This window comes from Pseudomonas sp. AAC, from assembly GCF_000725445.1.
Lineage (GTDB): Bacteria > Pseudomonadota > Gammaproteobacteria > Pseudomonadales > Pseudomonadaceae > Pseudomonas > Pseudomonas citronellolis.
The window spans coordinates 989832-1044937 of the sequence record NZ_KL647094.1 but is presented as its reverse complement, the minus strand read 5'-3'; the positions used below and the strand labels follow the sequence as shown (position 1 = coordinate 1044937).

The 55106-nt window shown below is 66.1% G+C and carries 54 protein-coding genes, 8 tRNA genes and 1 pseudogene (2 of these 63 cut by a window edge); 49 read left to right on the top strand and 14 right to left on the bottom strand.

Annotated elements, in window-relative coordinates; genetic code table 11:
• Nucleotides 1-651, bottom strand: the start of a protein-coding gene (locus FG99_RS04410; protein ID WP_009616916.1) for an OprD family porin. It extends 672 nt beyond the left edge of the window; only the first 651 of its 1323 coding nucleotides appear in the window; it begins with the start codon at nt 649-651; its stop codon lies off the left edge, out of view.
• Between the two features lie 708 nt (nt 652-1359).
• On the opposite strand from FG99_RS04410, the gene FG99_RS04405 reads away from it, so the two are divergent.
• Nucleotides 1360-1782, top strand: a complete 423-nt coding sequence (locus FG99_RS04405) for an HIT family protein (RefSeq protein ID WP_043267543.1) — start codon at nt 1360-1362, stop codon at nt 1780-1782.
• 5 nt (nt 1783-1787) lie between these two features.
• Nucleotides 1788-1994 (top strand): SlyX family protein, encoded by a 207-nt coding sequence (locus FG99_RS04400; RefSeq protein WP_009616920.1) that lies wholly within the window; start codon nt 1788-1790, stop codon nt 1992-1994.
• 636 nt (nt 1995-2630) lie between these two features.
• Here the strand turns inward: FG99_RS04400 and FG99_RS31910 are convergent.
• From FG99_RS31910 to FG99_RS04390, 3 genes and pseudogenes are all read right to left on the bottom strand, one after another.
• Nucleotides 2631-2861 (bottom strand): cold-shock protein, encoded by a 231-nt coding sequence (locus tag FG99_RS31910; protein WP_134163507.1) that lies wholly within the window; start codon nt 2859-2861, stop codon nt 2631-2633.
• Between the two features lie 60 nt (nt 2862-2921).
• A pseudogene (locus FG99_RS33065) lies at nt 2922-3227 on the bottom strand (cold shock domain-containing protein membrane protein); the annotation flags it as partial.
• A 218-nt stretch (nt 3228-3445) separates the two neighbouring features.
• Nucleotides 3446-3916 (bottom strand): Dps family protein, encoded by a 471-nt coding sequence (locus tag FG99_RS04390; RefSeq protein WP_009616923.1) that lies wholly within the window; start codon nt 3914-3916, stop codon nt 3446-3448.
• 216 nt (nt 3917-4132) lie between these two features.
• Between FG99_RS04390 and FG99_RS04385 the strand changes: the two genes are divergently transcribed.
• The 16 genes from FG99_RS04385 (at nt 4133) to FG99_RS04310 (ending at nt 16920) form a co-directional block, all read left to right on the top strand.
• On the top strand, nt 4133-4396 hold the full coding sequence (locus FG99_RS04385; RefSeq protein ID WP_043267539.1) for an FmdB family zinc ribbon protein: 264 nt from the start codon (nt 4133-4135) through the stop codon (nt 4394-4396).
• Between the two features lie 43 nt (nt 4397-4439).
• Nucleotides 4440-6218, top strand: a complete 1779-nt coding sequence (gene aspS, locus FG99_RS04380; protein ID WP_043267537.1) for an aspartate--tRNA ligase — start codon at nt 4440-4442, stop codon at nt 6216-6218.
• Nucleotides 6219-6283: 65 nt separating this feature from the next.
• A complete protein-coding gene (locus tag FG99_RS04375) occupies nt 6284-7030 on the top strand; it encodes a YebC/PmpR family DNA-binding transcriptional regulator (RefSeq protein WP_009616929.1) in 747 nt (248 codons plus the stop codon).
• Between the two features lie 84 nt (nt 7031-7114).
• Nucleotides 7115-7639 (top strand): crossover junction endodeoxyribonuclease RuvC, encoded by a 525-nt coding sequence (gene ruvC, locus FG99_RS04370; RefSeq protein ID WP_009616931.1) that lies wholly within the window; start codon nt 7115-7117, stop codon nt 7637-7639.
• Nucleotides 7640-7665: 26 nt separating this feature from the next.
• Nucleotides 7666-8271, top strand: a complete 606-nt coding sequence (gene ruvA / locus FG99_RS04365) for a Holliday junction branch migration protein RuvA (RefSeq protein ID WP_043267535.1) — start codon at nt 7666-7668, stop codon at nt 8269-8271.
• 10 nt (nt 8272-8281) lie between these two features.
• Nucleotides 8282-9346, top strand: coding sequence for a Holliday junction branch migration DNA helicase RuvB (gene ruvB, locus FG99_RS04360; RefSeq protein ID WP_009616937.1), 1065 nt, complete (start codon nt 8282-8284; stop codon nt 9344-9346).
• Nucleotides 9347-9398: 52 nt separating this feature from the next.
• Entirely contained in the window at nt 9399-9845 is a 447-nt protein-coding gene (gene ybgC, locus FG99_RS04355) for a tol-pal system-associated acyl-CoA thioesterase (RefSeq protein WP_009616938.1), read from the top strand.
• Between the two features lies 1 nt (nt 9846).
• Nucleotides 9847-10542, top strand: coding sequence for a protein TolQ (gene tolQ / locus FG99_RS04350; protein ID WP_009616939.1), 696 nt, complete (start codon nt 9847-9849; stop codon nt 10540-10542).
• Between the two features lie 18 nt (nt 10543-10560).
• Complete coding sequence (gene tolR / locus FG99_RS04345; protein WP_009616940.1) at nt 10561-11025, top strand: protein TolR; 465 nt, start codon at nt 10561-10563, stop codon at nt 11023-11025.
• A 1-nt stretch (nt 11026) separates the two neighbouring features.
• Nucleotides 11027-12079, top strand: a complete 1053-nt coding sequence (tolA, locus tag FG99_RS04340) for a cell envelope integrity protein TolA (protein ID WP_009616941.1) — start codon at nt 11027-11029, stop codon at nt 12077-12079.
• Nucleotides 12080-12132: 53 nt separating this feature from the next.
• A complete protein-coding gene (tolB, locus tag FG99_RS04335) occupies nt 12133-13377 on the top strand; it encodes a Tol-Pal system beta propeller repeat protein TolB (RefSeq protein ID WP_218187143.1) in 1245 nt (414 codons plus the stop codon).
• 52 nt (nt 13378-13429) lie between these two features.
• Nucleotides 13430-13936, top strand: coding sequence for a peptidoglycan-associated lipoprotein Pal (gene pal, locus FG99_RS04330; RefSeq protein ID WP_009616943.1), 507 nt, complete (start codon nt 13430-13432; stop codon nt 13934-13936).
• Nucleotides 13937-13942: 6 nt separating this feature from the next.
• The gene (gene ybgF, locus FG99_RS04325) at nt 13943-14767 is read left to right on the top strand and encodes a tol-pal system protein YbgF (protein ID WP_009616944.1); all 825 of its coding nucleotides are present in this window, start codon (nt 13943-13945) and stop codon (nt 14765-14767) included.
• A gap of 671 nt (nt 14768-15438) precedes the next feature.
• Nucleotides 15439-16086, top strand: a complete 648-nt coding sequence (gene queE, locus FG99_RS04320; RefSeq protein ID WP_024128550.1) for a 7-carboxy-7-deazaguanine synthase QueE — start codon at nt 15439-15441, stop codon at nt 16084-16086.
• A 24-nt stretch (nt 16087-16110) separates the two neighbouring features.
• Nucleotides 16111-16785 (top strand): 7-cyano-7-deazaguanine synthase QueC, encoded by a 675-nt coding sequence (gene queC, locus FG99_RS04315; RefSeq protein WP_043267530.1) that lies wholly within the window; start codon nt 16111-16113, stop codon nt 16783-16785.
• 59 nt (nt 16786-16844) lie between these two features.
• Nucleotides 16845-16920, top strand: a tRNA-Lys gene (locus FG99_RS04310).
• A 54-nt stretch (nt 16921-16974) separates the two neighbouring features.
• Here the strand turns inward: FG99_RS04310 and FG99_RS04305 are convergent.
• The 3 genes from FG99_RS04305 to FG99_RS04295 all read right to left on the bottom strand — a co-directional run bounded on the left by FG99_RS04305 (nt 16975) and on the right by FG99_RS04295 (nt 21461).
• Complete coding sequence (locus FG99_RS04305) at nt 16975-17871, bottom strand: TauD/TfdA dioxygenase family protein (protein WP_043267527.1); 897 nt, start codon at nt 17869-17871, stop codon at nt 16975-16977.
• 230 nt (nt 17872-18101) lie between these two features.
• Nucleotides 18102-19004 carry a TauD/TfdA dioxygenase family protein gene (locus FG99_RS04300; RefSeq protein ID WP_043267525.1) on the bottom strand — a complete coding sequence of 301 codons (903 nt, stop codon included), beginning with the start codon at nt 19002-19004 and terminating at the stop codon, nt 18102-18104.
• A 60-nt stretch (nt 19005-19064) separates the two neighbouring features.
• Nucleotides 19065-21461 carry a TonB-dependent receptor gene (locus FG99_RS04295; RefSeq protein WP_141766109.1) on the bottom strand — a complete coding sequence of 799 codons (2397 nt, stop codon included), beginning with the start codon at nt 21459-21461 and terminating at the stop codon, nt 19065-19067.
• A gap of 345 nt (nt 21462-21806) precedes the next feature.
• Here FG99_RS04295 and FG99_RS04290 point away from each other — a divergent pair, with 345 nt between their 5' ends.
• Nucleotides 21807-22727 carry a LysR family transcriptional regulator gene (locus tag FG99_RS04290; RefSeq protein ID WP_043267523.1) on the top strand — a complete coding sequence of 307 codons (921 nt, stop codon included), beginning with the start codon at nt 21807-21809 and terminating at the stop codon, nt 22725-22727.
• A gap of 314 nt (nt 22728-23041) precedes the next feature.
• On the opposite strand, the gene FG99_RS04285 is transcribed toward FG99_RS04290, so the two are convergent.
• Nucleotides 23042-24103 (bottom strand): ABC transporter substrate-binding protein, encoded by a 1062-nt coding sequence (locus tag FG99_RS04285; protein WP_043267521.1) that lies wholly within the window; start codon nt 24101-24103, stop codon nt 23042-23044.
• A gap of 241 nt (nt 24104-24344) precedes the next feature.
• On the opposite strand from FG99_RS04285, the gene FG99_RS04280 reads away from it, so the two are divergent.
• From FG99_RS04280 to FG99_RS04225, 12 genes are all read left to right on the top strand, one after another.
• Nucleotides 24345-25949 (top strand): ABC transporter permease, encoded by a 1605-nt coding sequence (locus tag FG99_RS04280; RefSeq protein WP_043267520.1) that lies wholly within the window; start codon nt 24345-24347, stop codon nt 25947-25949.
• Nucleotides 25946-26773, top strand: coding sequence for an ABC transporter ATP-binding protein (locus FG99_RS04275; RefSeq protein ID WP_043267518.1), 828 nt, complete (start codon nt 25946-25948; stop codon nt 26771-26773). The genes FG99_RS04280 and FG99_RS04275 overlap by 4 nt, the downstream gene beginning before the upstream one ends.
• Before the next feature lie 131 nt (nt 26774-26904).
• The gene (locus tag FG99_RS04270; protein WP_043267516.1) at nt 26905-28515 is read left to right on the top strand and encodes an arylsulfatase; all 1611 of its coding nucleotides are present in this window, start codon (nt 26905-26907) and stop codon (nt 28513-28515) included.
• A gap of 140 nt (nt 28516-28655) precedes the next feature.
• A complete protein-coding gene (ihfB, locus tag FG99_RS04265) occupies nt 28656-28940 on the top strand; it encodes an integration host factor subunit beta (RefSeq protein WP_009621012.1) in 285 nt (94 codons plus the stop codon).
• A 28-nt stretch (nt 28941-28968) separates the two neighbouring features.
• Nucleotides 28969-29271, top strand: coding sequence for a LapA family protein (locus tag FG99_RS04260; protein WP_043267514.1), 303 nt, complete (start codon nt 28969-28971; stop codon nt 29269-29271).
• Between the two features lie 25 nt (nt 29272-29296).
• Nucleotides 29297-30433: a tetratricopeptide repeat protein gene (locus FG99_RS04255; RefSeq protein ID WP_232245002.1), complete on the top strand. Its 1137-nt coding sequence runs from the start codon at nt 29297-29299 to the stop codon at nt 30431-30433.
• A 57-nt stretch (nt 30434-30490) separates the two neighbouring features.
• Nucleotides 30491-31450 (top strand): UDP-glucose 4-epimerase family protein, encoded by a 960-nt coding sequence (locus FG99_RS04250; protein ID WP_043267510.1) that lies wholly within the window; start codon nt 30491-30493, stop codon nt 31448-31450.
• Nucleotides 31447-32469 (top strand): MraY family glycosyltransferase, encoded by a 1023-nt coding sequence (locus tag FG99_RS04245; protein WP_043267508.1) that lies wholly within the window; start codon nt 31447-31449, stop codon nt 32467-32469. Before FG99_RS04250 ends, FG99_RS04245 begins: the two co-directional genes overlap by 4 nt.
• Nucleotides 32470-32530: 61 nt before the next feature.
• Entirely contained in the window at nt 32531-34525 is a 1995-nt protein-coding gene (locus FG99_RS04240) for a polysaccharide biosynthesis protein (RefSeq protein ID WP_043267506.1), read from the top strand.
• Nucleotides 34526-34714: 189 nt separating this feature from the next.
• Nucleotides 34715-35038: a ComEA family DNA-binding protein gene (locus tag FG99_RS04235; RefSeq protein ID WP_009621023.1), complete on the top strand. Its 324-nt coding sequence runs from the start codon at nt 34715-34717 to the stop codon at nt 35036-35038.
• A gap of 299 nt (nt 35039-35337) precedes the next feature.
• On the top strand, nt 35338-35646 hold the full coding sequence (locus FG99_RS04230; RefSeq protein ID WP_043267952.1) for a type II toxin-antitoxin system HigB family toxin: 309 nt from the start codon (nt 35338-35340) through the stop codon (nt 35644-35646).
• A complete protein-coding gene (locus tag FG99_RS04225) occupies nt 35636-35995 on the top strand; it encodes a helix-turn-helix domain-containing protein (protein WP_043267504.1) in 360 nt (119 codons plus the stop codon). Before FG99_RS04230 ends, FG99_RS04225 begins: the two co-directional genes overlap by 11 nt.
• A 145-nt stretch (nt 35996-36140) precedes the next feature.
• Here the strand turns inward: FG99_RS04225 and FG99_RS04220 are convergent.
• Nucleotides 36141-36216: transfer RNA gene (locus tag FG99_RS04220), tRNA-Asn, on the bottom strand.
• Nucleotides 36217-36285: 69 nt separating this feature from the next.
• The gene (locus FG99_RS04215) at nt 36286-37482 is read right to left on the bottom strand and encodes an amino acid aminotransferase (RefSeq protein WP_009621029.1); all 1197 of its coding nucleotides are present in this window, start codon (nt 37480-37482) and stop codon (nt 36286-36288) included.
• A gap of 184 nt (nt 37483-37666) precedes the next feature.
• On the opposite strand from FG99_RS04215, the gene uvrB reads away from it, so the two are divergent.
• Entirely contained in the window at nt 37667-39682 is a 2016-nt protein-coding gene (gene uvrB / locus FG99_RS04210) for an excinuclease ABC subunit UvrB (protein ID WP_009621030.1), read from the top strand.
• Nucleotides 39683-39697: 15 nt separating this feature from the next.
• On the opposite strand, the gene FG99_RS04205 is transcribed toward uvrB, so the two are convergent.
• Together FG99_RS04205 and FG99_RS04200 are read right to left on the bottom strand one after the other, a co-directional pair.
• Nucleotides 39698-41197, bottom strand: coding sequence for an MDR family MFS transporter (locus FG99_RS04205; RefSeq protein WP_141766110.1), 1500 nt, complete (start codon nt 41195-41197; stop codon nt 39698-39700).
• Between the two features lie 49 nt (nt 41198-41246).
• Nucleotides 41247-42281 carry an HlyD family secretion protein gene (locus FG99_RS04200; RefSeq protein WP_043267500.1) on the bottom strand — a complete coding sequence of 345 codons (1035 nt, stop codon included), beginning with the start codon at nt 42279-42281 and terminating at the stop codon, nt 41247-41249.
• 108 nt (nt 42282-42389) lie between these two features.
• On the opposite strand from FG99_RS04200, the gene FG99_RS04195 reads away from it, so the two are divergent.
• The 12 genes from FG99_RS04195 (at nt 42390) to FG99_RS04140 (ending at nt 48986) form a co-directional block, all read left to right on the top strand.
• A complete protein-coding gene (locus tag FG99_RS04195; RefSeq protein WP_043267498.1) occupies nt 42390-43310 on the top strand; it encodes a LysR family transcriptional regulator in 921 nt (306 codons plus the stop codon).
• Between the two features lie 49 nt (nt 43311-43359).
• Complete coding sequence (gene gltX, locus FG99_RS04190; protein ID WP_043267496.1) at nt 43360-44844, top strand: glutamate--tRNA ligase; 1485 nt, start codon at nt 43360-43362, stop codon at nt 44842-44844.
• 277 nt (nt 44845-45121) lie between these two features.
• Nucleotides 45122-45197 (top strand) — tRNA-Ala (locus FG99_RS04185).
• 53 nt (nt 45198-45250) lie between these two features.
• Nucleotides 45251-45326: transfer RNA gene (locus FG99_RS04180), tRNA-Glu, on the top strand.
• A gap of 45 nt (nt 45327-45371) precedes the next feature.
• Nucleotides 45372-45447: transfer RNA gene (locus tag FG99_RS04175), tRNA-Ala, on the top strand.
• 53 nt (nt 45448-45500) lie between these two features.
• Nucleotides 45501-45576, top strand: a tRNA-Glu gene (locus tag FG99_RS04170).
• Nucleotides 45577-45621: 45 nt separating this feature from the next.
• Nucleotides 45622-45697 (top strand) — tRNA-Ala (locus FG99_RS04165).
• 42 nt (nt 45698-45739) lie between these two features.
• Nucleotides 45740-45815, top strand: a tRNA-Glu gene (locus FG99_RS04160).
• A 195-nt stretch (nt 45816-46010) separates the two neighbouring features.
• On the top strand, nt 46011-46550 hold the full coding sequence (locus FG99_RS04155) for a TetR/AcrR family transcriptional regulator (RefSeq protein ID WP_043267950.1): 540 nt from the start codon (nt 46011-46013) through the stop codon (nt 46548-46550).
• 22 nt (nt 46551-46572) lie between these two features.
• The gene (locus tag FG99_RS04150; protein ID WP_043267494.1) at nt 46573-47418 is read left to right on the top strand and encodes an alpha/beta fold hydrolase; all 846 of its coding nucleotides are present in this window, start codon (nt 46573-46575) and stop codon (nt 47416-47418) included.
• Nucleotides 47419-47516: 98 nt separating this feature from the next.
• The gene (locus tag FG99_RS04145; RefSeq protein WP_043267492.1) at nt 47517-47960 is read left to right on the top strand and encodes an acyl-CoA thioesterase; all 444 of its coding nucleotides are present in this window, start codon (nt 47517-47519) and stop codon (nt 47958-47960) included.
• A 66-nt stretch (nt 47961-48026) separates the two neighbouring features.
• Entirely contained in the window at nt 48027-48986 is a 960-nt protein-coding gene (locus FG99_RS04140) for a tRNA dihydrouridine synthase (protein WP_043267489.1), read from the top strand.
• A 633-nt stretch (nt 48987-49619) separates the two neighbouring features.
• Here FG99_RS04140 and FG99_RS04135 read toward each other — a convergent pair.
• Nucleotides 49620-50366 carry an SDR family oxidoreductase gene (locus FG99_RS04135; RefSeq protein ID WP_043267487.1) on the bottom strand — a complete coding sequence of 249 codons (747 nt, stop codon included), beginning with the start codon at nt 50364-50366 and terminating at the stop codon, nt 49620-49622.
• Between the two features lie 145 nt (nt 50367-50511).
• Between FG99_RS04135 and FG99_RS04130 the strand changes: the two genes are divergently transcribed.
• Nucleotides 50512-50958: an Hsp20 family protein gene (locus FG99_RS04130; protein ID WP_009621040.1), complete on the top strand. Its 447-nt coding sequence runs from the start codon at nt 50512-50514 to the stop codon at nt 50956-50958.
• 52 nt (nt 50959-51010) lie between these two features.
• Here the strand turns inward: FG99_RS04130 and FG99_RS04125 are convergent, their stop codons facing one another.
• Nucleotides 51011-51904 carry a LysR family transcriptional regulator gene (locus FG99_RS04125; protein ID WP_043267485.1) on the bottom strand — a complete coding sequence of 298 codons (894 nt, stop codon included), beginning with the start codon at nt 51902-51904 and terminating at the stop codon, nt 51011-51013.
• 207 nt (nt 51905-52111) lie between these two features.
• On the opposite strand from FG99_RS04125, the gene leuC reads away from it, so the two are divergent.
• From leuC to leuB, 4 genes are all read left to right on the top strand, one after another.
• Complete coding sequence (gene leuC, locus FG99_RS04120; RefSeq protein WP_009621042.1) at nt 52112-53539, top strand: 3-isopropylmalate dehydratase large subunit; 1428 nt, start codon at nt 52112-52114, stop codon at nt 53537-53539.
• Between the two features lie 11 nt (nt 53540-53550).
• Nucleotides 53551-54195 (top strand): 3-isopropylmalate dehydratase small subunit, encoded by a 645-nt coding sequence (gene leuD / locus FG99_RS04115; protein WP_043267483.1) that lies wholly within the window; start codon nt 53551-53553, stop codon nt 54193-54195.
• Nucleotides 54196-54227: 32 nt separating this feature from the next.
• Nucleotides 54228-54992, top strand: coding sequence for a class I SAM-dependent methyltransferase (locus tag FG99_RS04110; RefSeq protein WP_043267481.1), 765 nt, complete (start codon nt 54228-54230; stop codon nt 54990-54992).
• Between the two features lie 72 nt (nt 54993-55064).
• A protein-coding gene (gene leuB / locus FG99_RS04105) for a 3-isopropylmalate dehydrogenase (RefSeq protein ID WP_043267479.1) crosses the window boundary here: on the top strand, nt 55065-55106 show its 5' end (the start). Its footprint extends 1041 nt past the window's final position; only the first 42 of its 1083 coding nucleotides appear in the window; it begins with the start codon at nt 55065-55067; its stop codon lies off the right edge, out of view.

Genomic DNA, 55106 nt, shown 5'->3' with positions numbered 1-55106 from the left:
GTTGAAGGCGTACTTGCCGCCGACGAAATCGGCGGAGCTGGCGTCGATGCCGGCATAGGTGGCCCAGATGTCACCATCGCGGTTGGTGGTGGTCTGGCCAGTGCCGGAATAGTAGTGACCTGCCTCGACGTCCAGACCTGCGATCTCGCTGCTCATCAGGCTGAAGCCAGTAGCGGTCTGCGGCAGCAGGCGGGTACCGCCAACGGCGAATACCGGTGCGGTGGGCTGCATGTCGCCGAATTTCAGCTCGGTCTTGGATACGCGGACTTTGACGGCTGCACCGGCTTTGCCGTAGTCGTCGGCCTTGTCGCCGTCGTCGTGGACCGGCAGGTTGCCGGTGGCGCCATAACCGCTGCCGCCATCCAGTTTCAGGCCCAGGTAGCCGAAGGCGTCAACGCCGAAACCGACAGTACCCTGAGTGAAGCCGGAGTTGTAGTTGGCCCAGAAACCTTGGGTCCAGTCACGGGCGTCAGCGGCGCCATCTTTCTTGTTGCGGTTGAAGTAGTAGTTGCGAACCAGGAAGTTCAGGCTGCTGTCTTCGACAAAGCCTTTGGATTCCGCTTGGTCGCTGACGAAGGCTTCGGCCATGGCCAGTTGCGAGGTGGCTGCAGAAATCGCCAGGGCAATGGCGCTCCACTTCATCACTTTCATCGTGATTGCTCCTTTGGTTTTGAAATTATTTGCCATCACTATGTGCCGCGGTGACGGCTCGTTCTTCTTGTCGGCGCTAACTTATAGCACGCGTGTTGTCTTGGCGATAGTTGCCGGAAACTTCAAACGGTTTCTTTATGGCACTGTCGCAAACATGTATGACAAGTGTCGCTTCCAAGTAGGTCTCATCTTGAGAATCTGGTTACGCGACCACTTGACACTCGTTTCTTTTATTTCCCCTTGGTGATGTCGCGTATCTTCTGGTTGTTTTTTGCTCAGTTGCGATCCGCGCTTTTGTTTGTTCTTCCCGGTGGCGAGCATCTAGCAACATCCGTGCTCAAAACCCGATTCGTCCCCTCGAAGGTTTCGCCATCGTCCCGGATGCTGCACGGTGTATGCCGTTGGCGCGCAGATTTCAAGATGTTGCGAGAATATTTGCGGCTTGCCTTACTCCCTTGGCGCTCGCCCGGGGTTGCAGGTTCGTTCGAGAAGCCGGGGTTTTCCTGCCAGGTTCCTTTCCGTAGGCAGCAGATGCCCCTGCTTCCCTGTTGTCGGAAAGTGCCCCGATTTGGCGCAGTGCACGAATAGGGTGCCGCGCCGCCGCGGGACGGCTGCCGTTCCCCGCCTGCCTCTAGTATCCTCCGCGCCCAGCGCTCCCCCGAGGGGGCTAAGCTTCTATTTCAAGACTGGTCGAACAGGAGAAGTCAGATGTTCGTCTTGGATTCCCGCCTGCAGCAGGACACCATCGCGCTGGGCGACTTTCCCCTGAGCCGCCTGCTGCTGATGAACGATGCGCAATATCCCTGGCTCATCCTCGTGCCGCGCCGCGACGATGTCAGCGAGATCTTCCAACTGGCGCCGGACGAGCAGCAGCAGCTGTGGCGCGAGGCGACCCATCTGGCGGAAGTGCTCAAGGACACTTTCAAGGCCGACAAGATGAACGTCGCCAACCTGGGCAACGTGGTCAGCCAATTGCACATGCACGTCATCGTGCGGCGCCGCGACGACGCGGCCTGGCCGGGCCCCGTCTGGGGCCGGCATCCGGCGCGCCCCTACACGCCCGAGGAGTTGCTGGCGGTACGCGGCAAGCTGCGCATGGCCCTGGGCGACGCCTTTCGTTTCGAGGAGTGAATGCCATGAGCCTGGAGGAACGGGTAACCGATCTGGAGAGCCGCCTGGCGTTCCAGGATGACGCTCTGCAGACGCTGAGCGACGTGGTCTATGAGCAGGAGCGGCTGATCGAGCGCCTGCGCCTGCAGATGCAGGTGCTGCTCAAGCGCCTGGAAGATCTGCAGGGGCAGGTCGGTATTGCCGAGGATGATGTACCGCCGCCGCATTATTGAGTGGTGGTGGTAGAGGCAGCGTCGTTTACGGGGCTGGTGTCTGCCGGTGGCGTTTAAGAGCCCCCTCTCCCGAAGGGTGAGGGGGTTGTTCTGAGCGGCTTCTTGGTTTGGCGCCATCCTCCTGCCCTCGTCATTTCCGCGAGCGCGGGTTTCGCTCGGCCTTCTGAAGGGGCGTTTCGGAGTGCGCGGAGGTTTCTCTGGAAATCCGTAGGGCGCATAACGCCTACGGCGTTATCCGCCGAATCGCGGACAGAGTCCGCTCCTACACCCTCCGGCAAGCACAAGACCCGTAGGATGGTGTTGAGCGAAGCGATACCCATCGCCATGACCGCATGGGTTTCGCAAGCTCAACCCATCCTACGAAGAGCACCCCGGCGCGGCTTGCAAGACAGTTGCTCCTACGGTTACAGGGAAGCGCGGGCGTAGGAGCGGACTTGTCCGCGATTGGACTCCCCGGCCACGCCGGACACCCCGGTGGCACGAACAGCCCGCTCTCCCTTCCAGGCAGGGCGCGCAGCCGGGGGTTGGGAGAGGGCGCTCTTGAGCCAAAAATGAAAAATGCCGTTTCCCCATGGAGGGAAACGGCATCTGTCTCAAGCAACCGGCATTGCGCCGATCGGCGCTTCGGCTCGTTCCTCAGCGGCGGCCGGGCAGGGCGGCGATCACATCCTCCGCCTGCAGGCCCTTGTCGCGTTGCACCACGGAGAACTCCACGCGCTGGCCCTCGATGAGGATACGGTGCCCTTCGCCGCGGATGGCGCGGAAGTGCACGAAGATGTCCTCGCCGGTGTCGCGGGAGATGAAGCCGAAGCCCTTGGAAGTGTTGAACCACTTCACGGTGCCGGTCTCGCGGTTCTCGTCGCTGATCGGGGCTTCGGGCGCTGTGCTTGCGCTGGGGCGCTTCTGCAGTCGGCCGGCGAGTTGCAGGACCACGGCGACAGCCAGGATCAGCAGGGGCAGGACGATAGCCGGCTGGTCGCCGATGGACGGCAGCGGCGCCAGCAGGATGAGAATCTGCAGGACCACGGCCAGGGCGATCAGCGCCGATACCAGGCTCTGCAGCTGTTGCACCCGCTGGCTGGCGGGGGTGAGCAGCAGGGCGGTCAGACCGAGCAGGGCCAGGTAGACAGCGTCGGGGTTCTGCAGGTAGGGGATGGCATCGGTGCGCAGCGAGGGTGCGAAGGACAGCACGAGGGCGGCAACGCCCGTTAGCAGGTGGACGATTTTCAGCATGGTTATGGATTCACCTTGAGCGATAAGCGTAAAGAGAAGCAGCCGGTCGTGCGGTCTGGTTCGCAGCGATGAAAATGACCTGAAAGATGCCGGCGGCCTATGCGCGAGGCGCACGGGCGGTATTTAACAGCAAACCGATAGCCTTCTCAAATCAACCGCTTAGCGCCTGGGGCGAGCAGAGGGGGGCCCGGCATGATGCCGGGCCCGGCGGGGAGGTGTCAGTGGGCGAGCAGGCTGCGCAGCATCCACGCGGTCTTCTCGTGGACCTGCATGCGCTGCGTCAGCAGGTCGGCGGTGGGCTCGTCGGCTGCCTTGTCGGCCAGCGGGAAGATGCTGCGCGCAGTGCGCACCACGGCTTCCTGGCCCTGGACCAGCAGGCGGATCATTTCCTGGGCGTCCGGCACGTCCTGCTCTTCCTTTATAGAGGAGAGGCGGGCGTAGGCGGCGTAGGTGCCCGGCGCCGGGAAACCGAGGGCGCGGATGCGCTCGGCGATGCTGTCCACCGCCAGGGCCAGCTCGGTGTACTGCCCCTCGAACATCAGGTGCAGGGTATTGAACATCGGCCCGGTGACGTTCCAGTGGAAGTTGTGGGTCTTCAGGTAGAGGGTGTAGGTATCGGCCAGCAGGCGCGAGAGCCCCTCGGCGATGGCGGCGCGGTCCTGTTCGGCGATGCCGATGTCGATTTCCATGGCGTCTTCCTCTTGGTGAAAATTCCTGGTCAGGCTAGCACGGGGGCGGTTAGGAACCTTTTGGTTTGAATCAAAGCTTCCGATAGTGGATTTCTATCGGCCAGCCGCCGCGGGGGCTGCCGGAGGGCGGCTGCAAGTCATGGTTTTTTCAGGCTATAATCCGCGCCTTTGCCGCGGGATGCGGGCCCGCGGCCATGTAGCAGCCAAGGTGTCCCGATGCCGATTTACGAATACCAATGCCGTTCCTGCGGCCATCAGCTGGAAGCCATGCGGAAGCTCAGCGATGCGCCGCTGGTCGATTGCCCGGCTTGCCAGGCCCCGGAATTGAAGAAGATGGTCTCCGCCCCCGGCTTTCGCCTGAGCGGCGGCGGCTGGTACGAAACCGACTTCAAGACCGGCGCGAAGAAGAACCTGGCGTCCGCCGAGTCCGCCTGCCCCGCCACGGGCTGCGGCTCGGGCGCCTGTGCCGCCGGCGAATGAGCGGTTCCCTCGAATCCAAGACTTGCGAGAAGCGAAACACACCATGATGCGCAGCCACTATTGCGGCCAATTGAACGAGAGCCTGGACGGCCAGGAAGTCACGCTTTGCGGTTGGGTGCACCGCCGCCGCGACCACGGCGGGGTGATCTTCCTCGACATCCGTGACCGCGAAGGCCTGGCCCAGGTGGTGTTCGACCCGGATCGCGCCGAGACCTTCGCCAAGGCCGACCGCGTGCGCAGCGAGTACGTGGTCAAGGTCACCGGCAAGGTGCGCATGCGTCCGGAAGGCGCACGCAACGCCAACATGGCCTCCGGCGCCATCGAGGTGCTGGGCTACGAGTTGGACGTGCTGAACCAGGCTGAGACTCCGCCGTTCCCGCTGGACGAATATTCCGATGTGGGCGAGGAAACCCGCCTGCGCTACCGCTTCATCGACCTGCGCCGCCCGGAAATGGCCGCCAAGCTGAAGCTGCGCGCGCGCATCACCAGCAGCATCCGCCGTTACCTGGACGACAACGGCTTCCTCGACGTCGAGACGCCGATCCTCGGCCGCCCGACCCCCGAGGGCGCACGCGATTACCTGGTGCCCAGCCGCACCTACCCGGGCCACTTCTTCGCCCTGCCGCAGTCGCCGCAGCTGTTCAAGCAACTGCTGATGGTCGCCGGCTTCGACCGCTACTACCAGATCGCCAAGTGCTTCCGCGACGAGGACCTGCGCGCCGACCGCCAGCCGGAATTCACCCAGATCGACATCGAGACCAGCTTCCTCGACGAGAGCGACATCATCGCCATCACCGAGAAGATGGTGCGCCAGCTGTTCAAGGAAGTGCTGGACGTGGAGTTCGACGAATTCCCGCACATGCCCTTCGAGGAAGCCATGCGCCGCTATGGCTCGGACAAGCCGGACCTGCGCATCCCGCTGGAACTGGTCGACGTCGCCGACCAGCTGAAGGAAGTCGAGTTCAAGGTCTTCTCCGGCCCGGCCAACGATCCCAAGGGCCGCGTCGCTGCCCTGCGCGTGCCGGGCGGGGCGAGCATGCCGCGCAAGCAGATCGACGACTACACCAAGTTCGTCGGCATCTACGGCGCCAAGGGCCTGGCCTACATCAAGGTCAACGAACGCGCCAAGGGCGTGGAAGGCCTGCAGTCGCCGATCGTCAAGAACATCGCCGAGCCGAACCTGAACGTGATCCTCGATCGCGTCGGTGCGGTCGATGGCGACATCGTGTTCTTCGGCGCCGACAAGGCCAAGGTCGTCTGCGACGCCCTGGGCGCGCTGCGCATCAAGGTGGGCCATGACCTCAACCTGCTCACCAAGGAGTGGGCGCCGATGTGGGTCGTGGACTTCCCGATGTTCGAAGAGAACGACGACGGCAGCCTGACTTCGCTGCACCACCCGTTCACCTCGCCCAAGTGCAGCCCGCAAGAGCTGGAGGCCAACCCGGCCGCCGCGCTGTCCCGCGCCTACGACATGGTGCTCAACGGCACCGAGCTGGGCGGCGGTTCCATCCGTATCCACGACAAGGCCATGCAGCAGGCGGTGTTCCGCGTGCTGGGCATCGACGATGCGGAGCAGGAAGAGAAGTTCGGCTTCCTCCTCGACGCCCTCAAGTACGGTGCCCCGCCGCACGGTGGCCTGGCCTTCGGCCTGGACCGCCTGGTGATGCTGATGACCGGCGCCGCGTCGATCCGCGAAGTGATCGCCTTCCCGAAAACCCAGAGCGCCGGCGACGTCATGACCCAGGCTCCGGGCACCGTGGACGGCAAGGCCCTGCGCGAGCTGCACATCCGCCTGCGCGAGCAGCAGAAGGCCGCCGAGTAATTCCAGATGAACCGCGGCGGCGCACAGCCTGCGCCGCCGCCGCAACAAGCTAGACGGAGTGAGTTATGGCTGGTCATTCCAAATGGGCCAACATCAAGCACCGCAAGGAGCGTCAGGACGCCAAGCGCGGGAAGATCTTCACCAAGCTGATCCGCGAACTGACGGTCGCCGCCAAGCAGGGCGGCGGCAACCCGGCTGACAACCCGCGTCTGCGCCTGGCCGTGGACAAGGCGCTGACCGCCAACATGACCCGCGACACCATCGATCGCGCCATCGCCCGTGGCGCCGGCTCGAACGACGCGGACAACATGGAAGAACTGACCTACGAAGGTTACGCGCCCAGCGGCGTGGCGATCATCGTCGAGGCCATGACCGACAACCGCAACCGCACCGCGGCGGAAGTGCGCCATGCCTTCAGCAAGTGCGGCGGCAACCTCGGCACTGATGGCTCGGTGGCCTACATGTTCGACCGCAAGGGGCAGATCAGCTTCGCCCCCGGCGTCGACGAGGATGCCCTGATGGAAGCGGCCCTGGAGGCCGGCGCCGACGACGTGGTGACCAACGACGACGGCTCCATCGACGTCTTCACCAGCTTCGCCGACTTCATCGCGGTGAACGAGGCGCTGACCGCCGCCGGCTTCAAGGGCGAGGAAGCGGAGATCTCGATGATCCCCTCGACCACCGCGACCCTGGACCTGGAGACCGCGCAGAAGGTGCTCAAGCTGATCGACATGCTCGAGGACCTGGACGACGTGCAGAACGTCTACTCCAACGCGGACATCCCCGAAGAGGTGATGGCGCAGCTTGGCTGACGCCATCCCCGACATGGGCCTCGCGCCGGAAGCCGGAGCCGTCGGATTCGACCGCTCCGGCTTCCGGCTTTTGGTTTCCGGCATATGACCCTGATCCTAGGCATCGACCCCGGCTCGCGCATCACCGGCTTCGGCGTGGTGAGGGACACCGGCCGCGGCTGCGAATATGTCGCCTCCGGCTGCATCCGCACCGGCAGCGGCGCCCTGCACGAACGCCTGCAGATCGTCTTCCGCGGCGTGCGCGAGGTCATCCAGACCTACCACCCGAGCATGATGGGCATCGAGCAGGTGTTCATGGCGCGCAACGCCGACTCCGCGCTCAAGCTCGGCCAGGCCCGCGGCGCGGCCATAGTCGCGGCGGCGGAGGAGGGGCTGGAGATCGCCGAATACACCGCCAGCCAGGTCAAGCAGGCCATCGCCGGCACCGGCGGGGCCGACAAGCTGCAGGTCCAGATGATGGTCATGCACCTGCTGAAACTGACGCAGAAACCGCAGATCGACGCCTCCGACGCCCTGGCCATCGCCCTGTGCCACGCCCACACCCGGCAGAGCCTGGTGCCCCATGGCCTGTCCACCGCGCGCCGCCGCGGCGGGCGCCTGCGCCTTTGACCGACAACCTGCAAGGACCCTGAGCCGTGATTGGACGCCTGCGTGGCACCCTGGCGGAAAAGCAGCCGCCGCACCTGATCCTCGACGTCAACGGCATCGGCTACGAGCTGGAAGTGCCGATGACCACTCTTTATCGCCTGCCCGCCCTCGGCGAACCGGTGACCCTGCACACGCACCTGGTGGTGCGCGAAGATGCCCACCTGCTCTACGGCTTCGCCGAAAAGCGCGAGCGCGAGCTGTTCCGCGAACTGATCCGCCTCAACGGCGTCGGCCCCAAGCTGGCCCTGGCCCTGATGTCGGGCCTGGAAGTGGATGAGCTGGTGCGTTGCGTGCAGGCGCAGGATACTTCCACCCTGGTGAAGATCCCCGGGGTCGGCAAGAAGACCGCCGAGCGCCTGCTGGTGGAGCTCAAGGACCGCTTCAAGGCCTGGGAGAACATGCCGACCATCGCCCCCCTGGTGACGGAACCGAAACTGGCCGCAACAGTCTCAAGCGCCGAGGCCGATGCCGTCAGCGCGCTGATCGCGCTAGGCTTCAAACCTCAGGAGGCGAGCCGCGCCGTGGCCGCCGTGGAGGAAAAAGATTTGTCCAGCGAAGAACTCATCCGCCGCTCGCTCAAGGGCATGGTCTAGGTAGCCGCGCATGATCGAGACCGATCGCCTGATCTCGGCCGCCACCGCCGGCCCTCGCGAGCGCGAGGAGCAGCTGGACCGCGCCATCCGCCCGCTGAGCCTGTCCGACTACATCGGCCAGCCCAGCGTGCGCGAGCAGATGGAGTTGTTCATCAGCGCCGCCCGCGGCCGCAAGGAGGCCCTGGACCACACGCTGATCTTCGGCCCGCCGGGCCTGGGCAAGACCACCCTGGCGAACATCATCGCCCAGGAGATGGGCGTGGCCATCAAGAGCACCTCCGGCCCGGTGCTGGAGCGCCCGGGCGATCTCGCCGCGCTGCTGACGAATCTCGAGCCGGGCGACGTGCTCTTCGTCGACGAGATCCATCGCCTCTCGCCCATCGTCGAAGAAGTGCTGTACCCGGCGATGGAAGACTTCCAGCTCGACATCATGATCGGCGAAGGGCCGGCGGCGCGCTCCATCAAGCTCGACCTGCCGCCCTTCACCCTGGTCGGCGCGACCACTCGCGCCGGCATGCTGACCAACCCGCTGCGCGACCGCTTCGGCATTGTCCAGCGCCTGGAGTTCTACAGCGTCGACGACCTGGCGACCATCGTCGCCCGTTCGGCCGGCATCCTCGGCCTGGACATGGACCCGGCCGGCGCCTTCGAGATCGCCCGCCGCGCCCGTGGCACGCCGCGCATCGCCAACCGCCTGCTGCGCCGCGTGCGCGATTTCGCCGAGGTGCGTGCCAGCGGGGCGATCAGCAGCGAGGTGGCGGACAAGGCGCTGAACCTGCTGGACGTCGACGAACGTGGCTTCGACCACCAGGACCGGCGTCTACTGCTGACCATGATCGACAAGTTCGACGGCGGGCCGGTGGGGCTGGACAACATCGCCGCGGCCATCGGCGAAGAAAAACATACGATCGAGGACGTGCTGGAGCCCTATTTGATCCAGCAAGGCTATATCATGCGCACGCCGCGGGGACGGGTGGTCACCCGGCATGCATACCTGCATTTCGGCCTGAAGTTGCCGAAGCGGATGGGCGAGGGGGCGATGCCGGATCTTTTCTCCCCTGAAGATGGTAATTAATTGCATTTGTGGCTGATTGCCGATTGGCAAAGCCCCAACTTGGTTCTAGAGTATGCGCGCGCAACACGGGGGTCAGCCGTTCGAGCATCGATTCCGGGTCTATTACGAGGACACCGATGCAGGCGGCATCGTCTACTACGTCAACTACCTCAAGTTCATGGAGCGGGCTCGCACCGAGCGGCTGCGGGCTTTGGGCTTCGCCCAATCCCAGCTGGCAGGTGAGAACCTGCTTTTCGTCGTTCATTCGGCCGAAGCGCGCTACCACGCGCCGGCTCGCCTGGACGACGAACTGGTCGTCAGCGCCGAGGTCGAGGAGTTGAACCGTGCGAGCCTGCGGTTCCGTCAACAGGTTCGTCGAGCGTCGGATTCGGCCCTGTTATGCGAGGGCCGCTTCCTGGTGGCGTGCGTGCGGGCCGACAACCTGAAGCCCCGCGCCATCCCCGAAGCGTTGCGTGCGGCATTTGCCGGCACTCCGGACACCCTTTCAGCAGGAGAATAACGTGGAACCGAACGTCGTCGACCATACCTCCATGTGGAGCCTGATCAGCAACGCCAGTATCGTGGTGCAGCTGGTCATGCTCACCCTGGTGGCCGCCTCGGTCACTTCTTGGATCATGATCTTCCAGCGCAGCAACATGATGCGCTCGGCCAAGAAAGCCCTGGATGGCTTCGAAGAACGCTTCTGGTCGGGCATCGACCTGTCCAAGCTGTACCGCCAGGCCGGCAGCAACCCCGACCCGGATTCGGGCGTGGAGCAGATCTTCCGCGCCGGCTTCAAGGAATTCTCGCGCCTGCGCCAGCAGCCCGGCGTCGACCCGGACGCGGTGATGGAAGGCGTGGCCCGCTCCATGCGCGTGGCCATCTCCCGTGAGGAAGAGAAGCTGGAAACCAGCCTGCCGTTCCTCGCCACCGTCGGTTCCACCAGCCCGTACATCGGCCTGTTCGGCACCGTCTGGGGCATCATGAACTCCTTCCGCGGCCTGGCCGCCGTGCAGCAGGCCACCCTGGCCACCGTCGCCCCCGGCATCGCCGAGGCCCTGGTCGCCACCGCCATCGGCCTGTTCGCCGCGATCCCCGCGGTCATCGCCTACAACCGCTTCGCCGCGCGCTCGGAAATGCTGATCGGCCGCTACTACACCTTCGCCGACGAGTTCCAGGCCATCCTGCACCGCAAAGTCCACGCCAGCGACGATTGACCAGAGAGGTAAGCCGACATGGCAAGGGTCCGTCATAAACGCAAGCCGGTCGCGGAAATGAACGTGGTGCCATACATCGACGTGATGCTGGTACTGCTGGTCATTTTCATGGTGACCGCACCGATGCTGAACCAGGGGGTCAAGGTCGACCTGCCCAAGGTTTCCAGCGAAGTGCTCCCGCAGGACAACGATTCGCGGGTGCTGACCATATCGATCAAGGCCGACAAGACCTACTACTGGAACATGGGTTCGGAAGTCGATCCCGACCAGGGCAAGGGCAGTCAGACCGCGATCAATCTCGACCAGCTGGTGAGCGCAGCCACCGGCATCATGGCCGAGAACAGCCGTCAGGGTAAGAAAGTGCAGGTCTTCGTGCGTGGCGACAAGGCTGTCGACTACGGCTCCGTCATGGCTGTCATGGGCGGGTTGCAGAAGGCCGGTGTGGGTAACGTCGGGCTGATCACCGAGGCGCCCGGAAGCTGATATGCACCAACTCGAACGCTCTCCATCGGAAAGCTACTTCTGGCCGGTCGTACTGGCGGTAGCGCTGCACGTCCTGATTTTCGCGATGCTCTTCGTCAGCTGGGCCATGACGCCCGAGTTGCCGCCTGCGCGTCCGATCGTCCAGGCCACGCTCTACCAGCTCAAGTCCAAGAGCCAGGCCACGCAGCAGACCAACCAGAAGATCGCCGGGGAGGCGAAGAAGACCTCTGCCAAGCAGTATGAGCAGGAACAGCTGGAGCAAAAGAAGGTCGAGCAGCAAGCCATAGCCGAAGCGAAAGCTGCGGAACAAAAGAAAGCCGATGAGGCTCGAAAGGCTTCGGAGGCCGAGAAAGCTGCGGAAGCAGCCAAGGCCGCCGAGGCGAAGAAGGCCGCGGACGCCGCCAAGAAGGCGGCCGAGGCCAAGGCTGCGGCGCAGAAGCAGCAGGCCGACATCGCCAAGAAGAAGGCCGAGGAAGAGGCCAAGAAGCAAGCCGAGGAAGAAGCCAAGAAACAAGCCGCGGAGGAGGCCAAGAAGAAGGCCGCCGAAGAGGCCAAGAAGAAAGCTGCGGAGCAGGCCAAGAAACTCGCCGCCGCGGAGGACGCCAAGAAGAAGGCGGCCGCCGACGCCGCGAAGAAGAAGGCCGCGGCCCAGGCTGCGGCGAAGAAGGCTCAGGAAGACAAGAAGGCCCAGGCCCTGGCCGAACTGCTGTCCGACGACACGCAGCGGCAGCAGGCCCTGGCCGACGAACAGGGCAACGAGGTGGCAGGCAACTTCGACGACCTGATCCGCTCGCGGGTATCCGAGGGCTGGTCGCGTCCGCCATCGGCCCGTAACGGCATGAGTGTTACCGTGCAGATCAACATGCTGCCCGATGGCACCATCACCAATGCGACCGTCGTCCGCTCCAGCGGCGACAAGGCGTTCGACAGTTCCGCGGTGAACGCCGTGAGGAACGTCGGTCGCATTACTGAAATGCAGGGCCTGAGTCCCAAGGACTTCAATCCCTACCGTTCCTTCAAGATGACCTTCACGCCTGAGGACCTCACGCTGTGATCAAGATTTTCAGAGGATTGCTCGTCGCCCTGCTCTGCGTGGCAGGCGTGGCGATGGCAGATGAGAAGAACATTCTGGTGACCAGCGGCGCCGATCGCGCCGTGCCGATCGCCGTGGTGCCCTTCGGCTGGCAGGGCGGCAACGTCCTGCCCGACGACATGGCCAACATCATCGGCAACGACCTGCGCAACTCCGGCTACTTCGAGCCGATCCCGCGGCAGAACATGATCAGCCTGCCGGCCCAGGCCAGCGAGGTGATCTACCGCGACTGGCAGGCCCTCGGCGCGCAATACGTGCTGATCGGCAACATCACCCCGGCCGGCGGCCGCCTGCAGGTGCAGTACGGCCTGTTCAACGTCGCCACCCAGCAGCAGATCGTCACCGGCAGCGTCGGCGGCAGCGTCGAGCAACTGCGCGACATGTCGCACTTCATCGCCGACCAGTCGTTCGAGAAGCTCACCGGCATCAAGGGCGCCTTCTCCACCAAGCTGCTCTACGTGACCGCCGAGCGCTTCTCCGCCGACAACACCCGCTTCACCCTGCAGCGCGCCGACTACGACGGCGCCCGCCCGGTGACCCTGCTGCAGTCGCGCGAGCCGATCCTCTCGCCGCGCTTCTCGCCAGACGGCCGGCGCATCGCCTACGTGTCCTTCGAGCAGAAGCGCCCGCGCATCTTCATGCAGTACGTGGATACCGGCCGCCGCGAGCAGCTGACCAACTTCGAAGGCCTCAACGGCGCCCCGGCGTTCTCCCCGGACGGCAATCGCCTGGCCCTGGTGCTGTCGCGCGACGGCAACCCGGAGATCTACCTGATGGACCTGGGCTCGCGCCAGCTGCGCCGCCTGACCAACAACGCGGCCATCGACACCGAGCCCTTCTGGGGCAAGGACGGCTCGACCCTGTACTTCACCTCGGACCGTGGCGGCAAGCCGCAGATCTACAAGATGAACGTCAACAGCGGCGCCACCGACCGCGTGACCTTCACCGGCAACTACAACGCCAACCCGAAACTCTCGGCCGACGAGAAGACCCTGGTGATGGTCCACCGCCAGGAAGGTTTCACCAACTTCCAGATCGCCGCCCAGGACCTGCAACGCGGCAATCTGCGGGTGCTTTCGAACACCACGCTGAACGATTCGCCCACTGTTGCGCCAAATGGCACGATGCTAATATACGCCCCCCGCCAGCAGGACCGGGGCGTGTTGATGCTCGCCAGCATCAACGGACGTGTTCGGTTACCGCTACCCACCGCTCAGGGCGACGTGCGCGAGCCATCCTGGTCCCCTTACCTGAACTGACGGTTGCCAACTGTTCCAAACTTATACACTGGGGTTCATTAGGAGTTACATGATGGAAATGCTGAAATTCGGCAAATTTGCCGTTATCGCCCTCGCCATGGCCGTAGCCGTAGGTTGCTCGTCCAAGAAAGGCGATGCTACTGGTGAAGGCGCCAATGGCGGCGTTGACCCGAACGCTGGCTACGGCGCCAACAGCGGTGCCGTTGACGGCAGCCTGAGCGACGAAGCCGCTCTGCGTGCGATCACCACCTTCTACTTCGAGTACGACAGCTCCGACCTGAAGCCGGAAGCCATGCGCGCTCTGGACGTACACGCCAAAGACCTGAAAGGCAGCGGCCAGCACGTCGTCCTGGAAGGCCACACCGACGAACGCGGCACCCGCGAGTACAACATGGCTCTGGGTGAGCGTCGCGCCAAGGCCGTTCAGCGCTACCTGGTACTGCAGGGCGTGTCCCCGGCTCAGCTGGAACTGGTTTCCTACGGTAAAGAGCGTCCGGTTGCCACCGGCCACGACGAACAGTCCTGGGCTCAGAACCGTCGCGTTGAGCTGAAGAAGTAAGACCCTATGCGCCTGCGACTCCTGACCTTGATGGTCTGCGGCCTGCCGCTGATGGCGGCGGCCGCGGTTCCGGTGGTGGATGGTAACGATGGCGGCTACGCCAGCGCGCCGCCCGCGGGGTACGGCACCGCAGGTGCTGATGGTGCTTATGCCGGTGGCGGGGCGGCTTCGGCCGCTCCCGTCTCCGGGCAAGCCCAGCTGTTCCTGCAACTGCAGCAGATGCAGGACGAGATCGCCCGCCTGCGCGGCACCCTCGAAGAGCAGCAGAATCAGATCCAGCAGCTGAAGCAGGAAAGCCTCGAGCGTTACCAGGACCTCGATCGCCGCCTTTCCTCCGCTCCGGCAGCCCAGAACCCCTCCACCGACGGCAGCGCCGCCGGTGCGGGCGCAGCGGCCGGCGCCGCTGCCGCCCAGCAGCAACAGGCCCAGCCCGCGAGCAGCGAGCCGGGCGATCCGGCGAAAGAGAAGCTCTACTACGATGCGGCTTTCGACCTGATCAAGGCCAAGGACTTCGACAAGGCCAGCCAGGCCTTCGGCGCCTTCCTGCGCAAGTACCCCAGCAGCCAGTACGCCGGCAACGCCCAGTACTGGCTGGGCGAGGTGAACCTGGCCAAGGGCGACCTGCAGGGCGCCGGCCAGGCCTTCGCCAAGGTCAGCCAGGCCTATCCGAGCAGCCCCAAGGTGCCGGACTCGCTGTACAAGCTGGCCGACGTGGAGCGCCGCCTGGGCAACAACGACAAGGCCCGTGGCATCCTCCAGCAGGTGGTCGCCCAGTACCCGGGCAGCTCCGCCGCCCAACTGGCCCAGCGGGACCTGAAGAGCCTCAAGTAAGCCTCTTGTCGTTCATCTGAAAACGCCGTTTCTTCCAGCAGGGGGAAACGGCGTTTTTCATTCCAGCGGGACATGCTCCTCCTGTAGGAGCGAGCTTGCTCGCGAACCTTTATCCCGCGCTCTGATCCTCACCCGGAGGTTTCCGCCGGATCGCGGACGGAGTCCGCTCCTACGGTTCCAGGGAAGCACGGGCGTAGGAGCGGACTTTGTCCGCGATTGGATTCACCGGCCACGCCGGACGCCCCGGTGGCACGAGTCCCGTAGGATGGGTTGAGCGAAGCGATACCCATCACCATGGCCCGATGGGTATCGCAAGCTCAACCCATCCTACGAAAAGCTCCTCGACGCAGACAGTTGCTCCTACGGTTCCAGGGAAGCGCGGGCGTAGGAGCGGACTTTGTCCGCGATTGGATTCACCGGCCACGCCGGACGCCCCGGTGGCACGAGCAGCCTAGCCCCTACGAAAAGCGTGCCCGCCCGTTACACCCGAACGAACGACTCTGCGCGCCGAACGCCGGGTTTTCCGTTAGAATCGCCGCCACCCGGAGCCGCGGAGCGGTTTCAGCTCGGCTGATGTCTGCCCGCCCGGGAATTCCCGAACGCCCGGCGTTCGTTCGATTACACCGCAACGGAGGCGGATGGCCTGTGTAGCCGTCACGCCCGTGGCTGATATGCAACAGACCCTGCGAATCACCGAGATCTTCTACTCGTTGCAGGGGGAAGCGCGCACCGTCGGATTGCCGACCGTGTTCGTGCGCCTGACCGGCTGCCCCCTGCGTTGCCAGTACTGCGACTCCGCCTACGCCTTCAGTGGCGGCGAGATCCGCAGCCTGGACAGCATCCTCGAAACCGTCGCCGGCTACCGGCCGCGCTACGTCTGCGTCACCGGTGGCGAGCCGCTGGCGCAACCCAACTGCCTGCCGCTGCTGCAGCGCCTGTGCGACGCCGGTTACTCGGTATCCCTGGAGACCAGCGGCGCGCTGGACATCTCCGCCACCGACCGCCGCGTCAGCCGGGTGCTCGACCTGAAGACCCCGGGCTCCGGCGAGGTGCGCCGCAACCGCTACGAGAACATCGCCGAACTCACCGGCAACGACCAGGTCAAGTTCGTCCTCTGCTCCCGCGAGGACTACGACTGGGCGGTGTCCAAGCTGATCGAATACCGCCTCGACGAGCGCGCCGGCGAAGTGCTGTTCTCGCCGAGCCATCACCAACTGGCGCCGCGCGAGCTGGCCGACTGGATAGTCGCCGACAACCTGCCGGTGCGCTTCCAGATGCAACTGCACAAGATCCTCTGGAACGACGAACCGGGCCGCTGAGACGCGGACGGGAAGGGTAACCACATGACTCAGAAGAAAGCCGTCATCCTGCTCTCCGGCGGGCTCGACTCCGCCACCGTGGTAGCCATGGCCAAGGCCGAGGGCTACGCCTGCTACAGCATGAGCTTCGACTATGGCCAGCGCCACCGCGCCGAACTCCAGGCCGCCGAGCGCGTGGCCCGCCAGTTGGGCGTGGTCGAGCACAAGGTCATCGGCCTGAACCTCGACGGCATCGGCGGCTCGGCGCTGACCGACAGCAGCATCGCCGTGCCCGAGGCGCCCAGCGAGGGCATCCCGGTGACCTACGTGCCGGCGCGCAACACCGTGTTCCTTTCCCTGGCCCTGGGCTGGGCCGAGGTGCTCGGTGCGCGGGACATCTTCATCGGCGTCAACGCCGTGGACTATTCCGGTTACCCGGACTGCCGCCCCGAGTTCGTCGAGGCCTTCGAGCGCATGGCCAACCTGGCCACCAAGGCCGGGGTGGAAGGCGATGGTTTCCGCATCCAGGCGCCGCTGCAGTTCCTCTCCAAGGCTCAGATCATCCAGGCCGGCGTGGCCCGCGGCGTGGACTACGCGCTCACCGTGAGCTGCTACCAGGCGGACGACGCAGGCCGTGCCTGCGGCAAGTGCGACAGTTGCCGCCTGCGCGCCGAAGGCTTCGCCGCGGCGGAAATTTCAGACCCTACGCGATATTTCTGAAAAATTTTTCGTAAAGGTGTTGTTTTTGCGTTAGAAATCAGTATTATACGCCTCGCGTTGGGTCGTTAGCTCAGTCGGTAGAGCAGTTGGCTTTTAACCAATTGGTCGTAGGTTCGAATCCTACACGACCCACCACTTCGCAAAGCCCCTGGCCATCGGCCAGGGGCTTTTTCTTTGCCCGCGGGAAACTCAGAACGGCCGGCTGCCGCCCAGGCTGATGCGCTTCAGGCGGCGCCGCTCGCTGGCCGGGAAGGCGTTGCGGCCGTGCAGGGTGGCCTGGTTGTCCCACCAGACGATGTCGCCGACCTGCCATTTGTGGCTGTAGATCAGCTCCGGCTTCTGCAGGTGGGCGCGCAGGCGCTCGACCAGGGCCTTGCCCTGCTGCGGCTCATGGCCGGGGATTTCCACTTCGGTGTGGACGCTGAGGTAGAGCACGCGCTTGCCGCTTTCCGGATGGGTGCGCACCAGCGGATGCTCGGTGCCCTGGATCGGCTCGATGTCCGGGGTGCGGTAGGTGACGAAGCCGCCCGAATAGCCGTTCTTCAGGCGCACGAAGGGGTTGTAGCTGATCAGCCGCAGGTCGTCGATTTCCTTGCGCGTGGCTGCGTCCAGGCTCTGGTAGGCGAGCGCCAGGTTGGTGAACAGGGTTTCGCCGCCCTGGCTCGGCACTTCCAGCGCGTAGAGGAAGGAGCCGGAGGAGGGCAGCGGCGTCCACTGGTGGTCGATGTGCGCGGGCAGGGCGAAGTTGCCCAGTTCGCCATCGCCGGTATTGGCCACCTTGACGATGTCCGGAGCCCTGCCGTCGACGCCGGAAGACAGCACCGGCACGTCCGCCGGCGGCTGGAACACCGCGCCGAACAGGGTGGCGAAATTCAGGTACTGCCGATCGTCCAGTTGCTGGTTCCTGAAGATGAGGATGTGGTGGTCGCGGTGGGCCTGCTTGATCGCCAGGATCTGCTTGGGCGTCAGCGGCTGGCGTGCGTCCAGGCCGCGGACCTCGGCGCCCAGCGGGGCGTCGAGGGGGATGATGGCGAAGGGTTCGGTTGGGGTTTCCTGTGGTGCCTTGAGGGCGGCGGATTGGCTCATGGTCTGGTGCTCCGTATCGAGTTTGGGTTGCCCTCTCCCCAGCCCTCGGCTGCGCGCCCCGCCCTGAAGGGAGAGGAGGCTTGTCCGTGCCGAGAGGCAGCTTGGTTTCAGCCGGCAATCTCTGTGCTAGCCGGCTGACTCCAGAACACCCAAGCGCACCGAGCGGTCCCCTCTCCCTTCAGGGCGGGCCGCGTAGGCGAGGGTTAGGGAGAGGGGCTCTTGCTGTGCTTTCAGGCTTTCCTGACAGTCCGGCTCCGCTGCCCATCCACCCCCACCGGCACCTCGCCGGCCAAGGTCACGCGCCGCACGATGCGCGGCTGGGTGCCGTAGTCGTCCACCGCGTAGTGCTGGGTGGCGCGGTTGTCCCAGATGGCCACGTCGCCGGCCTGCCAGCGCCAGCGCACGGTGTTCTCCAGACGGGTGACGTGGCTCTGCAGCACCGCGAAGAGGTGCTGGGAGTCGTGCTGCGACAGGCCCTTCAGGCGCTTCACGAAGTGCCCCAACAGCAGGTTGCGCTCGCCGCTGACAGGGTGCACGCGCACCACCGGGTGCTCGGTCTCGTAGACGGTGGAGGTGAACACCTTGCGGTACTGCTCCAGGCGCGCCGGGTCGGCGTTGGGTTTGATGGCGGCGTAGTCGTATTCGTTGCTGTGCACCGCCCAGAGCTTGTCGGCCAGGGCCTTGAGTTCGTCGCTGAGGTCGTCGTAGGCGGTCGCGGTGTTGGCCCAGACGGTGTCGCCGCCGGCCTGCGGGGCCACCACGTTGCGCAGGATCGAGGCCTTCGGGTAGGCCTCGACGAAGGTCACGTCGGTGTGCCAGGAGTTGGCCCGGCGGCCTTCGGCGCCGTCCAGTTCGAGCAGGTATTCGGTGCCGTCGCGCACCGGCACCGTCGGGTGCGCCACCGGCTCGCCGAGCAGCTTGGCGAAGGCTTCCTGGCCCTGGTCGTCGAGCTGGCTCTGGCCGCGGAAGAAGATCACCTTGTGCTTCACCAGGGCGGCCTGGATGGCCTCGACCGTGGCCGCGTCCAGGTGGCCGGAAAGCGTCACCCCGCGGATCTCGGCGCCGATGCGCCCGGCCACCGGGTGGATGTCGAGTTGTACGGCGGGTTGTACGGCGTGTGCTGCATTGCTCATCTCGTGTTCCTCATTGCTGTAGTTGGTACTGCAAGGGGCCGCGCGGGGCGGCGAGTGGGATCAGAAGTCGTAGCGGACCGAGGCGCCCAGGGTGCGCGGCTGGCCCACCGAGGCGGTGTAGGAGCCGTTGATGCTGGCGAAGGCGGCCAGGTAGTAGTCCTTGTCGAAGGCGTTCTTCAGCCACACCGAGGCGTCCAGCTGGCCGTCGCCCAGGTCGTGGCGCACGCCCACGGAGAAGTTCGCTAGGCCGTAGCCGGGGATCTTCGAGAGGTCGGAGTCGTCCAGCGTGCCCTCGGCCTCGGAGCGGTACGAATAGCTGGCGTTGACGTAGGGCTCGAAGCGGTTGGCCAACTGCCACTTGTATTCGCCGTTGAGGTTGGCGATCCATTTCGAGGCGCCGACCACGCGCTTGCCGGTGAGGTCGCAGCTGGCCGGGGCGCCGGGCTGGGTGCTGATCTCGGCCGGGCACGGGGCGTCCTTGAACGACAGGTAGCTGACGTCGTTGTAGGAGCCGTTGAAGTTCAGCGTCAGGCCGCGCAGCGGCAGGGCGGTGGCCTCCAGCTCCAGGCCGCGGGAGCGCACGCTGCCGGCGTTGGACAGCACCTGCACCAGTTGGGTGGAGCCGGCCGGCTGGTACAGGGTGGTGGCTTGGTAGCCGTGGATGCCGGTCCAGAAGATGTTGGCGTTGAGCTGCAGGCGGCGGTCGAGCAGCGTCGACTTGATCCCCAGTTCGGCATCGTTGGCGCGTTCCGGGCCGACCAGCAGCGAGTCGGCGCCGGCGCTCGGCGCGCTGGCCACCGCCAGGTTCACCCCGCCGGACTTCTCGCCGTGGGACAGCGAGGCATAGCCCAGCAGCTCGTCGCTGAACTGGTAGCTCAGGCTGAGCAGCGCCGAGGGGGCGAAGCTGTAGACGCTGAGGTCGCCGGAATCGTAGGCGCCCAGCTGGCCGTTGCGCACCACCGCGCCGGCGCCGCTCACGGGCGCGCCGCCCACCGGGGCGTAGCGCTTCACCTTGGCGTCCTTTTCCTCATAGGTGCCGCGCAGGCCGGCGGTGAAGTCGAGTTTGTCGGTGAGGTGCCAGGTGCCCTGGGAGAAGAGCGCGAAGCTGTCGGTCTCGATCTTGCCGTTGGCCTTGCTGGAGGTGTCGTTCAGGGCGTTGAGGTTGCTCCCCAGCAGGTAGCTGTCGGCCAGCGGCCCGTAGTCGGTGAAGGTCTTGTTGCCCAGGTTCTGGTTGAACGCGTAGGCGCCGACCACGTAGTCGAAGGCGCCGCCGGTGGGCGAGGCCAGGCGGATTTCCTGGGAGAACTGGCGGTCGCGCACCGCCACCCCGGTATTGCGGATCGCCGAGACGTTCAGCTGCTCGTCGTTGGCCGGGGTGAAGTTCCAGAAGCGGTAGGCGCTGATGGAGGTCAGGGTGAAGTCGTTGGCCAGCTTCCAGTTGGCCTCCACCGAGCTGCCGCCCTGGTGCACGCTGACGTGCTGGCGGCTGTCGATGTTGACCTTGTGCCGGTCCGGATCGGCGATCTGCGAGGCGCCGACCAGCGCGGCGCGCTGCCAGAAGCGCGGGGCGGCGCCATAGACCACCATGCTGCCGTTGCTGGAGTCCTCCTCGTTGTACTCGCTGATCCAGCGCAGGCTGAAGTCCTCGCTGGGCTTGTACAGCAGCTGGCCGCGGATGCCCTGGCGCTCGCCGCCGTTGAGCTTGTTGTCGTCGTGGATGTTGGTGATGTAGCCGTCGCTGCGCGTGCGGTAGGCGGAAACGCGCCCGGCCAGTTCGTCGGTGAGTGGCCCGGAGACCGTGCCGCGGCCCTGGAAGTAGCCTTCCTGGCCGCCGGAGACCTCCACCGTGCGCTCGGGGGTGAAGGTCGGCGCACGGGTGCTGATGTTCAGCACGCCGGCGGTGGTGTTCTTGCCGAACAGCGTGCCTTGCGGGCCGCGCAACAGCTCCAGCTGCTCGATGTCCAGCAGGTCGAACACCGCCATGCCCGGGCGGCCCAGGTAGACGTTGTCCAGGTAGACCCCGGCGGAGCCCTCCAGGCCGTCGCTGGCCGGGTTGTTGCCGATGCCGCGCACGGCGATGCTCGACTGGCGGGCGTGGATGTAGGCGACGTTGACGCTGGGCAGCACCTGCTGCAGGTCCTGCACCTTGGTGATGCGTTGGTTCTCCAGGGTGGCGCCGTCGAGCACGGTGATCGGCGTGGGCACCTTCTGCGAGTCTTCCTCGCGGCGCCGGGCGGTGACCGTGACCTTGCCCAGGGCTGTGGCCTGGGTGCTGGTGCCCTTGTCGGCGGCGCTGGCGGCCTCGGGCGTGGCGCTGGCCTCGTCCTGCTCGGCGGCCTGCAGCGGCAGCGCGCCGCCCAGGGCGAGCAGCAGGGCCAGGGCGTAGTCGGGAGCGCCGGGCCGGGTTCGGCCGGGGCGTAGCGTGAACGGGGTTTGCAGCGAAGCACTCTGGCTCATCGTCTTTTCCTTGCATCAGGCACTGCCCGGCGGATCGCGGGCAACAGGGGCTGCGCCATGCGGGGCATGGCGAAAACGGCTCTCTTCTAATCGGTGGGCGTCGTCCGGCGACGCCGGGGCTCAGCGGCTACAGCCGCGAGAGGAAAGCATTCGTGCCGGCAACAGGCGTGGGGCGAAAGGGTGCAAGGCCATTGGGGGCTCCTGGTCGAGGGGCATATTCTTATTTCTTAAAAGAATAAATTTAAGTTTTATTCTTCGTTGACGGAATAAGAGCTTGCATTTAAAACCAGCGCATCCCCAACGGCAAATGCCTTTGTCCAATATTTTCAATGCCGGTAAAGCATCATGGATCTGCGCCAACTGCGTTACTTCATCGCCCTCACCGAACACCGCAGTTTCGTCCGCGCGGCCGATGCCATGGGCATCACCCAGCCGGCCTTCAGCCGCAGCATCCAGGGCCTGGAGCAGGAGCTGGGCTGCCAGCTGGTGGACCGCGGCAGCAAGGAGCTGCGCCCCACGCCGGAAGGCCAGGTGGTGCTGCAGCACGCGCTGCGCCTGGTGCAGGGGGCGGCCAACCTGACCCAGGAAATCACCCAGTTGAACAAGCTGGATGCCGGCGAGCTGCACTTCGGCTGCGGGCCGGCGCCGGCGCAGAAACTGGTGCCCGACGCGGTGGCGCGGCTGATCCGGCGCCACCCGCGGCTGCAGATCGATTTCCAGGTGGACAACTGGGAGCGCCTGTCGCGCAGCCTGCTGCGCGACGAGATCGAGTTCTTCATCGCCGACATCCGCCACTTCGAGGCCGACCCCGGCTTCCAGACGCGGCCGCTGAGCCCGCGCCGGGGCTTCTTCTTCTGCCGCAGCGGGCACCCGTTGCTGGCCAAGGAGAGCCTGTCCACCAACGACCTGTTCGCCTACCCGCTGGCCTCGGCGCGGATGCCGCCGGGCATCCGCAAGCTGCTGGCCAACCTGAGCGGCAAGAGCGACCTGCAGGCGAACATCCAGTGCGAGCACCTGGGCTCGCTGGTGCGCATCGTCAGCCAGACCGACGCCATCGGCGTGGGCAGCGAGGATGGTTTGCGCCATGCGCTGGCCAATGGCGAGGTGGCGCGCCTGCATCTGCGTAACCTGCCGCACAACATCGACAGCCTGCAGGCGCGCTGTGGGATCGTCAGCCGTACCGGCTACCGCCTTTCGGCGGCGGCGCGGGCGTTGATCGAGATGTTGGTGGAGTTGGACGAGGAGGAGCGGAGTGCGGTGGCGTGAAGGTTTGCGGGGAGGGGGCGGCGGATAACCGCGAACGGTTATACGCCCTACGGTGGGCTTGGCGTAGGGCGAATGACGCTCCGCGTTATCCGCCGTTTGGCCTTGGCGCCCGGCGGCTCCGGGGTTGGCCTGGGCGTGGGCTGGGGGCTTGGGTGAGGCGGCGGATAACCGCGAACGGTTATACGCCCTACGGTGGGCTTGGCGTAGGGCGAATAACGCTCCGCGTTATCCGCCGTTTGGCCTTGGTTCCAGGCGGCGCCGGGGTTGACCTGGGCGTTATCCGCGATTGAGCTCGCAGGCTGCTACGGGCTCAATCACTGCACCTGCGCCACCGGCTGCGCCGCAGCCAGCTTGGCGGCGGCCGCCAGGTAGTCCGGCTTGGCCCAGTCGGCGGCCTTGAAGTCGCGGCGGATCAGGCCGTACTGCCTGGCCGCCTGGATCGAGGCATCGAGCTGGCCGAGGAAGCCGGCGTCCAGTTGCGGCGACAGGGCCTCGGCCAACGGGCGGTCCTTGTATTCGGTCTGCAGGATGATCGGCGGGTAGCCGGCCTGGTTCGACACCAGGTCGATGAAGGCCGCGTGGTTGGCTTCGGCGCCGGCCCAGGCCAGGGCCTGCAGTTCCACCTTGAGCAGGCGCCGGGTGATTTCCGGGTGGGCGTCGACGAAGGCGCCGTTGCCTACCAGCACAGCTTGCAGGGTGCCGGCGCCGCCGAGGTCGCGGGTGCTCAGGGGGATTTCCGCCAGGCCCTTCTCGCGCAGGGCGAAGAGGCCGGCCAGGCCCCAGGTGGCGTCGATCTGCTTGGCCGCCAGCGCCGCCAGGGCGGCGTTGAAGTCCAGGCTGATGACTTTCAGGTCCTTCTCGCTCAGGCCCACGCTGGCCAGGGCGTTGTCGAACGACAGTTGGCTGGCGGTGCCGCGGAAGATGCCCACGCGCTTGCCCTTGAGGTCGGTCAGGGTCTTGATCCCCGAGCCCGGCTGCACGCCCAGGTAGTGATTGACGCCGCGCCCGGTGGCGGCCAGCAGGCGGGTGTCCAGGCCGCTGGCCTTGCCGATGATGGCCGCCAGGTCGCCGAGGTAGGCGAAGTCCACCTGGCCGTTGGCGAAGGCCTCGTTGATCACCGGGCCGGCGCCCTTGAAGTAGGTCCACTTGATCTGGATGCCGTCGTTGGCGAACTCCTTCTCCAGCAGCTTGCGGGTGTAGAGCACGTCGACGAGGCCGCCGCCGGAATGGTTCTGCCCGGCGCCCACGTCGGGCACGGCGATGCGGATTTCCTTCGGCGCTTCGGCGGCGCTGGTGAACGGAGCATAAGCGCCGAGCAGCCCGGCGAGCACCGGGGCGGCGAAGAGCGACAGCAACGGGTGGGTGAGGGCCTTCATGGCGCCTGCCTCCTGCGGGGGAATGGGAAAGGCACTAAGGCAGGTCATGGCTGATTAATAAAATAATAAAAATTTATTTTTTAATAATTTATAGAGATAAGTCAGCCCGCATCCGTGCTGCCGGGCGAATGCATGCAAGGCATAAAAAATATTCGTCGAATGCATTGGCTGCGCTGGGGAGGCTTCCCTTAAATGGGAACTCTTAGCTCATAAATGCATTGATAGATTTTTTCATATTCCAATGAAGAATATTTCTAAGGCACTCGCCTTGCCTGTGTACCCCACCGCAAGCGCCGCCGCCTCGCAGCGGCTGGCGCTGATCGCCCCGCGCTTGCTGCCCTGGCTGTTGCCAGTGGCCTTGTTCGTTCTCTGGTGGCTGGCCGCCGCCCAGCACTGGATGTCCGCGCAGATACTGCCGGCGCCGTCGCTGGTCTGGCAGAGCGCCCGCGAGCTGTTCGCCGGCGAACTCTGGCAGCAGCTGTGGATCAGCCTGCAGCGGCTGTGCTGGGGCCTGCTCGCCGGCATCGCCAGCGGCGCGGCCCTGGGCGCCTGGCTGGGCTTCAGCCGCAGCGCCGAGCGCTTCGTGCTGCCGACCTTCCTGGCCCTGGCGCAGGTCCCCACGCTGGCCTGGATCCCGCTGTTCATGCTGTTCTTCGGCATCGGCGAACTGCTCAAGCTGGTGGTGCTGGTCAAGGCGGTGATAGTCCCGGTGGCGCTGCATACCCTGGTCGGCGTGCGCGACGCCCAGCCCAAGCTGCGCGAGGCCGCCGCCGTGTTGCGCCTGCCGCCGCCGCTGCTGGTGCGCCGGCTGCTGCTGCCGGCGGCGCTGCCGGCGTTCCTCACCGGCGTGCGCCTGGCCCTGGCCCAGGGCTGGACCTCGCTGCTGGCGGTGGAACTGCTGGCCTCCAGCGAGGGCATCGGCTACCTGATGGTGCAGAGCCGCCAACTGTTCATGCTCGACGTGGTGTTCGTCTGCATCCTCGTTGTCGGCTTGGTAGGCGCGGCCATGGACCAGGGCATCCAGGCTTTGGAGCGGCGCCTGGTGCACTGGCCGCAGCAGGCCGCCGGCGAGTTCCGCCGCGGCACCCGTGGCCAGGGTTGGCAGCGCCTGCAGCCGTGGCTGTTGCCGCTGGCGCTGGTCGGCCTGTGGCAGGCGGCGAGCGTCGGCCAGTGGGTCGATCCGGCTATCCTCGTCAGCCCCGCCGCGGTGGTCGAGGCCACCTGGCGCGGCCTGCTCGACGGCAGCCTGCCGACAGCCCTGCTGGCCAGCCTGCAACGTTCCCTGCTAGGGCTGCTGCTGGGCGGCGGCGCCGGCTTCCTGCTGGGCCTGGCCCTGGGGCTGTGGCGCCCGGCGGAGCGCCTGCTCGGCCCGTCGTTCTCGGCCCTGCGCCAGGTGGCGATCTTCGCCTGGGTGCCGCTGCTCACCGCCTGGTTCGGCCTGGGCGAGGCGGCCAAGGTGGTGTTCGTCGCCCTGGCCAGTTTCTTCCCGCTGCTGCTGGCCACCCAGCGCGGCATCGCCAGCCTGCCGGCGCAACTGGGCGAGGCCGCCCGCGTGCTGCGCCTGTCGCCCTGGCAGCGCCTGCGCCGCCTGGTCCTGCCGGGCGCGGCGCCGTCGATCTTCGCCGGCCTGCGCCTGGGCCTGATCTACGCCTGGCTGGGCACCATCGGCGCCGAGTACTTCATGCCCTCGGACGGCGGCATCGGCAGCCTGATGATCGGCGCCCAGCAGCTGTTCCGCATGGACCTGGTCAGCGCCGGGATGCTCCTGGTCGGCCTCACCGGCGCCCTGCTCGGCGCCCTCGGACAACGCATCGAAGCGCGCGCCACGCGCTGGAGACACGCATGAACGCTTTCACTTCCGCGCCGCTGGTGAGTTTCCGCCAGGTCGGCAAGAGCTTCCCGGTGGACGGCCGGCAACTGGAGGCCATCCAGCGCTTCGACCTGGACATCGCCACGGGCGAGTTCATCGCCATCGTCGGCGCCAGCGGCTGCGGCAAGTCCACCCTGCTGCGCCTGCTGGTGGGCCTGGACCGCGAGTACCGCGGCGAGATCCGCATCGGCGACAAGGCCATCGACGGCATCGGCGGCGAGCGTGGCATCGTGTTCCAGGAACACCGCCTGTTCCCCTGGCTGACGGTGGAGCAGAACGTCGCCCTGGGCCTGGTCAACGAGCCGCTGAGCGAGGAGGGCAGGGCGCGCAAGGTCGCCGACTACCTCGAACTGGTCGGCCTGTCCGCGTTCAACCGCGCCTACCCGCACCAGCTCTCCGGCGGCATGGCCCAGCGCGTGGCCATCGCCCGCGGCCTGGTGGCCAGCCCGCGCATCCTGCTGCTGGACGAACCCTTCGGCGCCCTCGACGCGCTGACCCGCCAGCAGTTGCAGGAAGAACTGCTGCGCATCCGCGAGCGCGAGCGCATCACCACCCTGCTGGTGACCCACGACGTGGAGGAGGCGCTGTTCCTGGCCGACCGCGTGGTGGTGATGGCGCCGCGCCCGGGGCGCATCAAGCGCATCGTCGAGGTGCCCCTGGCGCACCCGCGCGAGCGCGGTGGCTTCGACTTCCTGCGCCTGCGCGAGGAACTGCTGCACGAGCTGACCGGCGATGGCGACTACCTCGCGCCGCAGCCCAGGCGGGTGGAGAACCTGCCGTTCGAGTTCATCGCCTGCTGAGGCGCCTCTTCTTTTTTTCGTAGGAGCGAGGGGGACGCTTAGTTCTTGCTCGCGAACAAACGCAGTGCCATGCGGTTCGCGAGCAAGCTCGCTTCTACAGGAAACTTCCCAAACACCGACCGAGTTTCGATATGAGCAAACGCCCCAACTTCCTGGTGATAGTCGCCGACGACCTCGGCTTCTCCGACATCGGCGCCTTCGGCGGCGAGATCGCCACGCCCAACCTCGACGCCCTGGCCCATGCCGGCCTGCGCCTGACCGACTTCCACACCGCGCCGACCTGCTCGCCGACGCGCTCGATGCTGCTCACCGGCACCGACCATCACATCGCCGGCATCGGCACCATGGCCGAGGCGCTGACCCCGGAGCTGGAAGGCAAGCCCGGCTACGAGGGCTACCTCAACGACCGCGTGGTGGCGCTGCCCGAACTGCTGCGCGAGGCCGGCTACCAGACGCTGATGGCCGGCAAGTGGCACCTGGGCCTGAAGGCCGAGCAGGCGCCCCACGCGCGCGGCTTCGAGCGTTCCTTCTCGCTGCTGCCCGGCGCCGCCAACCACTACGGCTACGAGCCGCCCTACGACGAAAGTACGCCGCGCATCCTCAAGGGCACGCCGGCGCTCTACATCGAGGACGACCGGTTCGTCGAGCAACTGCCCGAGGGCTTCTATTCCTCCGATGCCTTCGGCGACAAGCTGCTGCAGTACCTCAAGGAACGCGACCAGGCGCGGCCGTTCTTCGCCTACCTGCCATTCTCCGCGCCGCACTGGCCGCTGCAGGCTCCCAAGGAGGTGGTGGACAAATACCGCGGCCGCTACGACGCCGGCCCCGAGGCATTGCGTCAGGAGCGCCTGGCGCGGCTCAAGGCGCTGGGCCTGGTGGCGCAGGACGTCGAGGCGCACCCGGTGCTCGCCATCAGCCGCGAGTGGGAGGCCCTGAGCGACGAGGAGCGGGCCAAGTCGGCGCGGGCCATGGAGGTCTACGCGGCGATGGTCGAGCGCATGGACTGGAACATCGGCCGGGTGGTCGACTACCTGCGCCGGCAGGGCGAGCTGGACAACACCTTCGTCCTGTTCATGTCCGACAACGGCGCCGAGGGCGCGCTGCTGGAGGCCTTCCCGAAGTTCGGCCCGGACCTGCTGGGCTTCCTCGACCAGCACTACGACAACAGCCTGGAGAACATCGGCCGCGCCAACTCCTACGTCTGGTACGGCCCGCGCTGGGCCCAGGCGGCCACCGCGCCGTCGCGGCTGTTCAAGGCCTTCACCACCGAGGGCGGCATCCGCGTGCCGGCCTTCGTGCGCTATCCGCAGCTGGCGCGCCAGGGCGTGATCAGCGAGCAGTTCGCCACCGTCATGGACATCACCCCGACCCTTCTCGACCTGGCCGGCGTGCGCCACCCGGGCAAGCGCTGGCGCGGCCGCGAGGTCGCCGAGCCGCGCGGCAAGTCCTGGCTGGGCTGGCTCTCCGGCGAGACCGAACGCGCCCACGACGAGAAGACCGTGACCGGCTGGGAACTGTTCGGCATGCGCGCCATCCGCCAGGGCGACTGGAAGGCGGTGTACATCCCCGCGCCGGTGGGGCCGGCCAGTTGGCAGCTGTACGACCTGGGCAAGGATCCGGGCGAGATCCACGACCTGGCCGAGGCCCAGCCGGGCAAGCTGGCGGAGTTGATCGAGCACTGGAAGCAGTACGTCAGCGAGACCGGCGTGGTGGAGGGGGCTTCGCCGTTCCTGGTGAAGTGATGCGCTGAGCGACGAAAAAGCCCCGGGCAGCGATGCCCGGGGCTTTTGTTTTTTGCACCTCCTTTAGGCTGTTCAAAGCTTGAGCTGCGTGCTAAAAGAACCTAGAGCTGATCTAGCCGCTTGAAAAAGAAGGGAAAACCATGACCAAGTCGGAGTTGATCGAGAGAATCGTCACCCATCAGGGGCAGCTTTCCGCAAAGGATGTGGAGCTGGCGATCAAGACGATGCTTGAGCAGATGTCCCAGGCTCTGGCTACCGGCGATCGCATCGAGATCCGTGGGTTCGGCAGTTTCTCTCTGCATTACCGCGCACCGCGCGTCGGCCGGAATCCGAAGACCGGCGAATCGGTGCGTCTGGATGGTAAATTCGTTCCGCACTTCAAGCCGGGCAAGGAATTGCGCGATCGGGTGAACGAGCCCGTGTAGCCGGCTAGAGAACGATCGAGGATTTTTCATGCTTCGGCTCAAACGCTTTCTGGCCTTCCTGGCTGCCATCCTGCTCTGCGCAGTAGTGGTCGTCTTCGTCCTGGAGAACCTGCAGAAGGTTCAACTGGCCTTCCTGGGCTGGCAGACGCCGGAGTGGCCGCTGGTGGTCTTCATTACCCTGTCCTTCGTCCTGGGTGGTGTCATCGGCCTGCTGCTGAGCATTCCGTTCCGGGCGCGCACGCGCCTGCATCTCTCGGGGCTGCGTTCCGAAGTGTCGCGCTTCCGCAAGGAAAACCAGGCCCTGCGCGACCAGTCGCTGAAGACCCAGTGATACCGGGATGTCCAGCGTTGTAGCAATGCTGCTGTTCGTTTTGGCCCTGGCCGTCGGTTGGTGGCTGGGGCGTCGCTCGTTGCGCCCGGGCTCTTGGCCGGCTTCGGCTGATGAGGCGTTGCGCGAGCGGGTGCGCAACATGCACAACTTGCTCGACCGGCATTCCGACGACGCGCTGGAGCGCCTTTCCCAGGGGCTTTCGCTGAACGAGGAAACACTCGAAAGCCACGTTCATGTCGGCAATCTGTTCCGTCGCCGTGGGGATATCGAGAAGGCCATCCAGATCCACCAGGAGTTGCTGGAGAAGGCCTCCGCCAACCCCGAGCTGTCCGCGCAGATCAGTCTCGAACTCGCCCGTGATTACATCGCCGGAGGCTTGCTTGGCAGTGCCGAGCAACTGTTGGACGAGCTGATGCAGCGAGATGGCCAGGCCATCTCGCTGGAGGCGCTGGACGAGTTGCGTCGCATCGCCGAGCGCGAGAAGGATTGGGCGCGTGCCGTGGAACTCGCTGCGCGTCTGGTGGGTCGGCGCCCTCAACTGAAGACGGTGCTGGCCAACTATTATTGCGAGCAGGCCCAGGAACGCATTCGCGCGGGCGACCGCGACGGTGCCCGTGAGCTTCTCAAGGAAGCCCGGCGGGTCGACCCCCAGTGCGTGCGCGCCTTGCTGATGCGCCTGGATTGCGAGCTGTGGCAGCGCAACTTCCAGGCTGCCGACGCTTCCATCACCGAGCTCTGCGCGGCCGATGCCGGCTTTCTCGGCGAGCTGCTGCCCATACTGCGGCGCCGCGAGTGTTGTGCCGAGCCGGAAATCCTCGCCTGCCTGCGCCGTCTTGCCGAGGTGCCGGATGCATCGCCGGCGCTGCTGGCGATCCTGGCCCAGCTCGATGCGGACGGGCAGGGCTGGCGAGGCCGCTTGCTGGCCAAGGTCCAGCAGCAACCTTCCTGGCGAGGCTTGCTGGACATGCTCGGCACCCTGGGCGGCGGAAGGGCGGACCAGGAACTGTTCACCCACATGCAGCCGATCATCCTCGGCCTGTATCGATCGATGCCGCACTATCGCTGCGGCAATTGCGGTTTCGCCGGGCGTGAACTGCACTGGCAATGTCCGGGCTGCCACGGGTGGAATACGCTCAGGCCGATCGCTGCTCCCCAGCAGTGATGCCGATGCCCGGAATCATGGATGGTGCCCTGGCGCCCTGAATCTCTAGGAGTGGTGTTGAAAGTACTTCTGACCGGTGCCACCGGTTTTGTCGGGCGGGGCATTCTCGAAACCTTTGCCGCGATACCGGGACTGCGCCTGGCGGTGGCGGTGCGTTCCCGTCTGCCTGGCGAATTTCCCGGCGTGGAGGTCCATTCCATCGATGGCTTGAACGCAACCCAGGACTGGACCTCTGCACTGGCTGGCGTGGACGTCGTGGTCCATGCCGCGGCCCGGGTGCATGTCATGCGCGAAACCGCGGGCGATCCCCTGGCCGAGTTCCGTGCGGTCAACGTCGAGGGCACCCTCAACCTGGCGCGCCAGGCCGCAGCCGCAGGGGTGCGGCGTTTCATCTTCATCAGTTCGATCAAGGTCAACGGCGAGTCGACGCCGCCCGGCCGGCCATTCCGCGCCGAGGATGCGCCGGCGCCGGCCGATCCCTACGGCCAGTCGAAGCTGGAGGCGGAAAGGGCGTTGTCGCGCCTGGCCGAAGAGTGCGCGATGGAGTGGGTGGTCATCCGCCCTCCGCTCATCTACGGCCCGGGCGTGGGGGCCAACTTCGCCAGCCTGATGCGCGTGGTGCAGCGGCAGTTGCCCCTGCCGTTCGCTCGGGTGCGCAACCGGCGGAGCCTGGTGGCCAGGGACAACCTCGTCGACCTGCTGCGCGTCTGCCTGGAGCACGAGCGTGCCGCCAACCAGGTCTTCCTGGTCAGCGATGATCACGATCTTTCCAGCGCCGAGCTGTGCCGTCGCCTGGCCGTGGCGCTCGGCGTACGCCCGCGACTGCTGCCGGTGCCGGTGGCCCTGCTGCAGGGGCTGGCCGTGCTATTCGGGCGAGGGGCCCAGGCGCAGCGCGTGCTGGGTTCGTTGCAGGTCGATATCGGCAAGACCCGCGAGCTGCTGGGCTGGCAGCCGCCGGTGAGCATCGACCAGGCGCTCGCGACGACGGCGCGCTGGTACCGGGAGACCTGCGCATGACCTTCCTGCTGCTGTTTCTTGCACTGATGCTGGCCTGGGCCGGTACCGCCGGGGTTCGCCACTACGCTCTGGCGCGCAGCGTGATGGACGTGCCCAACGAGCGCAGCTCCCACAGTGTGCCGACGCCGAGGGGCGGCGGGGTGGCGATAGTCCTGAGCTTCCTGCTGGCGCTGCTGCTGTCCTGGGAGATGGGCCTGACCGATACGCGCGCCATGCTTGCTCTGCTGCTGTCGGGGGGCTGGATAGCCCTGGTGGGATTCATCGACGACCACCGCCACGTACCGGCGCGCTGGCGCCTGCTCGGTCATTTCCTCGGCGCGGCCTTCCTGCTCTACATGCTGGGGGGGCTGCCGGCCCTGTCGTTCGCCGGCGCTCGTTGGGACCTGGGGCTATTCGGCTCGCTGCTGGCGTTGTTCTACCTGGTGTGGCTGCTGAACCTCTACAACTTCATGGACGGCATCGACGGCATCGCCAGCCTGGAGGCGATTACCGTCTGCGGCGGCGCGGCGCTCTGCTGCTGGTTGGCGGGGGCGGGGTCGGCCGCCTGGCTGCCGCTGTTGCTCGCCGCGGCCACCGCGGGGTTCCTGGCCTGGAACTACCCGCCCGCGCGGATATTCATGGGCGATGCCGGCAGCGGCTTCCTCGGCATCATGCTGGGCGGGCTCTCGCTGCAGGCGGCCTGGCAGGCGCCGCAGCTGTTCTGGTCGTGGCTGATCCTGCTGGGCGCCTTCGTGGTCGATGCCACCTGGACCCTGGCGCGGCGCTTGCTGCGCGGCGAGCGGGTTCACGAAGCACACCGCAGCCATGCCTATCAGCGGGCTTCGCGGCGTCTTGGCCAGCATCGCGCCATCAGTTTGTCGGTGGCTGCGATCAATCTGATATGGCTGTCGCCGATCGCCGTTTTCGTGGCGCTGGGCCGAATCGACGGCGTCGCCGGTCTGTTTCTTGCCTATGCTCCATTGGTGCTGGTCGTGGCATTGCTGGGCGCCGGTGGGCCTGAAAACGGCAAGTCGAAGTGAACTCCATGGGAAATGGTGGTCAATGTAACGGGAGACTGCGCTCCCGGACTGGGAAGGATGAATGGATATGTTGCGAGAGCGCCTGCTGAGGTTGCCCCGACGTTACAAGCGAATGCTGCAGGTCGTCACGGACGTGTTCCTGGTCTGGCTGGCCCTGTGGCTTTCTTTCGTGGTGCGCCTGGGCACGGATGACCTGACCTATCCCTTCCGTGTGCATGCCTGGCTGTTCATCGCCGCGCCCTTGATCGCGATACCGCTGTTCATCCGCTTCGGCATGTACCGGGCGGTCATGCGCTACCTGGGCAATGATGCGCTGATCGCCATCTGGAAGGCGGTGACCATTTCGGCCCTGGTGCTGTCGCTGGTGGTCTACTGGAACCGCTCGGTCGTCGAGGCGGTGCCGCGTTCCCTGGTGCTCAACTATTGGTGGCTGAGCCTGCTGATGGTCGGCGGGCTGCGCCTGGCCATGCGCCAGTACTTCATGGGCGACTGGTACAGCGCGATCCAGGTCGTGCCCTTCCTCAAGCAGGATGATGGCCTGATCAAGGTTGCGGTGTACGGCGCCGGCACCGCGGGTAACCAACTGGTCGCCGCGCTGCGCATGGGGCGGGTGATGCGGCCGGTGGCCTTCATCGACGACGACGACGAGATCGCCAACCGGGTGATCGCCGGCCTGCGGGTGTTCAAGCCCAAGCATATCCAGCAGATGATCGAGGAGACCGGGGCCCAGGAAATCCTCCTGGCGATTCCTTCCGCCTCGCGGGCGCGCCGTCGCGAAATCCTCGGTCTGCTCGAACCCTATCCGCTGCACGTGCGCAGCGTGCCCGGCATCATCGACCTGGCCAACGGCCGGGTGAAGGTGGACGACATTCAGGAAGTGGACATCGCCGACCTGCTGGGGCGCGACCCGGTGGCGCCGCGCAAGGAGCTGCTGGAGCACTGCATCCGCGGCCAGGCGGTGATGGTCACCGGGGCGGGCGGCTCCATCGGTTCGGAACTGTGCCGCCAGATCCTGCCTTGCGGGCCCACGGTGATGGTGCTGTTCGAACACTGCGAGTTCAATCTCTACCGCATCCACCAGGAACTGGAGCAGCGTGTCCGGCGGCAATCCCTGCCGGTGCAGCTCGTGCCCATCCTGGGCTCGGTACGCAGCGCCGAGCGGCTGCTGGAGGTGCTGGGTAGCTGGAAGATCAACACCGTCTACCACGCGGCCGCCTACAAGCATGTGCCCATCGTCGAGCACAATATTTCCGAAGGGGTGCTGAACAACGTCCTGGGGACGCTGTATGCGGCCCAGGCCTCGATCCAGGCCGGCGTGCAGAACTTCGTGCTGATCTCCACCGACAAGGCCGTGCGACCGACCAACGTCATGGGCGGGACCAAGCGCCTGGCCGAGATGATCCTCCAGGCGCTCAGTCTGGAGCCGGCTCCGGTGCTCTTCGGCGACAAGACCGGGGTCCACCATGTGAACAAGACCCGCTTCACCATGGTGCGTTTCGGCAACGTGCTGGGCTCGTCCGGCTCGGTCATCCCGCTGTTCCGCGAGCAGATCAAGCGTGGCGGCCCGGTGACCGTCACCCATCCGGCGATCACCCGCTACTTCATGACCATTCCCGAGGCCGCGCAGCTGGTGATCCAGGCGGGCTCCATGGGGCGCGGCGGCGACGTCTTCGTGCTCGACATGGGCCAGCCGGTGAAAATCCTCGAGCTGGCCCAGCGGATGATCCACCTTTCCGGGCTCAGCGTGCGCTCGGAGAGTTCGCCCCACGGCGACATCGCCATCGAGTTCAGTGGCTTGCGTCCCGGCGAGAAGCTCTACGAGGAGCTGCTGATCGGCGACGAGGTAGGCGCCACCGAGCACCCGATGATCATGAAGGCGAACGAGGAAATGCTGCCCTGGGAGGCGTTCAAGACGGTGTTGGTCTCGCTGCTGAAGGCGGTGGAGCGGGGCGACTACGCCCAGGTGCGCATGCTGCTGCGCGAGACGGTCAACGGCTACTGCCCGGATGGCGATATCGTCGACCTGGTCCACCAGCAGCGCCGGATGGAGCCCTGACAGATCAAGGTCGGTGCTCGGTCGGACGCTGCCTTGTTGCAGGAGGGGCTCTTCGTCCAATCGGCGAGGAAGCCCCTGATTCATTCAAAGTGTGATTTTCCCTTCTTCCCCTTGCCCCGCTCCTGTCGCTAAAGGTGAATGGCGAGCCCGTTCTGGCTCGCCATACCCAGTGACTAAAAGGAGTTATTCATGCATAAGGCATTCGCGCTACTGCTGGTCGTGCTTTCCTCCCTTTCCCTGTCGGGCATGGCTGCCGCCGCTCCCGCGCCGGAGAAGCTGACGCCGGCGACGGTCACCGTGCACGACGAGCAGGAAGGGCTGGTCAGCCTCAACACGGCGGACGCAGAGACGCTGCAAAAGCGGCTCAAGGGGATCGGCAAGGCCAAGGCCGAAGCAATAGTGGCCTATCGGCAGGCCAATGGCCCCTTCACCAGCCTGGATCAGTTGCTGGAAGTGAAGGGCATCGGCAAGGCGATCCTGGAAAGCAACCGGGAGGCGATCAGTCTCGACTGAGGCACTCCGCGATGGAAAGGCCGGTCCGGGTGACCGGCCTTTTTTCGTTGCGCAGGCGGGATGACGCTTGACCCTGGCCAGCAGTGGGCATGGGGCGATCACCCTGCAGGGACAGGCCGAGGGTGTCTGGCGCTGGAGGCGTCCAGGCGACGAACCAGTGCTGTTCTCAGGGCAAGCAGAGAGCCTGCACCGGCGGGCTCGGGGTTGATGTCTGCGGGAGAGATGGGACGGGAGAGGCCGCTCTTGGCAGATGGCCGGCTCTCGATCTAGAATCTCCCGATATGGGAGAAGTGAGGCAGATGCGAGTTATTGCAAAGAGCACGCTGGTGAAGTTCTGGGGGATTCCTGGCCAGGAAGATACCAAGGCCCCTTTGGAGAGTTGGTACGACGCGGCGATCAATGCTGAATGGAAGACTCCGCAGGGCGTGAAGAATCAATTCGGCAGCGCGAGCATCTGCGGCAACAACCGCGTGGTGTTCAACATCGGCGGCAACAAGTATCGCCTGGTTGTGGAGATGCAGTACCGCTGCGGCATCGCCTGGGTGAAGTTCATCGGCACTCATGCCCGGTACGACCAGATAGACGTGGAGACGATGAATGAATATTAGGCCCATCCGAAACGACGAGGACCTGCGCGCGGCTTTCCAGCGCCTGGAATCCATCTTCCAGGCGGAAGAGGGCACGGATGAGGCCGACGAAATGGAAGTGCTCGTGACGCTGATCGAGGCGTATGAGAACAAGCACTACCCGATAGGCCCGGCCGATCCCGTCGAGGCCATCAAGTTCAGCATGGAGCAACGAGGGTTGACCCCGCGCGACCTGGAACCCTTCATCGGCAGCAGCGGCCGTGTCTCGGAGGTGCTGAATCGCAAGCGTGGCCTCAGCCTGGCGATGATCAAGCGCCTGCATGATGGCTTGAATATCCCCTATGAGAGCCTGCTGGCCGGGGCTGCCTAGGTTGGCTCCGGCGTTCTGCCATGGCTCGTTGAGGGTAGGCGTGCTGGGCCTGGGACGCTATTGAAGGGGGTTGGGCTCCTCGACGGTCCGGGGAGGCCCCCCACAAAGAAAAAGCCCCCGGCATGTGCCGAGGGCTTTTGAATTTTGGCTCCGCGACCTGGACTCGAACCAGGGACCCAATGATTAACAGTCATTTGCTCTACCGACTGAGCTATCGCGGAACAACGGGGCGTATCTTACTGATTAAAAAGGGGAAGTCAACATTCTGCCGATGACTTCCCCGATTTTTTTCAGAGCACCTGGACGATGGCGCGGGTGACGGTTTCCAGGTTGCCGTTGTTCAGCGCGGCGACGCAGATGCGGCCGGTGCCGACGGCGTAGATGCCGAACTCGTTCTTCAGGCGCTCCACCTGCTCGGCGGTCAGGCCGGAGTAGGAGAACATGCCGCGCTGCTGGGCGACGAAGCCGAAGTCGCGCTTGGCGCCCAGGGCGGCCAGTTGCTCGACCATGGCGACGCGCATGTTGCGGATGCGGCTGCGCATTTCGCCCAGTTCCTCTTCCCACAGGGCGCGCAGTTCCGGGCTGTTGAGCACGGTGGAGACGACGCTGGCGCCGTGGGTCGGTGGGTTGGAGTAGTTGGTGCGGATCACGCGCTTGACCTGGGACAGGACGCGGGCGGATTCCTCGCGGCTGTTGGTGACCACCGACAGCGCGCCGACGCGCTCGCCGTACAGCGAGAACGACTTGGAGAAGGAGCTGGAAACGAAGAAGTTCAGGCCGGACTGGGCGAACAGGCGCACCGCGGCGGCGTCTTCGTCGATGCCGTCGCCGAAGCCCTGGTAGGCGATGTCGAGGAAGGGCACGTGGCCCTTGGCCTTGAGCACGTCCAGCACCTGTTTCCAGTCGTCCAGGCTCAGGTCGACGCCGGTCGGGTTGTGGCAGCAGGCGTGCAGGACCACGATGGACTGCGAAGGCAGGGCATTGAGGTCTTCCAGCAGGCCGGCGCGGTTCACGCCGTGGCTGGCGGCGTCGTAGTAGCGGTAGTTCTGCACCGGGAAGCCGGCGGCCTCGAACAGCGCGCGGTGGTTTTCCCAGCTCGGATCGCTGATGGCCACGGTGGCGTTGGGCAGCAGGCGCTTGAGGAAGTCGGCGCCGGTCTTCAGCGCGCCGGTGCCGCCTACGGCCTGGGTGGTGACCACGCGGCCTTCGGCCAGCAGCTCGGAGTCGGCGCCGAACAGCAGCTTCTGCACGCCCTGGTCATAGGCGGCGATGCCTTCGATCGGCAGGTAGCCGCGCGGAGCGTGTGCTTCGATGCGGGCTTTCTCCGCGGCCTGTACCGCGCGCAGCAACGGGAGGCGACCCTCTTCGTTGTAGTACACGCCAACGCCCAGGTTGATCTTGCCCGGGCGGGTATCGGCGTTGAAAGCTTCGTTCAGGCCCAGGATGGGGTCGCGGGGGGCCATTTCGACAGCGGAGAACAGACTCATTTTGGCAGCAGCTCTAAGGCGGGAGTGAAGATGCAATTGCAACCCCCCGCGCACGGCGCTGGGGGATGCGTCGACGGGCCGGTATTATATAGGCCTCTATGGCAGGCGGCGAGTTGATCGCGCATGCTTTCGCCTGGTTTGACGCCGCAGCCGTGCCCGCGTCACACCCCACAGCGAGGTTCCCATGTCGACATTCCAACTGGATTCGCGCTTCAAGCCGGCGGGCGACCAGCCCGAGGCGATCCGACAGATGGTCGAAGGCCTGGAAGCGGGCCTTTCGCACCAGACGCTGCTGGGGGTGACCGGCTCCGGCAAGACCTTCAGCATCGCCAACGTCATCGCCCAGGTGCAGCGCCCGACCATGGTCCTGGCGCCGAACAAGACCCTGGCCGCGCAGCTCTACGGCGAATTCAAGACCTTCTTCCCGCACAACGCGGTGGAATACTTCGTCTCCTACTACGACTACTACCAGCCCGAAGCCTACGTGCCGTCCTCCGATACCTATATCGAGAAGGACTCGTCGATCAACGACCACATCGAGCAGATGCGCCTGTCGGCGACCAAGGCCCTGCTCGAGCGCGAGGACGCCATCATCGTCTGCACCGTGTCGTCGATCTACGGCCTGGGCGACCCGGCGTCCTACCTGAAGATGGTCCTGCACCTGGACCGCGGCGACCGCATGGACCAGCGCGAGCTGCTGCGCCGCCTGACCAGCCTGCAGTACACCCGCAACGACATGGACTTCGCCCGCGCCAGCTTCCGCGTGCGCGGCGACGTGATCGACATCTTCCCGGCGGAATCCGAGCTGGAGGCCATCCGTGTCGAACTGTTCGACGACGAGGTGGAGAGCATCTCCGCCTTCGACCCGCTGACCGGCGAGGTGATCCGCAAGCTGCCGCGCTTCACCTTCTACCCCAAGAGTCACTACGTGACGCCGCGGGAAACCCTGATGCAGGCGGTGGAGCAGATCAAGGAAGAGCTCAAGGTGCGCCTGGACTACCTGCGCACCAACAACAAGCTGGTGGAGGCCCAGCGCCTGGAGCAGCGCACCCGCTTCGACCTGGAGATGATCCTCGAACTGGGCTACTGCAACGGCATCGAGAACTACTCGCGCTACCTCTCCGGGCGCGGCCCCGGCGAGCCGCCGCCGACCCTCTACGACTACCTGCCGGCCAACTCGCTGCTGGTGATCGACGAATCCCACGTCAGCGTTCCCCAGGTCGGCGCCATGTACAAGGGCGACCGTTCGCGCAAGGAAACCCTGGTGGAATACGGCTTCCGCCTGCCCTCGGCGCTGGACAACCGGCCGCTGCGCTTCGAGGAGTGGGAGGCGATCAGCCCGCAGACCATCTTCGTCTCCGCCACCCCCGGCCCCTATGAAGAGCAGCATGCCGGGCGGGTGATCGAGCAGGTGGTGCGGCCCACCGGCCTGGTCGACCCGCAGATCGAAGTGCGCCCGGCCTCCACCCAGGTGGACGACCTGCTCTCGGAAATCCGCCTGCGCGTGGCCAGCGAGGAGCGCGTGCTGGTCACCACCCTGACCAAGCGCATGGCCGAGGACCTCACCGACTACCTGGGCGACCACGACGTGCGCGTGCGCTACCTGCACTCGGACATCGACACCGTCGAGCGCATGGAGATCATCCGCGACCTGCGCACCGGCGCCTTCGACGTGCTGGTGGGCATCAACCTGCTGCGCGAGGGCCTGGACATGCCCGAGGTGTCGCTGGTGGCCATCCTCGACGCCGACAAGGAAGGCTTCCTGCGTTCCGAGCGCTCGCTGATCCAGACCATCGGCCGCGCCGCGCGCAACCTCAACGGCAAGGCGATCCTCTACGCCGACAACGTCACCGGCTCGATGCAGCGCGCCATGGACGAGACCGAGCGGCGGCGCAACAAGCAGATCGCCTTCAACGAGCAGCACGGCATCGTGCCCAAGGGTGTGAAGAAGGACATCAAGGACATCCTCGAAGGCGCCAGCGTGCCGGGCGCCAAGGGCAAGCGTCGCGGCGTGGCCAAGGTGGCGGAGGAGAGCGGGCGCTACGAGGGCGAACTGCGCTCGCCGAACGAGATCGGCAAGCGCATCCGCCAGCTCGAAGAGAAGATGTACCAGCTGGCCCGGGACCTGGAGTTCGAAGCCGCCGCCGCGGTGCGCGACGAAATCCACAAGCTGCGCGAGCGCCTGGTGGAGGTCGGCTGACCTCCACCGCGGGGCTCAGTGCGCGCCGGCGCCAGCCTGGGCGCCGAGGCCCGCGGGCAGGGGGCGCGTTAGCAAGGCGGCCAGCATGCTCACGGCAAGGACGATGCCGATGGCGTGGAAGGCGTCGTTGTAGGCCATGATCGCTGCCTGCTGGTGGACGATCACGCTCACTTCGCCCAGCGCCGCCTGCTGGCTGCCCAGTTGCGCGGCCAGTTGCGCCAGGCGCTCTTCCACTGCGCCATTCATCGGTACCACCGCTTCGCGCAGGTAGTCGTAGTAGACCTTGGCGCGGCTATCCAGCAGCGTCGCCAGCAGGGCGATGCCAATGGCGCCGCCGAGGTTGCGCAGGATGTTGAACAGGCTGGAGGCGGAGCCGGCGTCCTGCGGCTGCAGGTAGGCGGTGGCGATCAGCGAGATGGTCACCATCACCATCGGCTGGCCGAGGGCGCGCAGCAGCTGGATCTGGTTGAACTGCGGGCCGGCGAAGTCCGGGTTGAGCACCCCGGAGCTGAAGCTGGCCAGACCGAACAGGCCGAAGCCCAGAGCGCACAGCAGGCGCGGCTCGATGATCTTCATCAGCTTGGGGATCAGCGGGATGAGGAACAGCTGCGGCACGCCCATCCACATGATCACCTCGCCGATCTGCATGGCGTTGTAGCCCTGGATCTGCGCCAGGTACAGCGGCAGCACGTAGATCGAGCCGTACAGCCCCATGCCCAGGCCGATGCTGGAGATGCTCGCCAGGCCGAAATTGCGGTTGCGCAGGATGCCCAGGTTGATCAGCGGGTTCGGCCGCGAGGTCTGCAGGAGGACGAAGAGGATCAGGCTGACCAGGGCGATGCTGCCCAGGGCGACGATCAGGTTCGACTCCAGCCAATCCTTGCGGTGGCCTTCCTCGAGGAACACCTGCAGGCAGCCCAGGCCGATGGCCATGGTGACGATGCCAGCGTAGTCGGTGCTCTTGAGCAGTTCCCAGTGCGGCGCCTTCTTCTCCAGACCGTAGAGCAGCCCGGCGATCATCAGCAGCCCCGGCGGGATGTTGATGTAGAAGATGTATTCCCAGCCGAAGTTCTCGGTCAGCCAGCCGCCCAGGGTGGGGCCGATGGACGGCGCGAAGGTGGCGGTGATGGCGAACAGCGCCATGCCCTTGGGCCGGTGGTGCTCCGGCAGCTTGAGCAGGCTCAGGGTGAAGGCCAGGGGGATGAGCGCGCCGCCGGTGAAACCCTGCATGGCGCGGAACACGATCATGCTCTCCAGGTTCCAGGCGAAGGAGCACAGCAGCGAGGAGAACAGGAAACCGATCGACACCATCACCGCCAGGCGCCGCGCCGACAGCAGCTGCACCAGCCAGGCGGTGAGCGGGATCATGATGATCTCGGCCACCAGATAGGAGGTGGAGATCCACGAGCCTTCCTCCAGGGTCGCGGCCAGCGCGCCCTGGATGTCTTTCAACGAGGAGTTGGTGATCTGGATGTCCAGCACCGCCATGAAGGCGCCGAGCATCGCCGAGAGCACGGCGATCCAGTCGCGCCGGGTGGGCTCCCCGGCGGGGCGGACGAGGACGTCAGCGCTCACCGAGCTGCACCTCGGCCTCGACCGACATGCCCGGGCGGATCAGGCCCTTGAGTGGGTTGTCGGCGGCGAAGGTGATCTTCACCGGGATGCGTTGCACCACCTTGGTGAAGTTGCCGGTGGCGTTGTCCGGCGGCAGCAGGCTGAACTGGGCGCCGGAGGCGGCGAAGAGGCTGTCCACGCAGCCTTCGATGGGGGTGTCGGGGAAGCTGTCGAGGACCAGCCGGGCCTTCTGCCCCGGGCGCATGTGGCCGACCTGGGTCTCCTTGAAGTTGGCCTGCACCCAGATGCCGTCGTCGGGCACCAGCGCCAGCAACTGGCTGCCGACCTGCACGTACTGGCCCACCCGCGCGCTGCGCTGGCCGACCAGGCCGGCGACGGGCGCGCGCAGTTCGGTGCGCGCCAGGTTGATCTCGGCCTGGGCGATTTCCGCGCGAGAGGCGTCGATCTGCGCCTGCAGGCGCTTGATGTCGGCGTTCAGGGCATCGATCTGGATGCGCTGGGCCTGCAGGTCGGCCTGGGCCTTGGCCACCTGCGAGCGGGCCACGTGGGAGTCGGCGGTCAGGGTGGTGACGCGCTCCTCGGAAACGTAGCCGGGCTTGCGCAGGGTCTGGGCGCGGTTGAGGTCGATCTGGGTACGGCCGAAGGTGGCCTGGGTGGCGTTCAGGTCGGCCTCGCTGGCGGCGATCATGCTGCCCTGGCCCTTGAGCTTGCTGCGCGCCTGGGCCAACTCCGCCTCGTGGGTGGCGAGGGCGGCCTTGGCGCGGTCCAGGGCCAGGCGGAAGTCGGCATCCTCCAGCTTGACCAGCAACTGGCCTTTTTCCACGTGCTGGTTGTCGGTGACCAGCACCTGGTCGATGCGCGCGCCCAACTGGCTGGCGATGCGGGTGATCTCGCCCTGGACGTAGGCGTTGTCGGTGGTTTCCTGGAAGCGGCCGATGAAGTACCAGCGGCCCAGGAACGCCAGGGCGACCAGGCAGAAAATGACGAAGAAGATGCTCAGGCGGCGTTTCAATTGTGCGGGCATGATAAACGAGCGTTTGTTTGGCAGAATTTTTCCCGGCAATGTAACAGTGTTCCCGGCCGGGGCGCAGTCGCTACAATTCGGAAACTTTGTTGTTTATAAGGAACAATAATGGGGCTGGATGATGCGCTGATCTTCACCCGCGTCGTGGAATTCCACAGTTTCACCCAGGCCGCCCACAGCCTGGGCATGCAGAAGTCCACGGTCAGCCGGCGCATCGCGCTGCTGGAAGAGCGCCTGGGCGTGCGTCTGCTCAACCGCACCACGCGCAAGCTGCGCCTGACCGAGGTGGGGCAGGCCTACTACGACCGCTGCCGGCAGATCATGCTCGACTTCGCCGAGGCCGAGCAGGCGGTGATGCAGTTGCAGCAGGAGCCTTCGGGTCTGCTGCGGATCACCGCGCCCATCGAGTTCGGCCAGCTGTATCTGGCTGAAGTGCTCGGCGATTTCATGCGTCTTTATCCGCAGATCACCGCGGAAGTGGAGCTCAGCTCGCGCACCGTCGATCCGCTGGAGGAGGGTGTGGACATCGCCATCACCGTCGGCCAGCCGGAGGACTCGACGCTGATCGCCCGCCGCCTGCTGGTGACCAGCCGCTGCCTGTGCGCCAGCCCCGGCTACCTGCAGCAGCACGGGCGGCCGATGCACGTCGAGGACCTGGCGCGGCACCGCGCGGTGCTGCTGGCGCAGGACTCGCAACGCTACTGGCCGCTGCTGAACGAGAGCGTTCCCTGCCAGCGCGTGCTGTCCTGCAACAACATCTCCTTCGCCCGCGAGGCGGTGCTGGCCGGGGCGGGCATCGCCTCGCTGCCGGAGCTGATCGTCGATGTGGCGCTGGAAAGCGGCCGCCTGGAGCGCCTGTTGCCGGAGGTGCAACTGCCCATCGGCGAGCTCTATGCGGTCTATCCCTCGCGGCGCTTCCAGGCGATGAAGGTGAAGACCTTCCTCGACTACCTGATCCACCGCCTGCCCATCGACGAAGCCCATCGGCTGGAGCCGGGGGCGGCGCGCCTGATAACATCGCACCCATGAATGCGGGCCGCGGTCCGCATCTTTCATTCCGGTTTTCACGAGAGCTTTCATGACCACTGTCCGCACCCGCATCGCGCCGTCCCCCACCGGCGACCCGCACGTCGGCACCGCCTACATCGCGCTGTTCAACCTGTGCTTCGCCCGCCAGCACGGCGGCAAGTTCATCCTGCGCATCGAGGACACCGACCAGGTGCGGTCCACCCGCGAGTCGGAACAGCAGATCTTCGACGCCCTGCGCTGGCTGGGCATCGAATGGGACGAAGGCCCGGACGTCGGCGGCCCGCACGGCCCGTACCGGCAGAGCGAACGTGGCGCCATCTACAAGCAGTACAGCGACGAGCTGGTGGAGAAGGGCCATGCCTTCCCCTGCTTCTGCTCTGCCGAGCGCCTGGACGCCATCCGCGCCGAGCAGCAGGCGCGCAAGGAAACCCCGCGCTACGACGGCCACTGCATGCACCTGCCCAAAGAGGAGTCGCAGCGTCGCATCGCCGCCGGCGAATCCCACGTGGTGCGCATGAAGGTGCCGACCGAAGGCGTCTGCGTGGTCCCGGACATGCTTCGCGGCGACGTCGAGATTCCGTGGGACCGCATGGACATGCAGGTGCTGATGAAGGCCGACGGCCTGCCCACCTACTTCCTGGCCAACGTGGTCGACGACCACCTGATGGGCATCACCCACGTGCTGCGCGGCGAAGAATGGCTGCCCTCGGCGCCCAAGCTGATCAAGCTGTACGAGTACTTCGGCTGGGAGCAGCCGGTGCTGTGCTACATGCCGCTGCTGCGCAACCCGGACAAGAGCAAGCTGTCCAAGCGCAAGAACCCCACCTCCATCACCTTCTACGAGCGCATGGGCTTCCTGCCCCAGGCGCTGCTGAACTACCTGGGCCGCATGGGCTGGTCGATGCCCGACGAGCGCGAGAAGTTCAGCCTGGCGGAGATGATCGACAACTTCGACCTGTCCCGCGTCTCCCTCGGCGGGCCGATCTTCGACATGGAGAAGCTGTCCTGGCTGAACGGCCAGTGGATCCGCGAGCAATCCGTCGAGGAATTCGCCCGCGAAGTGCAGAAGTGGGCGCTCAACCCCGAGTACCTGATGAGGATCGCCCCCCACGTCCAGGGCCGGGTGGAGAACTTCAGCCAGATCGCCCCGCTGGCCGGCTTCTTCTTCAGCGGCGGCGTGCCGCTGGACGCCAAGCTGTTCGAGCACAAGAAGCTCGACGCCACCCAGGTGCGCCAGGTCCTGCAACTGGTGCTGTGGAAGCTCGAAGCGTTGCGCCAGTGGGAGAAGGAGCGTATCACCGCGACCATCCAGGCCGTCGCCGAACACCTGGGCCTGAAGCTGCGCGACGTCATGCCGCTGATGTTCCCTGCCATCACCGGCCACGCCAGCTCGGTGTCGGTGCTCGACGCCATGGAAATCCTCGGCGCCGACCTGTCGCGCTATCGCCTGCGCCAGGCCCTGGAACTGCTGGGTGGGGCGTCGAAGAAGGAAGCCAAGGAGTGGGAGAAGATCCGCGACGCCATCGCCGGCTGACGGATCCCGCCTGACAAAAGGCCGGCCGCCTCCGGGCGCCCGGCCTTTTTCATGTCCATAATCCCTGGGGCCGGGCCGCGGCTTAAGGGGCCGAAGGTGCGGCGCAGGGGAGGGGGAAGCTGGGCTCCTTTGCTAAGTGATTGTTCTTTGGGAGAAAAAATTTAAAAAAGTCGAAAATTCTTGTTGACAGGGTTACCTCCCGCCCCTAAGATGCGCCCCGTTCCAGCGACGAACTGAACGACAGGGCGAAGCGGAACGGTAGATGTAGCGGTACTTTGGGGCTATAGCTCAGCTGGGAGAGCGCTTGCATGGCATGCAAGAGGTCGACGGTTCGATCCCGTCTAGCTCCACCAAATTACCAGTAGGTTTCGCCGCTTCGGGGCGGAGCCGAAAATCGAAGGTTTGCGTCCCCTTCGTCTAGTGGCCTAGGACACCGCCCTTTCACGGCGGTAACAGGGGTTCGAGTCCCCTAGGGGACGCCACTTATTCCAGCGACGATGCGGTCGCGTCGTCCGCCAGAGTCATCTGGGGCTATAGCTCAGCTGGGAGAGCGCTTGCATGGCATGCAAGAGGTCGACGGTTCGATCCCGTCTAGCTCCACCAAATTACCAGTAGGTTTCGCCACTTCGGGGCGGAGCCGAAAATCGAAGGTTTGCGTCCCCTTCGTCTAGTGGCCTAGGACACCGCCCTTTCACGGCGGTAACAGGGGTTCGAGTCCCCTAGGGGACGCCACTTATTCCAGCGACGATGCGTTCGCGTCGTCCGCCAGAGTCATCTGGGGCTATAGCTCAGCTGGGAGAGCGCTTGCATGGCATGCAAGAGGTCGACGGTTCGATCCCGTCTAGCTCCACCAAATCGCCAGAGTCCGCCAGGCGCGGATTTTCTCGAAGGATACGTCCCCTTCGTCTAGTGGCCTAGGACACCGCCCTTTCACGGCGGTAACAGGGGTTCGAGTCCCCTAGGGGACGCCAATTTTCCCGCTCTGCGGGGCCTATAGGGCCACTCAATTTTCGAGTGGCCTTTTGTTTTTTCCCCTTTCGAAAATCTTCTCGCCCGACCAGCGGTCGCCATCGTCGCTTGCCGATTTTTATTATGAGCATAATATTTCACTCATAATATTTTTGGAGTGCGTCATGAGCCCGAAGACCGGCAGCAACGAAAAAGGCCTGGGCGAGAAGAAGGCCCAGACCCGTGAACGCATTCTTTGCGCGGCCGCCGATGCCCTGGTCCGCCGCGGCCCGCTGGAGCCGAGCGTGGCCGAGGTGATGGGCGCCGCCGGGCTGACCGTCGGCGGCTTCTACGCGCATTTCCAGAGCAAGGATGCGCTGATGCTGGAAGCCTTCCGCCACCTGCTGTCTTCGCGCCGGGCCAAGCTCAAGCACTTCGACCCGGACATGCCGTTCAGCGAGCGCCGGCAACTGGTCGCGGCCTTCTACCTGTCGCGCAAGCACCGCGACAGCGAGGAGCCGGGTTGCCCCATCCCCAGTTCCCTGGGCGACATGGCGCAACTGCCGGAGAGCTTCCACGAAGCCCTGGCCGAACACCTCGAACTCATGGTCGCCGAGCTGGCCGAGCGTCCCGAGGACGCCGACACCGTGCTCGCCGACATCGCCCTGATGGTGGGCGGACTGGCATTGGCGCGGGCCCTGGGCCCGAGCGACCTGTCCGACCGTGTCCTGCGTGCCGCCAAGAAAGCGGTGGATTGAGACCTCGAAGGAGGGCCTGGCAATGAGCAGCTTGACCTGGATCCGTGGCGTCAACGCCACCCTGGGGCGTGTGGCGCCGGAATGGGCGGCGCGGCGCATGCGTGAAATCTTCATGACCCCTCGGGCACTGCAGCCGCGCGACTGGGAGTTGCCGCTGCTGGCCAGTTCCGAGCGCATCACCCTGCGCTTTGGTCTCTCCGCGCTGCGCTGGGGCGAGGGGCCGGCGGTGCTGCTGATGCACGGTTGGGAAGGGCGGCCGACGCAGTTCGCCCACCTGATCCGCGAACTGGTCGGCGCCGGCTACGCCGTGGTGGCGCTGGATGGCCCGGCCCATGGCCGTTCGCCGGGGCGCGAGGCCCATCCGCTGCTGTTCGCCCGTGCCTTGCTGGAAGCGGCCAGCGAGTTGCCGCCGCTGCGCGCGGTGATCGGCCATTCTATGGGCGGCGCCAGCGCCCTGCTGGCGACGCAGATGGGGCTGCGCACCGAGGCGCTGGTCAGCATTGCCGCGCCGAGCCGGGTCATCTCCGTGCTGCGTCGCTTCGCCGGCTTCATGGGACTGCCGGCCGAGGCGAGGCACCGCTTCATCCGTCAGGTCGAGGCCTACACCGGCATGCCGGCGGCGCAACTGGACGTCAGCCGCTACACGCTGAATATGCCCGGGCTGGTGGTGCACGCCGAGGATGACCCGCAAGTGCCCGTGGCGGATGCGCAGGACATCCATGCGGCCTGGCCGCGCAGCCGCCTGTTGCGCCTGGAAGGCGGCGGCCACCAGCGCGTGCTGGCCGATCCGCGCCTGAGCGACGCCGTGCTGGCGCTGCTGGAAGGCCAGGAAGAGCGGTATCTGCTGCCCATGGCGCTGGCCTCCTGACGACAGGGGAGGGGCGGGACGCCGCCGAGCCCTGTAAACTGCCGGCTTCGATCATGCGGCCGGGTCCTCCGGACCCGGCCCCGGACTGGAGCAAGCGCATGGCCTGGGACCTGCCCGACCCCTTCGTCATCGACATCAGCGTGAACGCCGAGGACATCGACGGCCTCGGCCACGCCAACAACGCCGTCTACGTGAGCTGGCTGGAGCGCTGCGCCTGGCGCCATTCGCAGCGCCTGGGCCTGGACCTGGCCGAATACCGCCGGCTCGACCGCGCCATGGCGGTGGTGCGCCACGAAATCGACTACCTCGCTGCCGCCTACGAGGGCGAGGAACTGCAGATGGCCACCTGGATCGTCGAGTCCGATCAGAAGCTGCGCATGGACCGTCGCTTCCAGCTGGTGCGCCCGGCCGACGGCGTGACCCTGCTGCGCGCCCGCACCACCTTCGTCTGCATCGAACTGTCCAGCGGCCGGCCCAAGCGCATGCCGGTGGAGTTCATCGAAGGCTACGGCCGCGCGCTGCTTGGCGCCGCGCCGGCCTGACGGCACTTTGCGCGGGCGGCGAGTCCCCCTAGAATTCGCCGCCTTCGACAGTAAAGGTTCCCCGCCGTGCAAATTGCCCTGGCCCCGATGGAGGGGCTGGTCGACGAAATCCTCCGCGACGTACTGACCCGCGTCGGCGGCATCGACTGGTGCGTCACCGAGTTCATCCGCGTCACCGATCGCCTGCATCCGCTGGCCACCTACGAGAAGCTGGCGCCGGAGCTGCTGCACGGCAGCCGCACCCGCGCCGGCACGCCGATGCGCGTGCAGTTCCTCGGTTCCGACCCGCAGTGCCTGGCGGAAAACGCCGCCTACGCCTGCGAGCTGGGCGCCCCGGTGATCGACCTGAACTTCGGCTGCCCGGCGAAGACGGTGAACAAGTCCCGCGGCGGGGCCGTGCTGCTCAAGGAGCCGGAGCTGATGTTCGCCATCGTCGAAGCCGTGCGCCGCGCGGTGCCGGCGCAGATCCCGGTGACCTCGAAGATGCGCCTGGGCTACGAGTCCCCGGATGGCGCGCTGGACTGCGCCCGCGCCCTGGCCGACGGCGGTTCCGCCCACGTGGTGGTCCACGCGCGGACCAAGACCGACGGCTACAAGCCGCCGGCGCACTGGGAGTGGGTGGCGAAGGTGGCGGACGCGGTGAAGGTGCCGGTATTCGCCAACGGCGAGGTCTGGACCCTCGACGACTACCTGCGCTGCCGCGCCATCAGCGGCGTCGACGACATCATGCTGGGCCGCGGTCTGGTCTCGCGCCCCGACCTGGCCCGGCAGATAGCCGCCTGGCGCGAGGGCCGGGAAGTGCGGCCGATGCCCTGGCACGAAGTGCGCGTGCTGCTCGACGACTTCTGGCGCCAGGCCCGGCGCAAGCTGGCGCCGCGCTACGCGCCGGGGCGCCTGAAGCAGTGGCTGGGCATGCTCACCCGCAGCTACCCCGAGGCGGTAGAGCTGTTCGCGCAGATCCGCCGCGAGAGCGACTGCGAGCTGATCGACCGGCTGCTGCAGGTCGAGGTGGAAGAAGCCGCGTAGGGAGGGTTGCGCCGGTGCTCTTCGTAGGAGCGGGCCCTGCCCGCGATTTCGCGCGCAGGGCGCGCTCCTACATGGAATGGTGCGGGTGGGGCGGCGTAGGAGCGGATCCTATCCGCGAATCGTGCCGGTGGTTCCGGCTATCGCGGACAAGGTTCGCTACGCCGCCCCGCCCACGTCATTCCCATGTAGGTGCGGGGGGGGAAATGCGGTGCCTCACGGAGCGTGTAGGGGCACGGAATCGAGCGAGCAGGCCTGCGGCCCCCTCACCCCAGCCCTCTCCCGGAGGGAGAGGGGGCCGTTCGGAGTACGTTGGTGTTTCAGCGTTAGCCGGCTAGCACAGGGACCGCCGGCTGAAACCAGGGCTTCTCTCGGCACGGACTGACTCTCTCCCAGGGGGAGTGGGAGTGTTCGGAGTGCATTGGTGTTTCTGCATTGGCCGGCTAGCACAGGGATCGCCGGCTGAAACCAGGCCTCCTCTCGGCACGGACTAGCCCCCTCTCCCTCCGGGAGAGGGCTGGGGTGAGGGGAAAGCCCGAGCGCCGATGTCATCCCCCCCTGTAGGAGCGCGCCCTGCGCGCGAATCGCGGGCAGGGCCCGCTTACAGTTCGCCGTGAGGCATGACGTTTACCCGCCCTACCGCCCGCCACTGACATCGACGAATGTCCCGGTGCTGTAGCTCGACTCCTCCCCGGCCAGGAACAGGATCGCCCGCGCCACTTCCTCCGGTTCCCCGCCACGGCCCAGCGGAATGGCGCTCTTCAGCCGCTCCACGCGCCCTGGCTCGCCGCCGCTGGCGTGGATTTCCGTGTCGATCAGCCCCGGTCGCACGGCGTTCACGCGGATGCCCTCGGCGGCGACTTCCTTGGCCAGGCCGATGGTCATGCTGTCGATGGCGCCCTTGGCCGCGGCGTAGTCGATGTACTCGTTGGGCGAACCCAGGCGCGAGGCCATGGACGACACATTGACGATGCTGCCGCCCGCGCCGCCATGGGATTTCGCCATGCGCCGCACCGCCTCGCGGGCGCAGAGGAAGCTGCCGGTGACGTTGACCGCGAACACCCGCTGCAGGCGCGCCGCGTCCATGTCTTCCAGGCGCATCTGGCGCTCCAGCATGCCGGCGTTGTTCACCAGCACGTCGAGGCGGCCGAAGGCCCGGTCCAGTTCCCGGAACAGCTTCACCACTTCCTCTTCGCAGGCGACGTCCGCGGCGAAGGCCTCGGCCTGGCCACCGGCGTCGCGGATGCGCCGTACCAGCCCGTCGGCCGCTTCGCGCTGGCGGTGGTAGTTGATGGCGACGGCATAGCCGCGTTCGGCGGCGAGCAGCGCGGTGGCGGCCCCTATGCCGCGGCTGGCGCCGGTGATCAGCATGACTTTGCGCATGTGGCTGTTCCTTCGACGAGTGGGCTTGAAAGGCTGCGAGGCGACCCTATCTGTATCCGTGCGGGAGGCTGAAACCGGGTCCCGCCTCTGGAGTCCTGCAGACAGGCTCCACCAATGACCTTGCTGATTATTCAGGAGATTCGCCATGAGCAACGTACTTTCTCTTGCCCCGCTGTTCCGCCAGTCGATCGGCTTCGATCGTTTCAACGACCTCTTCGAATCGGCGTTGCGCAGCGAGAACGGCAGTTCCTACCCGCCCTACAACGTCGAGAAGCACGGTGACGACCAGTACCGCATCGTCGTCGCCGCCGCCGGCCTGCAGGAAGAAGACCTGGAGCTGCAAGTGGAGCGCGATGTGCTGACCGTTAGCGGCGGCAAGCGCGAGAAAGCTGCCAGCGACGTCACCTACCTGCACCAGGGCATCGCCCAGCGCGCCTTCAAGCTGTCCTTCCGCCTCGCCGACCACATCGAGGTCCGCGGCGCATCGCTGAAGAACGGCCTGCTGAGCATCGAACTGGTGCGCATCGTTCCGGAAGAGGCCAAGCCCAAGCGGATCGCCATCAACGGCCAGCGCCCGGCGCTGGAGGGTTGATGACCCAGCCATGAAAAAGGCGCCGAAAGGCGCCTTTTTCTTTTCCGCCGGTTCAGACCACGCAGGCCATGGGCGCCACCGCCTGGGCGTCGAGCAGGGCCATGAAGGCCCGCGCGGCGTTGGACAGGGTGCGCTCGGTGTGCAGGATGTAGCCCAACTGGCGGCTGAGCTGGATGTCCTGCAGCGGCAGGCGCACGACGGTCTCGTCGAGCATGGTGCGCGGCAGCACGCTCCAGGCCAGGCCGATGGAGACCATCATCTTGATCGTCTCCATATAGTTGGTGCTCATGCCGATGTTCGGCGTCAGCCCCTCGGCCTCGAACATGCGCCGCACGATGTGGTGGGTGAAGGTGTTGCCGCCGGGGAACACCGCCGGGTGCCGCGCCACGTCGGCGAGGAACACCGGGCCCTGCATGGCCAGCGGGTGCTCGGGGGCGGCGACGAAGTCCAGCGGGTCGTCCCACACCGGCACCGCGCGCACCGGCTCGGCGGTTTCCGGGGCCAGGGTGATCACCGCCAGCTCGGCGCGACCGTGGAGAATCTCCTCGTAAGCCACTTCCGAATCGAGGAACTGGATGTCCAGCGCCACCTGCGGGTGCGCCCGGGTGAAGGCGCGCAGCAGCGGCGGCAGGCGGTGCAGACCGATGTGGTGGCTGGTGGCGAGTACCAGGCGGCCGCTGACCTCGCCGCTGAGGTTGGTCAGCGCGCGGCGTGTGTCGTCCAGCACGTTGAGGATCTGGTAGGCGCGCGGCAGCAGGGCGCGGCCGGCCTCGGTCAGGCTCACTTCGCGGCCGACGCGGTCGAACAGGCGCACGCCGAGCTGGCTTTCCAGGGCGGCGATGCGCTTGCTCACCGCCGGCTGGGTCAGGTGCAGGCGCTCGCCGGCTTCGGAAAAGCTGCCGGACTCGGCGATGGCGAGGAAGGTGTTGAGGCTGGTCAGGTCCATTTTTTGGAGCTCCAAGCGGCAAGCCGCAAGCTTCAAGAAAAAAGCTGCGGCGTTCGCTTGCAGCTTGTGGCTTGAAGCTTATAGCTGGTGGATTCCATTTGGGAATCCTTTGAATAAAAAATATGAATTTGAGTTATTCGTCGACAGACCATAGCATCATCCCCACAAGCCCAAGGGGCATAGAAATACGCTGATGAGGAATCTCTGATGGCCGGCAAGACGCTCTACGACAAACTCTGGGAACTGCACGAGGTGAAGCGCCGCGATGATGGCTCGTCGCTGATCTACATCGACCGCCACATCCTCCACGAAGTGACCTCGCCGCAAGCCTTCGAAGGCCTGCGCCTGGCCGGCCGCAAGCCGTGGCGCATCGACGCCAACATCGCCACCCCGGACCACAACGTGCCGACCACCCGCGCCGAACGCCAGGGCGGCCTCGAAGCCATCGCCGACGAAGTCTCGCGCATCCAGGTCAAGACCCTGGACGAGAACTGCGACGACTTCGGCATCCTCGAATTCAAGATGAACGACGTGCGCCAGGGCATCGTCCACGTGGTCGGCCCGGAGCAGGGCGCGACCCTGCCGGGCATGACCGTGGTCTGCGGCGACTCGCACACCTCCACCCACGGCGCCTTCGGCGCGCTGGCCCACGGCATCGGCACCTCCGAGGTCGAGCACGTGCTCGCCACCCAGTGCCTGGTGGCCAAGAAGATGAAGAACATGCAGGTGCGCGTGGAGGGCAAGCTGCCCTTCGGCGTGACCGCCAAGGACATCGTTCTCGCGGTGATCGGCAAGATCGGCACCGCCGGCGGCAACGGCCATGCCCTGGAGTTCGCCGGCAGCGCCATCCGCGACCTGTCCATGGAAGGCCGCATGACCATCTGCAACATGTCCATCGAGGCCGGTGCCCGCGTGGGCATGGTGGCGGTGGACGAGAAGACCATCGAGTACGTCAAGGGCCGTCCGTTCGCCCCGCAGGGCGCCGACTGGGCCAAGGCCGTGGAAGCCTGGAGCGACCTGGTTTCCGATGAAGACGCCCACTTCGACACCATCGTCGAGCTGCGCGCCGAGGACATCAAGCCGCAGGTCAGCTGGGGCACCTCGCCGGAAATGGTCCTGGCCGTCGACCAGAACGTGCCGGACCCGGCCGTCGAGGCCGACCCGGTCAAGCGCGACTCCATCGTCCGCGCCCTCAAGTACATGGGCCTGAACGCCAACCAGGCGATCACCGACATCCAGCTGGACCGCGTGTTCATCGGCTCCTGCACCAACTCGCGGATCGAAGACCTGCGCGCCGCCGCCGCCGTGGCCAAGGGCCGCAAGGTCGCCTCCAGCGTCAAGCAGGCGCTGGTGGTGCCGGGCTCGGGCCTGGTCAAGGCGCAGGCCGAGCGGGAAGGGCTGGACAAGATTTTCATCGAGGCCGGCTTCGAGTGGCGTGAACCGGGCTGCTCCATGTGCCTGGCGATGAACCCGGACCGCCTGGAGAGCGGCGAGCACTGCGCGTCCACCTCCAACCGCAACTTCGAGGGCCGCCAGGGTGCCGGTGGCCGCACCCACCTGGTGAGCCCGGCCATGGCCGCCGCCGCCGCGGTGACCGGCCGCTTCATCGACGTCCGTGAACTGATGCAGGCCTGAGGAGACCGAACATGAAAGCCTTTACCCAGCACACCGGTCTCGTCGCGCCGCTCGACCGCGCCAACGTCGACACCGACCAGATCATTCCCAAGCAATTCCTCAAGTCGATCAAGCGCACCGGCTTCGGCCCCAACCTGTTCGACGAGTGGCGCTACCTGGACGTCGGCCAGCCGAACCAGGACAACTCCAAGCGCCCGATCAACCAGGACTTCGTGCTGAACTTCCCGCGCTACCAGGGCGCCAGCGTGCTCCTGGCCCGCGAGAACTTCGGCTGCGGCTCCTCCCGCGAGCACGCTCCGTGGGCGCTGGACGAGTACGGCTTCCGCACAGTGATCGCGCCGAGCTTCGCCGACATCTTCTTCAACAACAGCTTCAAGAACGGCCTGCTGCCGATCATCCTGAAGGACGAGGAAGTCGACGAACTCTTCCAGCAGTGCGAGGCCACCGAGGGCTACCAACTGACCGTCGACCTCGCCGCGCAGACCGTGACCCGCCCGGACGGCAAGCAGTACCGCTTCGAAGTGGACGCCTTCCGCAAGCACTGCCTGCTCAACGGCCTGGACGACATCGGCCTGACGCTGCAGGACGCGGATGCCATCCGCGACTTCGAGGCCGGCTACAGGCAGCGCCAGCCCTGGTTGTTCCGCGACGCCTGAATAGCGTCGCACTACCCTGCGAGGAGAACGTCATGACCCAGAGTCGCCACGAAGCCGTGGTCGAGCGCCAGTTCGGCGCCCAGGCCAACGCTTACCTGAACAGCGCCGTGCATGCCCAGGGCGAGGAATTCGCCCAACTGCGCGAGCGACTGTCGGGCAGCAGCGGCGCCCGCGTGCTGGACCTGGGTTGCGGGGCGGGGCACGTCAGCTTCCATGTCGCGCCGCTGGCCGGCGAAGTGGTGGCCTACGACCTCTCCGAGCAGATGCTCGCCGTGGTGGCCTCGGCCGCCGCCGAGCGTGGCCTGGGCAACATCCGCACCCGTCAGGGCGTGGCCGAGCGCCTGCCGTTCGAGGATGGCGAGTTCGACTTCGTCTTCAGCCGCTACTCGGCGCACCACTGGCGCGACGTCGGCCAGGCCCTGCGCGAAGTGCGCCGGGTGCTCAAGCCGGGCGGCGTGGCCTGCTTCATCGACGTGGCGGCCCCCGGGCTGCCGCTGCTGGACACCCACCTGCAAGCGGTGGAAGTGCTGCGCGACACCAGCCACGTGCGTGACTATTCACCGTCCGAGTGGGCGCGCCTGGTCGGCGAGGCGGGCCTGGCTGTCACCGCGTGCAGCCGCCAACGCTTGCGCCTGGAATTCACCTCCTGGGTCGAGCGCATGCGCACACCGGAGGTGATGCGCCAGGCCATCCGCGCCCTGCAGCTTTCCGTGGGCATTGAGGTGCGCGAGTATTTCGAGATCGACGCCGAGGGTTCCTTCAGCACCGACGTGCTGGTGCTCTGGGCGAACAAGTAACGGCTGCAAGCGACGAGCTGCAGGCGACAACAAGCGCCTGCAGCCTTTTACCTATTCCGAAGGAAGAAAGTGATGAGCAAACAGATTCTGGTTCTCCCCGGCGACGGTATCGGC

What these genes read in the sequence shown, in the direction of transcription:
- FG99_RS04405 (WP_043267543.1), top strand. Translation starts at nt 1,360, where the DNA reads ATGTTCGTCTTGGATTCCCGCCTGCAGCAGGACACCATCGCGCTGGGC.
- FG99_RS04400 (WP_009616920.1), top strand. Translation starts at nt 1,788, where the DNA reads ATGAGCCTGGAGGAACGGGTAACCGATCTGGAGAGCCGCCTGGCGTTC.
- FG99_RS04390 (WP_009616923.1), bottom strand. Translation starts at nt 3,916, where the DNA reads ATGGAAATCGACATCGGCATCGCCGAACAGGACCGCGCCGCCATCGCC.
- FG99_RS04385 (WP_043267539.1), top strand. Translation starts at nt 4,133, where the DNA reads ATGCCGATTTACGAATACCAATGCCGTTCCTGCGGCCATCAGCTGGAA.
- aspS (WP_043267537.1), top strand. Translation starts at nt 4,440, where the DNA reads ATGATGCGCAGCCACTATTGCGGCCAATTGAACGAGAGCCTGGACGGC.
- FG99_RS04375 (WP_009616929.1), top strand. Translation starts at nt 6,284, where the DNA reads ATGGCTGGTCATTCCAAATGGGCCAACATCAAGCACCGCAAGGAGCGT.
- ruvC (WP_009616931.1), top strand. Translation starts at nt 7,115, where the DNA reads ATGACCCTGATCCTAGGCATCGACCCCGGCTCGCGCATCACCGGCTTC.
- ruvB (WP_009616937.1), top strand. Translation starts at nt 8,282, where the DNA reads ATGATCGAGACCGATCGCCTGATCTCGGCCGCCACCGCCGGCCCTCGC.
- ybgC (WP_009616938.1), top strand. Translation starts at nt 9,399, where the DNA reads ATGCGCGCGCAACACGGGGGTCAGCCGTTCGAGCATCGATTCCGGGTC.
- tolR (WP_009616940.1), top strand. Translation starts at nt 10,561, where the DNA reads ATGGCAAGGGTCCGTCATAAACGCAAGCCGGTCGCGGAAATGAACGTG.
- tolA (WP_009616941.1), top strand. Translation starts at nt 11,027, where the DNA reads ATGCACCAACTCGAACGCTCTCCATCGGAAAGCTACTTCTGGCCGGTC.
- tolB (WP_218187143.1), top strand. Translation starts at nt 12,133, where the DNA reads ATGGCAGATGAGAAGAACATTCTGGTGACCAGCGGCGCCGATCGCGCC.
- pal (WP_009616943.1), top strand. Translation starts at nt 13,430, where the DNA reads ATGGAAATGCTGAAATTCGGCAAATTTGCCGTTATCGCCCTCGCCATG.
- ybgF (WP_009616944.1), top strand. Translation starts at nt 13,943, where the DNA reads ATGCGCCTGCGACTCCTGACCTTGATGGTCTGCGGCCTGCCGCTGATG.
- queE (WP_024128550.1), top strand. Translation starts at nt 15,439, where the DNA reads ATGCAACAGACCCTGCGAATCACCGAGATCTTCTACTCGTTGCAGGGG.
- queC (WP_043267530.1), top strand. Translation starts at nt 16,111, where the DNA reads ATGACTCAGAAGAAAGCCGTCATCCTGCTCTCCGGCGGGCTCGACTCC.
- FG99_RS04305 (WP_043267527.1), bottom strand. Translation starts at nt 17,871, where the DNA reads ATGAGCCAATCCGCCGCCCTCAAGGCACCACAGGAAACCCCAACCGAA.
- FG99_RS04300 (WP_043267525.1), bottom strand. Translation starts at nt 19,004, where the DNA reads ATGAGCAATGCAGCACACGCCGTACAACCCGCCGTACAACTCGACATC.
- FG99_RS04295 (WP_141766109.1), bottom strand. Translation starts at nt 21,461, where the DNA reads ATGAGCCAGAGTGCTTCGCTGCAAACCCCGTTCACGCTACGCCCCGGC.
- FG99_RS04290 (WP_043267523.1), top strand. Translation starts at nt 21,807, where the DNA reads ATGGATCTGCGCCAACTGCGTTACTTCATCGCCCTCACCGAACACCGC.
- FG99_RS04285 (WP_043267521.1), bottom strand. Translation starts at nt 24,103, where the DNA reads ATGAAGGCCCTCACCCACCCGTTGCTGTCGCTCTTCGCCGCCCCGGTG.
- FG99_RS04280 (WP_043267520.1), top strand. Translation starts at nt 24,345, where the DNA reads ATGAAGAATATTTCTAAGGCACTCGCCTTGCCTGTGTACCCCACCGCA.
- FG99_RS04275 (WP_043267518.1), top strand. Translation starts at nt 25,946, where the DNA reads ATGAACGCTTTCACTTCCGCGCCGCTGGTGAGTTTCCGCCAGGTCGGC.
- FG99_RS04270 (WP_043267516.1), top strand. Translation starts at nt 26,905, where the DNA reads ATGAGCAAACGCCCCAACTTCCTGGTGATAGTCGCCGACGACCTCGGC.
- ihfB (WP_009621012.1), top strand. Translation starts at nt 28,656, where the DNA reads ATGACCAAGTCGGAGTTGATCGAGAGAATCGTCACCCATCAGGGGCAG.
- FG99_RS04260 (WP_043267514.1), top strand. Translation starts at nt 28,969, where the DNA reads ATGCTTCGGCTCAAACGCTTTCTGGCCTTCCTGGCTGCCATCCTGCTC.
- FG99_RS04255 (WP_232245002.1), top strand. Translation starts at nt 29,297, where the DNA reads ATGCTGCTGTTCGTTTTGGCCCTGGCCGTCGGTTGGTGGCTGGGGCGT.
- FG99_RS04245 (WP_043267508.1), top strand. Translation starts at nt 31,447, where the DNA reads ATGACCTTCCTGCTGCTGTTTCTTGCACTGATGCTGGCCTGGGCCGGT.
- FG99_RS04240 (WP_043267506.1), top strand. Translation starts at nt 32,531, where the DNA reads ATGGATATGTTGCGAGAGCGCCTGCTGAGGTTGCCCCGACGTTACAAG.
- FG99_RS04235 (WP_009621023.1), top strand. Translation starts at nt 34,715, where the DNA reads ATGCATAAGGCATTCGCGCTACTGCTGGTCGTGCTTTCCTCCCTTTCC.
- FG99_RS04230 (WP_043267952.1), top strand. Translation starts at nt 35,338, where the DNA reads ATGCGAGTTATTGCAAAGAGCACGCTGGTGAAGTTCTGGGGGATTCCT.
- FG99_RS04225 (WP_043267504.1), top strand. Translation starts at nt 35,636, where the DNA reads ATGAATATTAGGCCCATCCGAAACGACGAGGACCTGCGCGCGGCTTTC.
- FG99_RS04215 (WP_009621029.1), bottom strand. Translation starts at nt 37,482, where the DNA reads ATGAGTCTGTTCTCCGCTGTCGAAATGGCCCCCCGCGACCCCATCCTG.
- uvrB (WP_009621030.1), top strand. Translation starts at nt 37,667, where the DNA reads ATGTCGACATTCCAACTGGATTCGCGCTTCAAGCCGGCGGGCGACCAG.
- FG99_RS04200 (WP_043267500.1), bottom strand. Translation starts at nt 42,281, where the DNA reads ATGCCCGCACAATTGAAACGCCGCCTGAGCATCTTCTTCGTCATTTTC.
- FG99_RS04195 (WP_043267498.1), top strand. Translation starts at nt 42,390, where the DNA reads ATGGGGCTGGATGATGCGCTGATCTTCACCCGCGTCGTGGAATTCCAC.
- gltX (WP_043267496.1), top strand. Translation starts at nt 43,360, where the DNA reads ATGACCACTGTCCGCACCCGCATCGCGCCGTCCCCCACCGGCGACCCG.
- FG99_RS04150 (WP_043267494.1), top strand. Translation starts at nt 46,573, where the DNA reads ATGAGCAGCTTGACCTGGATCCGTGGCGTCAACGCCACCCTGGGGCGT.
- FG99_RS04145 (WP_043267492.1), top strand. Translation starts at nt 47,517, where the DNA reads ATGGCCTGGGACCTGCCCGACCCCTTCGTCATCGACATCAGCGTGAAC.
- FG99_RS04135 (WP_043267487.1), bottom strand. Translation starts at nt 50,366, where the DNA reads ATGCGCAAAGTCATGCTGATCACCGGCGCCAGCCGCGGCATAGGGGCC.
- FG99_RS04130 (WP_009621040.1), top strand. Translation starts at nt 50,512, where the DNA reads ATGAGCAACGTACTTTCTCTTGCCCCGCTGTTCCGCCAGTCGATCGGC.
- FG99_RS04125 (WP_043267485.1), bottom strand. Translation starts at nt 51,904, where the DNA reads ATGGACCTGACCAGCCTCAACACCTTCCTCGCCATCGCCGAGTCCGGC.
- leuC (WP_009621042.1), top strand. Translation starts at nt 52,112, where the DNA reads ATGGCCGGCAAGACGCTCTACGACAAACTCTGGGAACTGCACGAGGTG.
- leuD (WP_043267483.1), top strand. Translation starts at nt 53,551, where the DNA reads ATGAAAGCCTTTACCCAGCACACCGGTCTCGTCGCGCCGCTCGACCGC.
- FG99_RS04110 (WP_043267481.1), top strand. Translation starts at nt 54,228, where the DNA reads ATGACCCAGAGTCGCCACGAAGCCGTGGTCGAGCGCCAGTTCGGCGCC.